We start from the raw sequence: 57,671 nt of genomic DNA on the forward strand, positions 1-57,671 counted from the left end.
TTGGCTTAGAAGCAGCCACCATTTAAAGAGTGCGTAATAGCTCACTGGTCGAGTGACTCCGCGCCGAAAATGTACCGGGGCTAAACGTATCACCGAAGCTGTGGATTGACACCGTATGGTGTCGATGGTAGGAGAGCGTTCTAAGGGCGTTGAAGTCAGACCGGAAGGACTGGTGGAGCGCTTAGAAGTGAGAATGCCGGTATGAGTAGCGAAAGAAGGGTGAGAATCCCTTCCACCGAATGCCTAAGGTTTCCTGAGGAAGGCTCGTCCGCTCAGGGTTAGTCGGGACCTAAGCCGAGGCCGAAAGGCGTAGGCGATGGACAACAGGTTGATATTCCTGTACCACCTATACATCGTTTGAACGATGGGGGGACGCAGAAGGATAGGGTAAGCGCGCTGTTGGATATGCGCGTCCAAGCAGTTAGGCCGGAAACGAGGCAAATCCCGTTTCCATTAAGGCGGAGCTGTGATGGCGAGGGAAATATAGTACCGAAGTTCCTGATTCCACGCTGCCAAGAAAAGCCTCTAGTGAGATGTAAGGTGCCCGTACCGCAAACCGACACAGGTAGGCGAGGAGAGAATCCTAAGGTGTGCGAGAGAACTCTCGTTAAGGAACTCGGCAAAATGACCCCGTAACTTCGGGAGAAGGGGTGCTTTTTAGGGTGAATAGCCCAGAAAAGCCGCAGTGAATAGGCCCAGGCGACTGTTTAGCAAAAACACAGGTCTCTGCGAAGCCGCAAGGCGAAGTATAGGGGCTGACACCTGCCCGGTGCTGGAAGGTTAAGGGGAGAGGTTAGCGCAAGCGAAGCTTTGAACCGAAGCCCCAGTAAACGGCGGCCGTAACTATAACGGTCCTAAGGTAGCGAAATTCCTTGTCGGGTAAGTTCCGACCCGCACGAAAGGTGTAACGATCTGGGCACTGTCTCAACGAGAGACTCGGTGAAATTATAGTACCTGTGAAGATGCAGGTTACCCGCGACAGGACGGAAAGACCCCGTGGAGCTTTACTGCAGCCTGATATTGAATTTTGGTACAGCTTGTACAGGATAGGTAGGAGCCTGAGAAGCCGGAGCGCCAGCTTCGGTGGAGGCGTTGGTGGGATACTACCCTGGCTGTATTGAAATTCTAACCCGCGCCCCTTATCGGGGTGGGAGACAGTGTCAGGTGGGCAGTTTGACTGGGGCGGTCGCCTCCTAAAGAGTAACGGAGGCGCCCAAAGGTTCCCTCAGAATGGTTGGAAATCATTCGTAGAGTGTAAAGGCACAAGGGAGCTTGACTGCGAGACCTACAAGTCGAGCAGGGACGAAAGTCGGGCTTAGTGATCCGGTGGTTCCGCATGGAAGGGCCATCGCTCAACGGATAAAAGCTACCCCGGGGATAACAGGCTTATCTCCCCCAAGAGTCCACATCGACGGGGAGGTTTGGCACCTCGATGTCGGCTCATCGCATCCTGGGGCTGTAGTCGGTCCCAAGGGTTGGGCTGTTCGCCCATTAAAGCGGTACGCGAGCTGGGTTCAGAACGTCGTGAGACAGTTCGGTCCCTATCCGTCGCGGGCGCAGGAAATTTGAGAGGAGCTGTCCTTAGTACGAGAGGACCGGGATGGACGCACCGCTGGTGTACCAGTTGTCTTGCCAAAGGCATAGCTGGGTAGCTACGTGCGGACGGGATAAGTGCTGAAAGCATCTAAGCATGAAGCCCCCCTCAAGATGAGATTTCCCATGGCGCAAGCTAGTAAGATCCCTGAAAGATGATCAGGTTGATAGGTCAGAGGTGGAAGCGTGGCGACATGTGGAGCTGACTGATACTAATAGATCGAGGACTTAACCAACGCTTTTAAAAAAATGAAATACCTTCTTATTATCTAGTTTTGAAGGAACAACGTTCCTCATATGTTTGGTGGCGATAGCGAAGAGGTCACACCCGTTCCCATTCCGAACACGGCAGTTAAGCTCTTCAGCGCCGATGGTAGTTGGGGGTTTCCCCCTGTGAGAGTAGGACGCCGCCAAGCCATTTCAAAAGATCAGCCATCCGGCTGGTCTTTTTTTGCATAATGCTAAGAAAAATCATTGGATATGAAGGGATTATCGATTATGGAAACTTTTATAAAGACATACACGTAATGAAATTCTTCATCATACATTGTTAAAAGCATCCCCGGTTCTCTTAAACTATTTAAATTAATGTATGCGAACAATGGTTTTTGGGGAGAATGCAGGTATGGAGGTGGAGATGTTGGGGACAACAACAACCAAAACAACGGCAGGGGAAACATGCGCGGTTTGTGAAGAAATAAAAGGTATGGGTATACATCTATATACGACTTTTATTTGCGAGGAATGCGAAAGGGATATGATCGGGACGGATACGAACGACCCCAAATACCAATATTACTTAAAGAAATTAAGAAAAATCACTAATCCTGAAATATTATCATGAAAAAATAGTTTGTGGAAAGTTAAAGAATCAGAGAAAAAAGAAATGGTGTGTTTCTTTAGTCTCTGATTCTTTTTTTGGTACTTTAGAAGAATGCTTGCCAACACGCTTCAAGCTGCAACCAGACTGTTTGGGGATACATAATCGCCTTCCTATTGTCGCAATATGAGATAAAATTGAACTTATTTGATAAAATGAAAAAATACTAAGACGTGAGGGAAGAGAAAAATGAATCAATCTCAGACACCGTTGTTCGATGCAATGAGTGCATTTCATAAAAAAAGCCCAATATCCCTGCATGTCCCAGGACATAAAAATGGATGGGTGTTTAGTAAAAAGGGCCAAGCTTTATATAACCCCCTGCTTGGTATTGATGCCACGGAGTTAAGCGGTTTAGATGACCTGCATGCTCCAGAGGGCGCCATTTTAAAGTCCGAGCAACTACTCGCTGATCTATATGGGGTAAAGCGGAGTTATTTTCTCGTTAATGGGTCAACCGTAGGCAACATTGCCATGATTCTTGCTACCTGCCGGGAAGGCGATAAGGTCCTTGTCCAAAGAAACTGCCATAAATCAATTTTACACGGATTGATGTTAGCGAATGTACAACCGATCTTTTTACAACCGGCTTATTATGAGAAATGGGGCATTGCTGGCGGTGTAAGATCAAAATTAATTGAAGAAGCCTTGAGTGTACATCCAGATGTAAAAGCCATCATTGTTACCTATCCTAATTATTATGGTCTTGGTGAAGACTTGACGGAAATGGTAAGACTCGCACATCAAAAGGGGATTCCGGTTCTGGTGGACGAGGCACATGGCGCTCATTTTCAGTTAGGAAGTCCGTTTCCAAAGCCGGCCATTTTGGCAGGGGCAGATGCCGTTGTCCAGTCTGCGCATAAAACACTGCCGGCCATGACAATGGGGTCATTTCTTCATGTGAATTCATCCTTAGTTGATGTCGATCAAGTATCATTCTATTTACAAATGCTTCAGTCGAGCAGTCCATCTTACCCGATTATGGGATCGCTCGACTTGGCCAGGGCCTACTTAGCCGCTTTTACATCAGAAGATAAAAGTTCCCTTATTGAAAAGATATTAGATTTCAGAGGCGAATTAGGTGACCTGGAAACAGTAAGGGTGCTGGAGGCGCCACTAGGCATCGCGGCAGACCCGTTGAAAGTAGTCATTCAATCAACAAATGGTTTAAGCGGGTTTGAATTACAGCAGCTATGTGAAGCCGAAGGCATTTTTACGGAATTGGCTGATCGTGATAATTTATTACTGATTTTACCCTTATTAAAAATGGGTGCCGAATTTCCTTTTCATGAAATCGTTCAAACTATAAAAAGTGCCACTGAAGGCAGAATTGGATTAAAGGAAGCGAATCTTGGGGAAAGCTTGCCTGAACGAAGGTCAATGACAGGACTTGAAATGCCATACTCCGTCATGAAGCATAGTAAATCAAAACCTGTCGCATTACACAAAGCAGTGGGTGAGGTATCTGCCGAGATGGTCATTCCTTATCCACCGGGCATCCCTTTGATTATGTCCGGGGAAATGATTACTCCTGAACATATATCCATTTTGAGAAGCCTGCTAGAACTGGGATCAAGGTTTCATGGCGGTTCCTCCCTTTCAAACGGAGAATTGATCGTTTATGAAAGCGGGCAGACTGGTTAAAATGTTATACTACAAACAAAGAACCTTGGAGGTACATCGATGAAACGTGGTATTTTTATAACAATGGAAGGGCCTGAGGGTGCCGGGAAAACAACAATTGCCCAAATGCTTGGCAAGGCTCTGCAACAAGAAGGCTACCAAGTACTATTAACGCGTGAGCCAGGTGGAGTTCCCATTTCGGAGCAAATTAGGGAAGTGATCCTTAATAAAGATAATACAGCCATGGACCCGAGAACAGAGGCTTTATTATACGCAGCAGCAAGGCGTCAGCATTTAGTGGAAGTGGTCATGCCGGAGTTGGAACGAGGGGGAATTGTCCTCTGTGACCGGTTTATAGACAGCTCGTTAGCCTATCAGGGCCATGCAAGGGGTTTGGATATAGAAGAAGTTTACAATATCAATAAATTCGCAATAGGAGATATGATGCCAGATGCCACGCTCTTTTTTGATATCGACCCAGAAGAGGGATTAAGACGTATCCAGTCCAATGGGGAAAGGGAAGTGAACCGGCTGGATCTTGAAGCCCTCGACTTCCATAAAAAAGTTTGTGAGGGGTATCAGTTCATTATAAATAGATGGAAAGACCGTTTCATCATCGTGGATGCAGGCCGGACAATAGATGAAGTACTTGAAGAAACGAAAGCCAGCTTGTTGGATTTTTTAGCGAAAGCGGGAAACTGAATATATAGGTTTCCATATTATTCAACCAATACTATTCCAGGCAAGGACTAGTTGATATAATGGAGTTAGTAAAAATTCAGAGTAACCGGAGGATGATGAAAATGAAAATGATCATTGCTGTCGTACAAGACAAGGATAGTCATCGCCTGCTGAATCAATTAGTGGAAAATAATTTCGGAACGACCAAGCTAGCCAGCACTGGCGGGTTTTTAAAATCAGGTAATACGACTTTCATGATTGGCACAGAGGATGAACGTGTTGACCAAGCCATTCAGATAATCAAACAGAATTGTCAGTCACGATCCCAATTAGTATCACCGGTTTCACCGATGGGCGGGAATGCCGAGTCCTATGTACCTTACCCAGTGGAGATTCAAGTAGGCGGAGCGACCATTTTTGTTCTGCCGGTTGAAAACTTTTTACAATTTTAACGGTTAGTTTCAGGGAGGTTCATTATGAAAATCAACCATGATATCCCTATTAAGCTGGATAAATCGCGTCAGGATGCCAAACAGTTTCAAACTGGAAATGGAAGATTTCAACAAATGGTCCAGACACAGGATCAAAAGATGCAAGTCCAAACATTAAACCGTTTGATAGGCGATATTGAAGGGGCGGGTCAGCGTTTAGTAAGGTCACGTACTTTTAGGGAATTGGCAAAATATAAAGCATTGGTGAAACGGTTTGTTAAAGAAGCGGTTGAATATGGACTGGAACTGAAACAATCTACGAGCTGGAACGAATATGGACAAAGCCGGCCGTTGAAAACCGTGGAAACGATAGATGCAAGATTAGTTGAGTTAAGCGAGGAAATTCTTAATAAAGAGAAAAGTTCGCTTGAAATATTGGAAATGATTGGCGAGATTAAAGGTCTGCTGATTAATTTATATACTTAAGTGAGTTGATGGTTTTGGATAAAACATGGCAGGACATGAGTGAAATTCAGCCGCAGGTAATGACGATGCTGCAAAATAGCATAACGAAGAACAGGGTGGCACATGCGTATTTATTTGAAGGGGAAAAAGGGACAGGTAAGCAAGAGATAAGCAATGCCTTTGCCAAAAGCTTACTATGTGAAGCCCCGACAGCAGGTTATGAGCCATGCGAACTTTGTCGGAATTGCAAACGGATTTCAAGTGGGAATCATCCTGATGTCCATTTGATAGAAAGAGACGGTCTCTCAATAAAGAAAGAACAAATCAAGGGGCTGCAGGAAGAATTTTCGAAAAAAAGTGTAGAGGCAGATCGAAAGGTTTATATGATTGCCGATGCGGACAAAATGTCGGTGGGGGCAGCCAACAGTCTATTGAAATTTTTAGAAGAACCTTCGGCTGATACTGTAGCAATATTGATGACCGAACAGCTTCAGAGGATTCTACCGACTATATTATCTAGGTGCCAAGTAATTTCATTCAAACCATTATCTCCGGAGAATGTGAGACGGAAGCTGATAGAACAGGAGTTAGAACCACAGCTGGCTTCGGTCATCGCACACATAACACAGAATGTGGAAGCTGGAATTGAGCTTAGCCATGATGAATGGTTTGTACAAGCTCAAAAAATAGTGGTAAAATTATATGAAGTGTTAAAACTCAATTCCTTGAAGGCATTGCTGTACCTTCAGACGGATTGGTCCACACACTTTAAAGAAAGAGAACAGGTTGACAGAGGTCTTGATTTGTTACTTCTTATATATAAGGATTTATTATACATTCAGTTGGACAAAAAGGACTTCGTTGTATTCCAAAATAAACTGAAGGAATTTGAAACTCACGCTCTTCATCTTTCCCCAAGACGCCTTGCTGAACATATGGGTTGCATTTTGGAAGCAAAAAGGAAGCTGATGTCCAACACGAATCCACAGCTGTTGATGGAACAGCTTGTGCTGAATTTGCAGGAGGGATCATGATTTGTATGATGTTGTAGGTGTCCGTTTTAAAAAGGCGGGCAAAATATACTACTTCGATCCGGGTGAATTCACTATTCCTAAGGACGATTTTGTAATAGTGGAGACTGTCCGCGGTGTTGAATTCGGTAAAGTCGTTACAGCCCGTAAACAAGTAGATGAAAACGATGTTGTCCTGCCATTGAAAAAAGTACTTCGGGTCGCTGATGCAAAAGATAAGCTGATTGTAGACGAGAACAAGGCGGCTGCAGAAGAGGCTTACTCTATATGTTGTCAAAAGGTTGTGGAGCATAAGCTGGATATGAAGCTGGTTGATGTGTCATATACTTTCGACAGAAATAAAGTCGTGTTTTATTTTACAGCGGATGGTCGCGTGGATTTCCGTGATTTAGTCAAAGATTTAGCTGCCATATTCAGAACTCGCATAGAACTGCGCCAAATTGGGGTTAGGGATGAGGCAAAGATGCTTGGTGGCATCGGACCTTGTGGCAGAATGCTTTGTTGCTCCACATTTCTTGGGGATTTTGAACCGGTTTCCATCAAAATGGCGAAGGATCAGAATTTATCATTAAACCCTACAAAAATCTCAGGTTTATGCGGTCGATTGATGTGCTGTCTGAAATATGAAAATGATGAGTATGAAAGTGCGAAGGAAATGCTTCCTGATTTAGGTGAAATGATTAATACGCCTGGTGGCAAAGGCAAGGTAGTGGGGCTTAATATTCTAGAACGCGTACTTCAGATTGAACTAATCGAGCAAGAAAGAGTATTAGAGTATACTCTAGATGAGATTCTAAAAGAGGGAGCCGTTTCTATTCAAGCCACAGATTATTAAGGTGGTGGGAGAGCGTGGATAAGAAAGATATTTTTGAGTCGGTGACCAATATGGAAACCCAGATAGGCCAATTATATAAGCAGCTTGGAGAATTGAAGCAGAACTTAGCTGAAATCCTTGAGGAAAATCAGTCGCTCAAGCTGGAGAACGAGCATTTGCGCCATCGGTTGGGCCTTGTGGAAGTCGAAACTGCTCCTGCTGCAGTAAAGGTCAAACAAAAAGTGAAAAACCGTACTGCAAGTGCGGACAAGGTTATGGATATCGGGGAAGGCTATGATAATTTAGCCCGTATCTATCAAGAAGGCTTTCACATTTGCAATCTGCATTTTGGCAGTTTAAGAAAAGAAGGAGATTGCCTGTTCTGTTTATCTTTTTTAAACAAGAAGTGATAATGGAATAATATAAAAGATGTTCCATCTCTTTTACGTGATAGATAGACCGTTTACAATATATAGTGATTCGGGGTCTGACGCATACTATGAGTCAGGCCCCTTTTTGTACGATAGTAATGTCGAAGCATGGACCCTGAACATGCTTTTTTCCATACATGATTAGGAGGGTAACAGCAATGGTAGAACTTAAAGGAGATGAGCGCCTGGATTATCTATTGGCTGAGAAATTAAGGATCATCCAGAGCCCGTCGGTGTTCTCTTTTTCATTAGATGCCGTTTTATTATCAAGGTTCGTAAATGTCCCGATCCAAAAAGGAAAAATCGTAGATCTTTGCTCAGGGAATGGGGTCATACCTTTGCTGCTGAGTACAAGAACGAAAGGGAAAATTACCGGTGTTGAAATTCAAGAGCGTTTATATGATATGGCCCAGAGGAGCATGGACTATAATGGCGTATCCTCCCAGATCGAGATGATTCATGGGGATATAAAGGAAATTCCTAAACAGATAGGGTATAGCAAATATGATGTCGTTACTTGCAATCCACCCTATTTCCCAACGCCATCCATCGAGGAAATTAACAAAAATGAACATTTTGCAATTGCCCGACATGAACTAATGTGTAATCTTGAGGACGTCATGCGTGTCTCAAGTCAGTTGCTGCGTCAAGGTGGGAAAGCGGCATTCGTTCATAGACCGGGCCGCCTGATGGATATCCTCCATTTCATGAGGATGTACAGAATAGAACCGAAGCGACTGCAATTCGTTTATCCAAAGAGTTCAAAAGAAGCGAATACGATTCTTATTGAAGGGATAAAGGACGGCAACCCTGATTTGAAGATTCTTCCTCCGCTTGTTGTCTATAATGATCAGAATGAGTATAATCCGGAAATCAGAAGGATTTTATATGGAGAGGAATAAGCATTATTTTTATGTTTTAAAATGCAGGGACGGAAGCTATTATGCCGGGTATACAAATAATTTGGACCGTAGGATTGATGCTCATAATCAAGGCAGGGGTGCAAAGTATACACGAGGCCGGACCCCGGTTGAACTGATTTATCATGAAATATTCGAAACACAGACATTGGCCATGCAGGCTGAATATAAATTCAAGCAATTAACAAGAAAACAAAAGCAAAAGTGGATGGCAAAGGAGGATACATGATATGTGGCAGCAAAAGAGTTTTGAAAAAGAAGGATTGGAGCCAGCTCTGTATCTGGTTCCTACACCGATAGGAAATCTTGAGGATATGAGTTTCCGGGCTTTAAGAATCTTGAAGGAAGCGGATGTCATTGCTGCTGAGGACACGCGAAATACGAAGAAATTATGCAACTACTTTGAAATTTCGACACCTATCGTCAGTTACCATGAACATAATAAGGAATATAGCGGGAAGCAGATGCTTGAGAGGCTTCGATCTGGAGAGGTCATTGCATTGGTAAGTGATGCGGGCTTGCCGACGATATCCGATCCGGGGTATGAACTGGTCAAAGAAGCCATTGCCGAACAGTTTAAAGTCATCCCGTTGCCTGGGGCAAATGCTGCATTAACTGCATTGATCGCATCTGGACTGACTCCGCAGCCTTTTTACTTTTATGGCTTTTTACAACGGGGAGCAAAAGAAAAAAAGAAGGAGCTGGAAAAATTAAAAAAAATGGAGTCGACTTGGATCGTTTATGAGTCGCCACATCGCTTGAAAGAAACATTGAAACATATGCATGAAATTTTAGGTGACCGTCGTATAGTATTATGCCGTGAATTGACCAAGAAGTTTGAAGAGTTCATCCGAGGGACTGTGAGTGAAGCATTGACGTGGGCGATGGAATCCGAAATTCGCGGAGAGTTCTGTTTAATAATAGAAGGAGGGCAATGGTCGGAGGAGGAACCTGAAGAAGCTTGGTGGATGGCCCTTGACATCGTCGGTCATGTTAATCATTATATGGAAACCAAGCAGTTCACTTCAAAGGACGCAATCAAGCAGGTCGCAAAAGATCGCAATATGCAAAAACGGGATGTATATCAAGCATATCATATTGATATACAAGAATAATAAACATAAAAAAACTTCCGAAGACCGGAAGTTTTTTTATATCATTTATTTAGAAGCAGTGAAGTTTTGTTGAATTTCTTGAATAAGTAATTCTGCACCTTCACGACTAAGGATCAATTTACCATTAGCAAGTGTAAGGTTGTTATCGGAAACTTCACCTGTAACTTGGCAAGTCATGTTTGGTTTGTATTTTTTTAAGATGATGCGCTCATCATCAACATAGATTTCAAGAGCGTCTTTCTCAGCGATACCCAATGTACGACGAAGTTCGATTGGAATAACCACCCGGCCTAACTCATCAACTTTACGAACAATACCTGTAGATTTCATTTTTATAATTTCTCCTCTCAGTTACAATCTAGTACCCTATTTCTATTTTTTTCGCCATTATTCGACAAATTTTTTTATAAATTTATAATACCAGCCATTCCCAAATTCGTCAATGATTTATTTTCATTTTTTTGTAAGAAATAGCATGGCCCATTTGTGTAACAAAAAGGCTTTTAAAGAGAAAAAATCGGTTATGCCTTTAAAAGTAAAGAAATAGCAAGGCTACAAAGAACCCCTCACTTCACCAGATTTCGACAAAGTGTGCATATAAAACATACTTCATTATTATATGATTAAATATAATTTAGTTTCAAAACAAAAGTTCTGAATTAAGGATAATTTTCTGAAAAAGTATGAATATGTGAGTTGTTGCACAAAAAAAGAAATTTAGGTATATTTTGTTGAGGTAAGAGGTAATGCTGTCATAAGGGAAGTTCACGTCCAGATCACTTATTTTTAAATATAATTTTTTTAATTCTATTAACACATGATTAGATTAGTGATTATTGTCGCATATAGCGTTAAAATAGAGATAATAACTTAAATATATTCTTATGGCTTGGGTCAATCCTTTAGCCGGTTTTTCAAAAGATGAGGAGGGAACGTAGTGCAAGATAAATTAAAAACATTCTATATCACGACACCCATATATTATCCGAGTGGTAATTTACATATAGGGCACGCGTATACGACAGTTGCAGGGGATGCCATGGCTCGTTATAAAAGGATGCGTGGTTTCGATGTCATGTACTTAACAGGCACTGATGAACATGGTCAAAAAATCCAGCGTAAAGCGGCTGAGGAAGGAATCACTCCACAGCAATATGTAGATAATATCGTATCAGGGATTAAAGAGCTCTGGGAAAAGCTTGATATTTCATATGATGATTTCATAAGGACCACGGAAGATCGCCATAAAGAGGTTGTTGCCAAGATATTCAAAAGGCTATTGGACCAGGGTGATATATACTTGGACCAATATGAAGGGCTATATTGTACACCTTGCGAATCTTTCTTCACGGAACGTCAGGTGGAAGAAAGCAATGGAAACTGTCCTGATTGCGGCAGGCCTGTTGAGAAGGTGAAAGAGGAATCTTATTTCTTTAAGATGAGTAAATATGCGGATCGGTTACTGAAGTTTTATGAGGAGAACCCGGATTTCATTCAACCGGAATCCCGCAAAAATGAAATGATCAATAACTTCATCAAGCCTGGATTGGAAGATCTGGCCGTTTCACGTACTACTTTCGATTGGGGCATCAAGGTGCCGGGAGATCCAAAGCATGTTATTTATGTCTGGATAGATGCTTTGACCAATTATATAACGGCATTAGGGTACGGAACGGATAATGATTCTAAATACTTGAATTATTGGCCGGCCGATGTACATCTGGTCGGAAAGGAAATCGTGCGTTTCCATACGATCTATTGGCCGATCATGTTAATGGCACTTGATGTGCCGCTTCCAAAGAAAGTCTTTGCCCACGGATGGCTTCTCATGAAAGATGGTAAAATGTCCAAATCAAAAGGGAATGTAGTGGATCCCGTTACATTGATTGATCGTTACGGTTTGGATTCTTTACGCTATTATTTATTGCGTGAAGTTCCATTTGGTTCTGATGGAGTATTTACACCGGAAGGGTTTGTTGAACGGATTAATTTTGACCTGGCAAATGATTTAGGGAATTTATTAAATCGAACAGTAGCAATGGTCAATAAGTATTTTGATGGTGTAATTCCAAATTACGATGGATCCAATGGTGAATTCGAAAAGGCTTTGCTTGAAATGAATCAAGATACGGTAGGCAAGTATGAGGAAGCAATGGAAAACATGGAATTTTCAGTTGCACTAACATCCATTTGGCAACTCGTGAGCAGAACTAACAAATTCATTGATGAAACCCAGCCATGGACTCTTGCTAAAGATGAATCAAGGAAAGCAGACCTTGCTAGTGTCATGGTTCATTTGGCGGAATCATTACGCAGGACAGCAATCCTTTTGAAACCGTTCTTGACGCAAACACCAGAAAAAATCTTTGCTCAGCTTAGCATCAAAGATGATGTGTTGAAATCCTGGGACAGTTTAGCGGAGTTCGGTCAAATTCCTGCTGAAACAAAAGTTTTGAAGGGAGACCCGATCTTCCCTCGTTTGGATATGGAAGAGGAAGTTTTATATATTAAAGAACAAATGCAGGGTGATGCACCTAAGGCCGAGGAAAAAGTGGAAGTGGCGATTCCCGAGGTTGATGAGATCACTATTGATGACTTTACAAAAGTGGAGCTGCGTGTTGCTCAGGTCATGGAAGTTGAACCAGTAAAGAAGGCGGATAAGCTTCTTAAACTTCAGCTTGATTTGGGCTATGAGAAACGGCAAGTCGTTTCAGGCATTGCACAGCATTATAAACCCGAAGATTTAGTGGGCAAAAAAGTGATATGCGTAACGAATTTGAAACCTGTTAAACTTCGTGGCGAGCTCTCGCAAGGAATGATTTTGGCGGGAAGCCAAGATGGTGTACTCTCAGTCGCTACAATAGATTCATCGATCCCAAATGGTTCAAAGGTGAAATAAACCGATGAAAACATAAAGGTGTTTCATATGAAACATTTTTATGTTTTTTTCTTTATGCTTTTGGAAAAAGTACTTTTATACAGGTTTTGTTTTTGGTATTGAATTTATTTGTTGAGCATATAAGGTCCTTTGTAATCTGTTTGTTACCTAAATGTGAAACATAAAACTTTCATTTTTTTATAAAATAGTGCTAGAAAGGAAGAAAAATAATGTTATTTGATACACATGTACATGTTAATGCGGAACAATTCAACGAGGATCTCGAAGACGTAATAGAAAGAGCTAAGGAAGCAGGAGTCAATAATATGGTAGTCGTTGGTTTTGACCGGCCTACTATTATAAGGGCAATGGAATTGATAGAAGCTTATGATTTCATGTATGCCGCAGTCGGCTGGCATCCTGTCGATGCTATAGATATGACAGAAGAGGACTTACAATGGATCGAGGAATTATCCAACCATCCAAAGGTTGTGGCCATTGGTGAGATGGGCCTGGATTATCATTGGGATAAATCACCGAAAGATGTTCAAATGGAGGTGTTCAGGAAGCAAATCCGATTGGCAAAAAAGGTGGGGCTGCCCATTATCATCCATAATCGGGAAGCGACCGCGGATATCGTGAACATACTCAAGGAAGAAGAGGCATCAATGGTTGGAGGCATCATGCATTGCTTTAGCGGAAGTGCGGAAACAGCTTTGGAATGCATCAATATGAATTTTTATATTTCATTGGGTGGCCCTGTGACCTTCAAGAATGCAAAAAAACCAAAGGAAGTGGCAGCGGTCGTACCTTTAGACCGTTTACTGATAGAGACCGATTGTCCATATTTGGCTCCCCATCCTTATAGAGGGAAGCGTAATGAACCTTCGTATGTGAAGCTTGTTGCTGAACAAATTGCAGAAATCAAACAACTTACAATAGAGGAAGTTTCCCAGGCGACAACAGAAAATGCCAAGAAATTATTCGGCATTAACTGACATTTTATTTTACAATATCTCCCGGGGTTCGCTAGCTAAAATCGCATTTTTTTAAAGTTTCTACAAATCTCGCTCCAACTATAGGCTTATTATGTCGAGAAGTCACCCTTTCCTTTTCAATATGGAATATGCATAATAGGTAGTAATTTCCTGTATGAGAAGTGAATGGGTTGACAGCTTGATAACTAAGTCTATATAATCACCGGGAGGAAGGAGGAGTTTTTCATTCTATTAAAAACTATGAAAAACCTTATTCCCAAACCTTTTGGGAAGAAGAGAATGGCAATTGCCATTTGCAGTGCTATTCTTGTTTCTACAGCATTGGGAATACTAATATATCAAGGTACAAAGGATACAGTAACAATCATGTTAGACGGAAAAAAAGAGGTAGTGCGTACACACGCAGCTACTGTAAATGATATGTTGGAAGATTTAGAGATTACCGTTCAAGCCGCAGACTATGTCCATCCATCAAGAGCCACGAAGGTTGATGATGATTTGGAGGTGGTTTGGAAGCCTGCACAAAAAATCGTCATGGTACAGGATGGTAAGACGGAGGAAGTCTGGTCCACTGCCGAAACGGTAGATGAACTTTTAAAAGATCAAGATCTTAGTGTGAAGGAACAGGATAAGATCACCCCTTCAAAAAATACGAAGCTGAAAGCGAATATGGAAGTTGCCATAGACAAAGCCTTTTCACTGAAATTAGTGGTAGGTGGAGACGAAAAGCAGGTATGGTCAACTTCGACTACTGTCGCTGACTTTTTAAAGCAACAAGGAGTAAAACTCAATGATTTGGATAGAGTTGAGCCAGAATTAACCGAAAAAGTTGAAGCTGAGAATACGGTAAACGTAGTTCGAATTGAAAAAGTCACCGATGTAGTGGAAGAACCAGTTGACTTTGCTGTCATAACAAAAAAAGATGACTCTTTATCAAAAGGGAAAGAGAAAATTGTCAAAGAAGGAAAAGACGGACTCATTTCCAAGAAATATGAAGTTGTTAAGGAAAATGGCAAAGAGGTCAAAAGAGAATTACTTTCAGAAAAAGTAGTTAATAAAAAGCAGGATAAAGTTGTAACGGTCGGAACTCGAACGACAGTTGCCCAGGCATCACGCGGAGTAACTAACGTTAGTTCTTCAAGTGGAAAAGAAATATACGTTTCATCAACAGCTTATACTGCCAGTTGTAAGGGCTGTTCCGGTGTCACTTCTACAGGTGTAGATCTTAAGAGTAATCCGGGTGCGAAGATCATTGCTGTCGATCCAAGCGTAATTCCTTTGGGGTCGAAAGTATATGTAGAGGGATACGGCTATGCTGTAGCTGCTGACAAAGGCGGAGCAATAAAGGGAAATAAGATTGATGTCTTCTTTTCCTCAAAAAATGATGCCTATCGTTGGGGCGTAAAGAGAGTAAAGGTTCGCGTATTGGACTAATAAGGTTTCTCTCGCAGGAGATGAATTCGTCTCCTGTTTTTTGCGTTTTATTTTCCACTTGTTGAAAAACCCTATGTAAAACTGTTTTAATAAGATAGACGTCTCACTATTCCATAAGATTTCAATTTATGTGTGTAAACTTTCATAAATGATCTTGACTGGATTCTCTATCCAGAAAAATTTTACGGGGGACCGGTTACGTTTATCCAAGAGCTAATCAAAGCGTTTGCGCTTTTCTGTATGGAGGAAACCATGAAGAAGATTAAAGAGATTATTGTTGTAGAAGGAAAAGATGATACGGTAGCGATAAAAAGGGCTGTTAATGCTGATACAATAGAAACCAACGGTTCTGCGGTGAATGAGTCCTGTATCGAGCAAGTGAGGCTTGCACAAAAGACGCGTGGAGCCATCATTTTCACAGACCCTGATTTTCCTGGTCAAAAAATCAGGAACATCATTTCAGAACAAGTAAAAGGCTGTAAACACGCCTTTTTAACGAAGGAGGAAGCCCTTCCTAAGTCAGGTAGAGGAATTGGTGTGGAACATGCTTCTCCTGAGGCGATTCGTAATGCTTTAAAGGATGCCCAGTTAATGGATGAAGAGGCTTCAGAAGAGATTTCACAGCAGGATTTAATAGATGCAGGTTTAATCGGGGGATCCGGTGCCAAGGAACGAAGGGAAAAACTTGGATCTATTTTAAAAATCGGGTTTACCAATGGTAAACAGTTATATAAGAGACTAAAAATGTTCCAAATATCAACTGATGCTTTTGAGAAAGCGATGGTACAGATAATTCAGGAGGAAAATAATGAATAAGGATATTGCAACCCCTGTCAGAACGAAAGAAATATTAAAGAAATACGGATTCTCCTTTAAAAAGAGCTTAGGACAAAACTTTTTAATCGATACGAATATCTTGAAACGTATTGTCGAACATGCCAATTTGACAGAGGAAAGCGGCGCCATCGAAATTGGGCCGGGAATCGGGGCATTGACGGAACAACTAGCGAAAAGCAGCAAAAAGGTTGCGGCCTTTGAGATTGATCAGCGTCTACTGCCCATCTTATCGGATACACTGTCTCCCTATAACAATGTAAACATCATTCACGGGGATGTTCTCAAGGCTGATGTCAAGAAGGTAATCGAGGAGGAATTCGCTGGCTTCTCGGACCTGATGGTTGTTGCAAATCTGCCATACTATGTCACGACGCCGATCATTTTAAAGCTATTGTCAGAGGACCTGCCCATTAGAGGCATCGTGTGCATGCTGCAAAAGGAAGTGGCTGATCGAATTGCCGCAAAACCTGGGACAAAGGAATATGGTTCTTTATCCATTGCGATTCAATACTATACCGAAGCCGAAACAGTGATGATCGTACCCAAAACGGTATTCATGCCTCAGCCTAATGTTGATTCAGCTGTAATTCGCCTTACCTTGCGCGATAAGCCAATCGTTGAGGTCCTGGATGAGGATTTCTTATTCACTGTGACCCGGGCGAGCTTTGCACAGCGCCGGAAAACGATTTTAAATAACTTAACCAGTCAGCTGCCGGATGGCAAGTCGAAAAAAGAACTCATACTTGCCGCTCTCGAAGCCGCAGAAGTTGATCCTTCCAGACGAGGAGAAACACTGAGCATCAAAGAATTTGGCCGCTTAAGTGATGCGTTATTGCCGAATTTCAAATAAAGATAATGAAGATAAAAGTCGGAATGGGGTCACTCCCAGCTTCCGGCTTTTTTTATTTTGATATCGGCATACCATGATGGGCGTACCCAAAAATGTAATCAATCCCAACCTTTCACCATTCAAGAATGGTTCGCATAACTTAAGAATGAAAATAAACTAGGGCGGGCTGAAAATAAGTCTTCTCATGGGGTGGGGCCATGAATATTCAAATAAACGATATTGTCGGTCGGGTTTCTTATAAATGCGACGTGTTGTTCCGGGTAATCGATATCCGTGATATTGACGGAAGGCGTGAAGCTATTCTTTATGGGGAAGATATCCGACTGATTGCAGATGCACCTTTTCAAGATTTAATGATCATTAATGATAATGAAAGAAATGATCGACAAAGAACGAATGAGATACTTCAAGAACAATCTTACCGCTTATTAACACAAGATCTAGAGCTGCAACAACAAAAAAATGGCTATCAAACGAGTAATGGCTATCGGTATAGCGGTGAATATTTTCAGATACCAGGGAGGGTCCTCCATGTTGATGGGGATGCATCTTACTTAAGGAAATGCATGGAGCTATATCAGAAATTCGGTATTCCGGTCAATGGCATCTATTGCAATGAAAAGGAAATGCCCCAAAGAATAGGGGGTTTGTTGGACCATTATCGGCCGGACATTCTTGTTGTCACCGGTCATGATGCCTATTCAAAATCAAAAGGACCGATGTCCGATATCAATGCCTACCGTCACTCAAAGGATTTTGTACAGACAGTTAGAGAAGCACGAAGGAAGGTTTCCCATTTAGACCAACTGATTATATTTGCCGGGGCTTGTCAATCGCATTTTGAATCATTAATCCAAGCGGGTGCAAATTTTGCAAGTTCACCCTCCCGTGTTAATATACATGCTCTTGATCCGGTATATATCGTCGGAAAGATAAGCTTTACACCTTTTTCCGATCATATTCATGTATGGGATGTCCTTCGGAATACATTAACGGGAGAGAAGGGTTTGGGGGGAATTGAGACTAAAGGGGTGTTACGAACCGGGTTGCCGTTCAAGCCATTTCAAGAAGAATGAACGAGCTGCATTTTGAAAGAATGCAGCTTGCTTTTGGTGGGGAAGAATTCGGATATCCTCACAAAAAAACGGGTTTTTTGTTTGGTAATGTCACTAAGTAATGATTTAACTACGAAAATTCGGTTTCATAATTAATGAAATAGTTCGTTTACATAATTTTTCATTTCCCAGGATATAATAAAATTGTTCGCGATTTTGCCGGATTTCAGATAAAAATATATTGACTACATTTTTAAGTGCTGATATAATTTATTATTTTGTTTGCGTATATTTGTAAATTGTGATATACTTAACTTAGTGAGGTGGACCGAAAATGCCAAAAACTCTAGCTGATATTAAAACTGCACTTGATTCAAACCTAGGTAAAAGATTGCTCTTAAAAGCAAACGGTGGAAGAAGAAAGACTGTAGAACGATTTGGAACTTTGGCGGAAACTTATCCGGCTGTTTTTGTAATTGAGCTCGACCAAGATGAAAATGCGTTTGAAAGAGTATCTTACAGCTATGCGGATGTTTTAACGGAAACCGTAGAACTAACATTTTTAAACAAACAACAAGAGATTTAACTTAGACGAGGCAGCGAACAACTATGTTTGCTGCTTTTTGTTTTGTATAAAATATCCTGTGAGTCCCAATAAAGGCTTATAAAGGATGTAATGAAATAGCGTATGATGCAAACACTAGGCATGTGACGGCATGTGAAAGGGGTTGCTTCGCTTGAGCAGGAAAAAAGGGATTATGTCAAATGGTCTTAAAGAGGAATTGGCTAAAGAACTTGGATTTTACGATGTTGTCCAGAAAGAAGGCTGGGGAGGAATCCGGGCGAGGGACGCAGGGAACATGGTAAAACTTGCTATCGAAAAAGCACAACGTCAATTGGTGAACAAGGAGTAAGATAAACACTTAATTGTATCATGCCGTCATGTTGAAAGTAGCCGGACTCTTTATGCAATGTATAGCTCTATTCATTTTTGCTTACATTGTAGTTAAGGAGTCTGGTTTTTTTATGTATCGGTAATTGCTATTTGGATATGTAGCAAGTCTTTTGGGATTCAGGAAGTGGCTGCTCTCCATGTGCCTACATGTGTCTATTCCCCTCTAAAGGCCAATCTTAGCTTCATTACATTGAAATTACGATGAAAAAACCTTTAGAATATAAACAAATATGATAGAATAGGACAAGAACTTTTAAGAACGTTAAAGTAGGTGGACATATTGAAGCTTATGGAAAAAGCCCCGGCTAAAATTAATTTGGCTTTGGATGTGCTTTTCAAACGGCCTGATGGGTATCATGAGGTGGAAATGATCATGACGACAGTCGACCTTGCCGATAGAATTGAACTAAAGGAAATAACGGGAAATCATATCCAAATTCTATCCCATAATCGATTTGTTCCGGATGATCATCGGAATTTAGCTTATCAAGCCGCATTTATTCTAAAGGAACGTTTTGGAATCAATAAAGGTGTTTCTATAACTATAGAGAAAAATATCCCTGTAGCCGCAGGGCTTGCTGGTGGAAGCAGTGATGCCGCAGCTACATTAAGAGGCTTAAATAGACTGTGGAAGCTAGGTCTTTCCATGGATGAACTTGCGGAAATAGGAGCTGAAATTGGCTCTGATGTTTCATTTTGTGTATACGGAGGTACGGCATTGGCCAGAGGGCGCGGGGAAAAAATCACGCATCTTCCTGCACCGCCAAAATGCTGGGTCATCTTGGCCAAACCGACGATCGGCGTTTCGACAGCTGATATATACAAAAGGCTCCAAACTTCAAAAATGGAGCATCCGGATGTACCTGGAATGATTACGGCTATTATGGAAAACAATTATCACGATGTATGCGAGGGGTTGGGCAATGTTCTGGAACAGGTGACATTGCAGTTATACCCAGAGGTTGCGAACATTAAAGATCAAATGAAGACATTTGGAGCAGATTCGGTCTCTGATGAGCGGAAGTGGTCCGACCGTTTTTGGTTTGGTGGAACATGATTCGCGCATGCAAAGAATTTATAATGGACTTCGCGGATTTTGTGATCAAGTCTATGCAGTCCGTTTACTGGGTGATCGAAACAATCTTGAATAGAAACGTACATTAGTGGTATAGTTGCTATATAATATTCGGAATTCACAAAGGGGGTGTCTCAATGAAATTTCGTCGCAGCGAGAGGCTAGTCGATATGACCAATTATTTATTAGAACATCCGGGGGAACTTGTTTCGCTGACTTATTTTGCTGAAAGGTATAGTTCGGCAAAATCCTCGATCAGTGAAGATTTGACGATCATCAAAGATACCTTTGAACAACGCGGGATAGGATCTTTGACAACCGTTCCAGGTGCGGCCGGTGGAGTGAAATATATTGTTTCCATCAAGGAAGAGGAAGCCAATGCCTTCATTGACGGATTATGCGATACGATCGCTAGTCCCGAAAGGCTGCTTCCTGGCGGTTATCTATATATGACAGACATATTAGGACATCCGCAAACCGTGAATAAGGTTGGAAGGATAATCGCTTCAATGTATGCCAAGAAAAATGTCTCAGTCATCATGACAATGGCAACCAAAGGGATATCATTAGCATACGCCGTGGCAAATTATTTGAATGTTCCAGTTGTCATTGTAAGAAGGAATAATAAAGTAACGGAAGGTTCTACAGTGAGCATCAATTATGTTTCTGGCTCTTCAAAGAGGATTCAGACTATGGTACTCTCTAAGAGAAGCTTGGTTGAGGGTTCGAATGTATTAATTGTAGACGATTTCATGAAGGCTGGGGGTACCATCAACGGTATGGTCAGTCTATTGGATGAATTCAAGGCAACAGTTGCCGGTATTGCGGTGCTGGTCGAATCCGAACATACGGAGGAGTGCCTTGTCGAGGACTATGTTTCATTAATCAAGTTGACACAGGTGGTCGAAAGAGACAAGAAAATCAATGTCAGCCGAGGCAATTATTTTACGAAAAAGGATTAGGGGGAATCATTTCATGAAAACGATACATACGGATGAAGCACCGGCAGCGATCGGACCATATTCACAAGGCGTGATCGTGGATAAGTTATTTTTCAGTTCAGGACAGATTCCACTTACTGCTTCTGGTGAGATGGTTACAGGGGATGTCAAGGAACAAACACACCAGGTCTTTAAGAATCTCCAAGCTGTATTGAAAGAAGCTGGGGCTTCATTGGAAACTGTCATTAAGGCTACAGTATTCATTAAAAGTATGGAAGATTTCGGTTCGATTAATGAAATATACGGAGAATATTTTTCTGCTCACAAACCTGCTCGCTCTTGTGTAGAGGTTGCTCGGCTTCCGAAAGATGCACTAGTGGAAATAGAAGTGGTAGCGCTCGTTAAATAAACGGGCGTTTTTTTATTTTTTTGAAGGCCATTCGTAATGGGTAATTTTCCTGTAATATATGGGTGATTTTTAAAGTTTTTAAAAACTAGGCTGAATTTTCTAAAAAAATTACAGATAATAGAAGGAGTTCACGTTTTTTTGTTGAATATGTACTTTAAGTTTTAACAACAACAAAAAGGGATGGTGAGCTTAAATGGAAGTAACTGACGTAAGATTACGCCGTGTGAATACGGATGGTCGTATGAGAGCTATCGCATCAATTACACTGGATAATGAATTTGTGGTTCATGATATTCGTGTGATCGACGGAAATAATGGTTTATTTGTAGCAATGCCAAGTAAACGAACTCCAGATGGAGAATTCCGGGATATCGCTCATCCAATCAATTCCTCGACACGCGGGAAAATTCAAGAAGCTGTCTTGACAGAATATCATCGATTGGGAGAACTTGAAACTGAATTAGAGGAAGCTGGAGCAGGTGCTTCTTAAAATAACTTTACTTTTAAACTTTAAATTTATAATTCGTGCATCTAGAGCCTACTTCATAAGTAGTGCTCTTTTTTATTATTCAAAAACGGATAAGTTTAGAACTTGTCCGCTTATCATGCAGACATTTACTTTAATGAATTGTTAAACCTACGTTGTTATCTTCAAAAGTTTAAGTACCCGTCCTTTTTAATTTTTAAACCTTTTTGTCCACCCAGATATTGAAATTCCTGTAAGTGAGATTTAAGGGATACCACTTACTCTAGCCATCTGGCTGAAGATGAAATGAATTGGTAACCTGATTTCGGAATGGGAGTTAACAAAGGGTGAAGTATGCCCAAATGGCTTGTACATAGTGTATGGCGCACCATGGCAGTGTTTTGGGATAATGGGGGTCAACTGGTGTTCTAAAAGGCAGGAGACATTGTTTCTGTATTATGCCGTTAATGAAAATGACATCGAACATGATGTAAAATAATTCTCCAAGGTCCTATAATAACATTTTTAAGGCAGTTTGATATCGAACTTTTTTCACCTGATCGGTTGACAATTATATGTACTTTTAATTGTTACCTTGAAAAGAATCACTATTTGAGATAATATTTTTAGTGGATAAAAAGGTGAAAATGGAGGCCTGTTATGAGTAATCGTTATGCAATAATATTGGCCGCTGGGCAAGGTACTAGGATGAAATCTAAGCTTTATAAGGTTTTGCACCCTGTTTGCGGGAAACCAATGGTACAACATGTTATCGATCAAGTCAATCAACTTCAAATAGAAGATATTGTAACAGTCATCGGCCATGGAGCTGAAAAAGTTCAAGAACAACTTGGTGATTCATGCAAGTATGCCTTACAAGAACAGCAACTAGGTACGGCACATGCTGTAATGCAAGCGGAAAGCGTTTTATCCGTAAAAAATGGTACGACCCTTGTTATTTGCGGTGATACGCCTCTGATTAAAGCGGAAACGATGAAAGAGCTTATAGCATTGCATGAGCAAAGTCAGGCGAAAGCAACAATCTTAACAGCATATGCAGATAACCCTGCTGGCTATGGAAGGGTCCTTCGCGGTGAAGGCGGACTTGTAGAAAAAATCGTCGAGCATAAGGATGCCTCTGATGAAGAAAGATATGTTAAGGAAATAAATACCGGTACATATTGCTTCGACAATCAAGCATTGTTTAACGCGCTGAAAAAAGTTTCAAATGAAAATGTCCAGGGAGAATATTACTTACCGGATGTCATTGAAATCTTAAAACAGGAAGGCGAAGTGGTGACGGCCTTCCAATCCAGTGATTTCGAGGAAACATTGGGTGTGAATGACCGTGTGGCTTTATCGCAGGCTGAACAAGTTTTACGGAAACGCATCAATGAAAAGCATATGAGGAATGGTGTAACGATCATCGATCCGCTTACTACGTTCATTGAAGCGGATGTACAAATCGGGCAGGATACAGTCATTAACCCTGGGTCATTCATTAAAGGAAAAAGTATTATCGGGCAGGATTGCTTAATTGGCCCGAATACGGAAATCAGTAATTGTGAAATTGGTGATGGAACGGAAGTCCTCCAATCGGTTGTACATGAAAGCAGTATTGGAAGTTTTGTAAAAATCGGTCCATTCGCACATGTTAGACCTCAATCAGATATTAAGGATTCCGTTAAGATCGGTAATTTTGTCGAAATTAAAAAGACCGTTTTTGGCAAAGGAAGCAAAGTATCGCATTTGAGTTATATTGGTGATGCAGAGGTTGGGGAGAATGTTAATATAGGCTGCGGATCTATTACCGTGAATTACGACGGGAAAAATAAATATTTGACGAAGATTGAAGACAATGTTTTCATAGGCTGCAATTCTAATCTAGTTGCACCTGTAACGGTAGGAGAAGGAGCATATGTAGCTGCTGGGTCAACCATCACCCAAGATGTACCGCAGGATGCCCTATCCGTTGCTCGGGCTCGTCAAGTTAACAAAGAAGATTATGTCAAGAATTTGAAATTTAATAAATAACCGACGGAGGTCATCATGTCAAATCAGTATTTAGATCCTAATTTAAAAGTATTCTCTTTAAATTCAAACTTCGATTTAGCTCAGGAAATTGCTGCTGCAATCGGTGTTGAACTTGGAAAATGTAGCGTAACAAGTTTCAGTGACGGTGAAGTTCAGATTAATATTGAAGAAAGTATTCGTGGCTGTGACGTATACGTAATCCAATCAACAAGCCAACCAGTCAATGAAAATTTAATGGAACTTTTAATTATGATCGATGCTCTTAAACGTGCTTCAGCTAAAACGATCAATATTGTAATGCCATATTACGGTTATGCCCGACAAGATCGTAAAGCGCGTGCGCGTGAACCAATTACAGCTAAACTTGTCGCAAATCTTTTAGAAACGGCTGGTGCCCACCGAGTAATCACATTAGATCTTCACGCACCACAAATTCAAGGTTTCTTCGATATTCTGATCGATCACCTTGTTGCTGTTCCGATTTTAGCTGATTTCTTCAAGGAAAAAGATTTAAGTGATATCGTCATCGTTTCCCCAGATCATGGCGGTGTAACACGTGCCCGTAAAATGGCCGATCGCCTAAAAGCGCCGATCGCCATTATCGATAAGCGCCGTCCAAGACCGAACGTGGCTGAAGTCATGAACATCATTGGTAATATTGAAGGGAAGACAGCAATACTGATTGATGACATCATCGATACTGCAGGAACTATTACACTAGCGGCCAATGCCCTTGTGGAGAATGGCGCTAAAGCAGTGTATGCCTGTTGTACACACCCAGTCCTTTCAGGTCCTGCCATCGAAAGGATTCAAAATTCAACGATCAAGGAATTGGTCGTGACTAACTCGATTGCCCTATCTGAAGATAAGAAAATCGATAAAATTGTTGGACTTTCTGTAGCACCATTGATTGCAGAAGCAATTATTCGTGTGCATGAGGAACAATCAGTCAGCACATTATTCGATTGATAACATAATAAACGAAAACACGGCGGGCCATCGGGCTCGCCGTGTTTTTGTTTAAAGTTTCAGAAAACACTTAATTCTTAGTTGACAGATGAGAATAGTGATAATAAAATAGCTATACAATTCATTTCATTTTCAAATGAAAACTGTACTAACGCAGGTGCATACTGGTTAACGCCGATCGGACTACCGAAGGCTCCTTTTCACTTACCAATAGAACATTAGGCATCATTTTGCCCTATTGTCTTATCGGTGAAGGAAAGGAGCCTTTTATTTTTATATAAATAGTTTAAGAAGGGTGTGCAGAATATGAAGAAAAAACGAAAGATATGGCTGCTGTCCATCTTCAGCATCTTCATGCTGATAGTAAGTGCATGTGGGCAGGAAAAGAACAGTTCCACAAGTGCTGACGCAAAAGAATCAGATAAAACCATCCGAATCGGTTATCAAAAATTCGGGACATTAAATATTTTAAAATCAAAAGGGAATCTGGAAACACGTTTAAAAGAAGTGGGATATACCGTCGATTGGACTGAATTCCCTGCAGGACCTCAGCTGCTTGAAGCCTTGAATGTCGGCAGCCTTGATTTTGGGCACACAGGGGAGGCGCCGCCGATATTTGCACAGGCAGCCAAGGCTCCGCTTGTCTATATTGCCAATCAACCGGCAAACCCATCAGGAGAGGCCATAGTCGTACAAAATGATTCACCCATTAAAAATGTGAAAGATTTAAAGGGAAAGAAGGTTGGTTTGAATAAAGGTTCCAATGTTCATTATTTATTGGTCAAAGCTTTAGAGGAAGCAGGACTTACTCTTGATGATATTACCCCGGTCTACTTGCCACCGGCAGATGCGAGGGCCGCTTTTGAAGGAAACCAAATTGATGCCTGGGTAATATGGGATCCATTTTTATCAGCGGCGGAATTGGAGCTTGAAACGAAAACGATCCGGGATGGAGAAGGACTGGTTGCGAATCGTGAATTCTTCTTGGCAACTGATTCATTTGCCGGGAACGAAGAGGCTTTGAAGATCATCAAAGAAGAACTGATAAAAGTTGATAAATGGATTGAAGAAAACCCAAGGGAGGTCGCTGAGTTTTTATCTCCGGAAATTGGAATGAGTGTGGAGGCATTGGAAAAAACATTAAATAGAAAAGAATACGGACTTGAGGAGATTTCCAGTACGGTTTTGGATGATCAACAAAAGATTGCCGATACATTTTTTAATCTTAAATTAATTCCAAGCAAGATTAATGTTCTAGATGCATCTGCAGATGTTAAAAAAATTAAGGGGGAAATAAAATGAAAGTATTTTGGTTTTTGCCATCACATGGGGAAAGTCGCTATTTAGGATCGACAAAGGGAGGGAGAGCGATTACACTTCCTTATTTAAGACAAATTGCACAGGCAGTCGATCATTTAGGTTTTGAAGGGGCTTTGCTTCCAACAGGCCGGTCTTGTGAGGATGCTTGGGTAGTTGGTTCTTCATTGATTTCTGCAACGGAAAGAATGAAATTTTTAGTTGCGATCCGTCCAGGTTTAATGTCGCCAACCTTGGCTGCGCGTATGGCTTCAAGCTTCGACCGGTTGTCGAATGGCCGTCTTTTGATCAATGTTGTAACTGGGGGGGGACCCAGTCGAATTGGCAGGTGATGGCGTGTTTCTAAATCATGAGGAACGCTATGAGCAAACAAATGAATTTCTCGATATCTGGAGAAGGGAAATGTCTGGTGAGAGTGTGGACTATGAAGGGGAGCATCTAAAGGTTGAAGGCGGGAATATTCTGTTGTCACCTGTACAAAAACCGTACCCACCGCTCTATTTCGGAGGTTCATCCGAGCCAGCCATCGATATATCGGGAAAGCATATTGATGTCTACTTGACTTGGGGTGAGCCGCCGGTGCAAGTGGCTGAAAAAATTGAAAAGGTACGTAAAAAAGCAGCCGAGTACGGACGTGAAGTCAGATTCGGCATTCGCATGCATGTCATTGTAAGAGAAACGGAAGAAAAAGCTTGGCAGGCAGCGGACGAACTCATTAAATATGTGGATGATGAAATGATTGAAAATTCACAAAAGATTTTTGAGCGATTTGATTCAGTGGGACAGAAGCGGATGTCGCAACTTCATAATGGAAGCAGGGATTCACTCGAAATCAGTCCAAATTTATGGGCGGGTGTAGGTCTAGTGCGCGGTGGTGCCGGTACAGCACTAGTCGGAAGTGCGGAAAATGTTGCCGCCAGAATGAAGGAATATGAAGAAATCGGAATAGAATCCTTTGTTTTATCCGGGTACCCTCACTTGGAAGAAGCGTACCGTGTGGCGGAATTATTATTCCCTTTACTCCCTGTCGAACAGCAGCAAGTTCCTGTTTCGAAAGCGACGAGTCCATTCGGGGAAATACTGGCAAATGACCACTACCCTACAAAAGGAAGTGAAATTGAAGATGAAGTTAAACAAAAAGTTCAATAGGTTCCACCTCATATCATGGCTTGTGCCCATTCTCCTTTTGGTAACTTGGCAGCTGCTGTCTTTGTGGGGGATTCTGTCGGAACGGATATTGCCTGCCCCGACTGAAGTCTTTCAAGCTGGCGTCGCTTTATTGAAAACAGGGGAACTTATAGATTATATCGGCATCAGTGCTCAGCGGGCATTCATCGGCTTTTTAATCGGCGGGGTCATTGGTTTTGTACTAGGGTTGTTAAATGGATTATCATCCATTGCTGAAAGCTTATTCGATACATCGCTTCAGATGTTGCGTAACATTCCGCATTTAGCTTTAATACCACTGGTGATTCTATGGTTTGGTATAGAAGAAGAAGCGAAAGTTTTCCTTGTTGCTTTAGGGGTTCTATTTCCTATCTACTTAAATACATTTCATGGAGTGAAATCGGTGGATAAGGATTTAATTGAAGCGGCAAGGGTTTATGGGTTAAGTGGTTTTTCTTTATTCTGGAATGTGATCCTCCCTGCAGCCTTTCCATCCATTTTGGTGGGTATCCGCTTCTCCCTTGGAATCATGTGGGTCACATTAATTGTCGCAGAAACAATATCCGCCAATTCCGGAATAGGATATATGGCTATGAATGCCCGGGAATTCATGAGGATGGATATTGTTGTTCTCAGTATTCTCTTATATGCCTTATTGGGAAAAATATCGGACGTTGCGGCCAAATTAATTGAAAAAAGATGCTTAAAGTGGCATCCATCATACCAATGAGGAGGTCATTAATATGATAAATGGTAATTCGTTGGAGTTGCAGGGTGTAAGAAAGGATTTTGGGGAGTTTGAAGTATTAAAGGGAATGGACCTCACATTTAAAAAAGGGGAATTTGTAGCCATTGTCGGTAAGAGTGGGTGTGGAAAGAGCACCTTGCTTCGTCTTGTGGCAGGACTGGAACAGCCGACGGGCGGGCAGATACTGGTGAATGGAAAGCCATTGAATGGATTAAATAAATCGTCACGTACGATGTTCCAGGATGGAAGGCTGTTTCCTTGGAAAAAAATCCTTGAAAATATTGGTGTAGGCTTAAAAGGGGATTGGAGGCCAAATGCTATGGAATTACTGGAGCAAGTGGGCCTTGCAGATCGAGCAAATGAGTGGCCGTCCGTTTTATCTGGGGGGCAGAAACAAAGGGTGGCATTAGCGAGGGCATTGGTGAACCAGCCTGACATACTCCTCTTGGATGAGCCGTTGGGGGCATTGGATGCTTTGACGAGAATTGGCATGCAAAGGCTGATTGAGGAGCTATGGAGGAAAAGGGACTTTACTGCCTTGCTTGTTACACATGATGTTGAAGAAGCCGTAATGCTTGCCGACCGTGTCATATTAATCGAAGAAGGCAAAGTCGTCATGAATAAGGAAATCAATCTGCCGAGACCGCGGAAAAAGGATAGCATTCAATATTCATCACTAGCAGTCCAAATCCTTAACCGGGTGATGCAAGTTGAGGGGGAAATGGAAAAAAAGGCGATTCACGCTTGAATCAGAGAAAAAAATGAAAAAAGATTTTGCAGAAAATTCCTATGTTTACCATATGTTTATCACCTTCTTGCTCCCTTCGGATTTTACCTTTCATGTTTAATGATTCGCCATTTAGGGAAATGTTAAATATAGAGAAACTTGCAATTCATATTCAGGAAGGCGGAGGATGTATGAGTAATATATTAGCTGCGAAAGAACGTACGGATTCAAAACACTCTAATTTAAGGAATTTGAGAGAAAACGGCGAAATCCCTGCGATAGTATATGGCAATAAAAATGACAGTACGGCCATTTCAGTCAATAATATTGAGCTTCAAAAGACAATCAAGGAAATAGGCCGTAATGGAATCATTTCATTGGACTTGGAAGGTAAGAATTATAAAGTCATGCTCTCTGACTATCAAAAGGATCCAATAAAGAACTCCATTTATCATGCAGACTTTTTAATTGTAGATATGTCCGCCCAATTACAGGCACAAGTTCGCATTAACCTTGTCGGTGTTTGTAAAGGCGTGAAAGACGGCGGGGTCCTTCAGCAGTCTCTTCATGAAGTGACGGTTACGGCTAAACCTAATGACATTCCTGACTCCATCGATGTTGACGTTACCGAACTTCAGGTAGGGGATACAATCTACATATCCGATATCCAAACGAATAAACAAGTTACAATCGGCAATGATGGTGAAGAAGTCGTTGCATCTGTTTTGGCTCCTCGCCAGGAAGAGGAAATAAGTACAGGTGAACAGCAAGATGGCGGTATTCCTGAAAATGAAGAAGGCAGGGAAACCAAGGCATCACCAGAGTCATGATGCCGGGATTAAACAAGTGAATCGTGATATAATAGGCGTAGCTCTTAACGAGTTACGTCTTTTCAATCTCTGGATGCATCCATTTAAGCCGGACCATGATTGACTTCTTTAATTAGGGTTTTTCCTAATTAGTTCTCCGGTCGCTTGCAGGCAAGCTTGAAATTAGGGTACTATTTTTCTAAGGTCAATGATCTTGGAAAAACTTCGTCCCAGCGTAACTCCCTAAATAACCGTAATGACGGAGTGTGAATCATGAAAATTATTGTAGGGTTAGGGAACCCAGGTAAACAATATGAAAAAACTCGGCATAACGTCGGATTTGAAGTAATAGATGAGTTATCCAAAAGATGGTCGATCCCACTTGATCAAGCAAAGCATAAGGGGATCTATGGTGTGGGAATGGTGAAGGGAGAAAAAGTTTTATTGCTTAAACCCTTAACCTACATGAATTTGTCAGGGGAATCCATTTCGGCTGTCATGCATTTCTTTAAGGTGGATATCGCGGATGTTGTCATTATATATGATGACCTTGATTTGCCTCCAGGGAAGCTTCGCCTTCGTCAAAAAGGAAGTGCAGGCGGTCATAATGGGATAAAATCTTCAATTGCCCATTTGGGTACGCAGGAATTCAATCGAATCAGAATAGGCATTGGCCGCCCGCTTGGCCGTATTCCGGTATCTGACTATGTTTTAGGGCGTTTTTCGCCTGAAGAATGGGATCATGTCGGGGCAACGATCGAAAAAAGCGCAGCTTCTTGTGAAGCCTGGTTGGAAAAACCATTTCTACAGGTCATGAACGAATATAACCAATAAGCAGAGAGTAGATATAAGTAAAGAATAATATCTTCCTGTTTCGCTGAATAAAACCCCTCTACTTTTGTACATACTAACACTATTACTAAAATAGGGGGTTACCAAATGGCTCTCCATTATCGATGCCGACATTGCGGAACTAAGCTGGGCTCAATCGAGGCACACTCACTGAGTACGGAGCAGTTAGGTTTTAATCAACTTACCGATGAAGAGCGACAAGAGATGATCGTTTATGATTCTGAAGGGGATATGCATGTAAGGGCGATATGTGAAGACTGTCATGAATCGCTGCAAAGAAACCCTGATTTATATGAAAACGATTATATTATTCATTAGCGGGAGAGGGCTTTGGACAAAATCCAAAGCATTTTTCCGTTTGTCTGGAATACCAGGGCACAAAAAAATGCCGTTAATAAAAAGGACGCTTGGTTAATTGGCCAAGTTCTAATACAAAGATTTCAAATGGTTTTCGCACGTTAAGAGAGGGGGGAAGAAAATGAATGGATTACAGAACTTGTTCTCCAAACAAGATGATGTTCATTCGTTAATAGCCGGCATTGATGAAGGACTTAAGGAGCAAATCGTCTCTGGTCTGACAGGTTCCTCGAGATCACTATTGCTGGCTTCCGTATATGAAAAGACGAATAGGCCTATTTTATTGGTTACCCATAATTTATTGCAAGCACAAAAATTCCAAGAGGACTTATCCAGTTTCATTCCCGAGGAAGAATTATATATATATCCAGCCAATGAATTGATCGCGGCTGATTTGAGTGTAGCCAGCCCGGAATTAAGGGCTCAACGTGTAGAGGCATTGAACTTTTGGGCGGAAGGAAAGAAAGGGATTGTCATTGCGCCAATTCCAGGGGTGCGTCGTGTGCTTCCTCCAAAGGATATTTGGAAGAGGCATCAGCTAACGTTTAATTTAGGGGAAGATATCGAGCTTGAACCAACGCTTAATAAATTCATTGCCATGGGTTATAACCGGTCTGAAATGGTTGCTTCTCCAGGTGAATTCAGTATCAGGGGCGGCATCATCGATATTTATCCGATCACCGAACCTAATCCAATACGAATTGAATTATTCGATACCGAAATAGATTCAATAAGGACCTTTTCAAGTGAAGATCAGCGATCCATCGAGAAACTCAAGAAGGTGACGATTGGTCCCGTCAGTGAGGCTTTGCTAGAGACGGAGCATATCGAAAGAATCATAACAAGGCTCGAGAGCGGATTAAGTAAAAGCTTGAAGAAACTTAAAGACGAGAAAACCAAGGAACAGCTGGTTCAAAAGGTCAGTTATGAACTTGAACAGCTGAAAATGGGGAATATACCCGACAAAATCTTTAAATACTTAAGTTTAGCGTATGAAGATCCAGCTAGTTTAATAGATTATTTACCGGTAAATGGTTTGGTTTTCTTAGATGAAATCAGTAGAATCCAGGAAATCAATGATTCATTGGAAAAGGAAGAGGCTGGGTGGTACACAGACCTTTTAAGTCAGGGACAAATTATCCATGACATAAAATTGGCTCATCCTATGCAGGAATTAATAGTGAAATCCATCAGGCCGTTTGTATACCTTTCATTGTTTTTACGACATGTACCGCATACGAATCCTCAGAATATCCTGAATTTTGCCAGTAAACAAATGCAAAATTTCCATGGACAGATGAATGTGTTCAAAGCTGAACTGGAACGGTGGAAAAAAGGGAAATATACAGTCGTCATACTTGGACAGGATGAAGAACGGGTAAAAAAGCTGCATTCGGTTTTAGCCGATTATGATATAGAGGCAGCAGAACTGTTTAATGCGAACAGCATTCTTCCAGGTAAAGTACAGATTTTACGCGGCAGTCTGAATAGCGGTTTTGAATTACCTATGCAAAAATTCAGTATCATCACGGAAACGGAATTGTTTAATAAAAAGTCAAAGAAATCAGTACGGAGACAGAAACTATCGAATGCGGAGCGAATCAAGAGTTATTCCGAACTGAAGATCGGTGACTATGTCGTTCATGTTAATCATGGTATCGGTAAATACTTGGGTATTGAAACCCTTACGATAAATGGGGTCCATAAAGATTACCTGAATATTCGTTATCAAGCGGATGACAAATTGTATGTTCCTGTCGACCAAATTGATCTTGTCCAAAAATATGTCGGTTCTGAAGGAAAAGAACCGAAGCTCTATAAGCTAGGCGGAACGGAATGGAAACGTGTTAAAAGCAAGGTTCAATCATCTGTTGAGAACATTGCCGATGATTTAATCAAGTTATACGCAGAGAGGGAAGCGGCAAAGGGCTATGCCTTTTCACCTGATGGTGATATGCAGAGAGAATTCGAAACATCATTCGCTTATAACGAAACGGAAGATCAATTACGTTCCATAGTCGAAATCAAAAAGGATATGGAACGGGAACGGCCGATGGATCGTTTATTATGCGGTGATGTTGGATATGGGAAGACAGAGGTGGCCATCCGAGCCGCTTTTAAAGCCATAATGGATGGCAAGCAGGTTGCATTTCTTGTTCCGACCACAATCCTCGCCCAGCAGCATTATGAAACATTAAGGGAGCGTTTTCAAGATTATCCGATTTCGATTGGTCATATGAGCCGTTTCCGGACTAAAAAACAGCAAACCGAAACGATTAAAGGATTGAAGGCCGGCACGGTGGATATCGTGGTTGGCACGCATAGGATTTTATCCAAAGATATCGTGTACCGCGATTTGGGATTGCTTATCATTGATGAAGAACAGCGCTTTGGCGTTACACATAAGGAAAAGATCAAACGGTTAAAAACTAATGTGGATGTACTGACTTTGACTGCGACGCCGATTCCGAGGACACTTCATATGTCGATGTTGGGCGTGAGGGATCTGTCCGTCATCGAAACACCACCTGAGAACCGGTTCCCGATCCAAACTTATGTCATGGAGTATAATGGCTCATTGGTAACGGAAGCGATAGAACGGGAATTGGCCAGGGGTGGTCAGGTTTATTTCCTTTACAATCGGGTAGAGGATATAGCAAGAAAAGCAGAAGAAATTTCCATGCTGGTGCCCGATGCCCGTGTCACCTTTGCTCATGGGCAAATGACAGAGCAAGAACTGGAAGCCGTCATGTTCGGCTTTTTAGAAGGTGAATATGATGTTTTGGTAAGTACAACCATTATAGAGACGGGTGTCGATATCCCGAATGTCAATACGCTTATCGTGAATGAAGCGGATAGAATGGGACTTTCACAGCTCTATCAGCTGCGTGGGCGTGTAGGTCGATCCAATCGGGTGGCATATGCATTCTTCACTTATAGGAAAGATAAAGTGTTGACGGAAGTGGCAGAAAAACGTCTTCAATCCATTAAGGAATTTACAGAATTGGGTTCAGGGTTCAAAATCGCGATGCGTGATTTATCCATCAGGGGAGCCGGAAACATTCTAGGGGCTCAACAACATGGCTTCATTGATTCAGTCGGTTTTGATCTGTATTCACAAATGTTGAAAGAAGCGGTAGATGCGAAACGTAATGACCAGCCAGCCGAAGAAAAGAACACCCTTGAAATCGACGTTGAAGTGGATGCTTATATCCCTGATGCCTACATAATGGATGGACATCAGAAAATAGAAATGTATAAAAGGTTCAGAGGTATTGCTTCGCTAGAAGAAGTGGAAGAATTACAGGATGAAATGATCGATCGTTTCGGAGAGTATCCAGAAGAAGTTTCCTATTTATTCATGATTGCCGAAATGAAGGTATATGCTGAAAAGGCCGGAATTGAAAGCATTAAACAATTAAAGCAGGAAATCAGCATTATCCTTAGGGAAAAGGTCAGCAGCGATGTGGATGGACAAAAGGTGTTCGAGCTGGGATCGAAGTATGGCCGTATGGTCGGCTTCGGCATGGACGGCAATAGAATGAAGCTGGTCCTGCACATAAAAGGCGTAGAACAAAGCAAATGGCTTAATATCTTATTTGAGATGACCAAGGGTTTACAGTATGTAAAAAAAGAGACGCAAGCCACAAAAAACTAAAATTGAATGATAGTCCTCTTGGAGAAATTTTTTTAGGTACCATGGTAAAAAAATGCAACAAAAAGAAAAATTTTTTCAAAGTGCATAGAACTTACCATTAGAAAAATACTAAGTACAATAGCTGGTGATGATTTTGCTACAAAATGAGGATTTATCAAATCAATTAGATGAAAGTGAGGCAACATTAGATGAAAGCAACTGGTATCGTTCGCCGAATTGATGATTTAGGAAGAGTCGTCATCCCGAAAGAAATTCGCAGGACCCTCCGTATCCGTGAAGGAGATCCACTGGAAATATTTGTGGATAGAGATGGAGAAGTCATCCTTAAGAAATACTCCCCTATTAGTGAATTAGGCGATTTTGCTAGGGAATATGCAGAAGCACTTTATGATAGCCTTGGAAACCCAGTTATGATTTGTGACAGGGATACTTACATTGCAGTGGCAGGCGGCTCCAAAAAAGAATACTTAAATAAAAGTGTTAGTGAACTAGTGGAAAAAATCATGGAAGAAAGAAATCCTGTCCTCGAATCTCCGAACGGACAAGTTTCATTCGTTGATTCCAATGATGAAGAGGTCCAATCTTATACTGCAGCTCCGATCATTGCGAGTGGAGACCCGATTGGTGCCGTCTTGATTTTCTCCAAAGATAGTACCATTGGTGAAGTGGAACAGAAATCGGTTGAAACAGCAGCAAGCTTCCTAGCTAGACAAATGGAACAGTAACCTTGGACATGCCATTATATTTTTAAAGGTGGAAAGGGCAGCAATCACGCTGTCCTTTTTGCAATTTCAAAAAAAGAAGTGCATATGGAAAAAAATTAACAGTATGGCTGGAATTGAAAAATAACCATTAGAATTATGCTATAATAACTACCACATATGAGTGAAAAGGGGAAAAAGAATGGCTGAAAAGCCTAATAAAACATCAAATGAACTTTTTCGAGGTGCACTGATTTTGAGCGCAGCTGCGATTATCGTAAAAGTATTGAGTGCGGCCTATCGCATACCTTATCAGAACATTGCGGGTGACATCGGGTTTTATATCTATCAACAGGTCTACCCCTTCTACGGTGTTGCTTTTACATTATCAACACTCGGCTTTCCGGTAGTCATATCCAAACTTATTGCTGAGCGGGAGTCATCCAAAAATAACTTTGCTGTCAAGGACATTTTAATGACATCATTCATCGTCTTAAGTTCGATAGGAGTCATGATGTTTGCTGCACTGTTCCTTGGCGCTGATTGGATTGCAGGATGGATGAAGGATCCGCATTTAGCCGGTCTGCTGAGAATCGTTGCCTATTCTTATCTATTAATGCCGATTTCATCTGTTTTAAGAGGCTATTTTCAAGGAATAAACTACATGTTACCGACGGCAAGTTCGCAGGTCGCTGAACAATGCATCCGTGTGTTGACGATACTGGTTCTTTCCACAATATTCGTGTATCAGGACTACTCTGATTATGTTGTCGGCAAGGGGGCGGTCCTCGGTTCGATAACAGGCGGCATAACTGGCCTGGTACTGCTTATTGCTTTCATTATTTTAAGAGAAGAATGGAAGCTCTTTTTACAAATGAGAATCAAACCGGTAAATTTCATCAAAATCTCAAAAGTCCTGATTTTCCAAGGGTTGGCCTTTTGCATAACTGGCTTGATCCTTATCTTGTTTCAGTTTGTCGATTCTCTGCACCTATATTCCCTACTAAGGGAAACGGGGATGGGGGAAAGGGAAGCCAAAGAATGGAAAGGGGTATATGACCGGGGACAGCCTTTGCTTCAGCTAGGTACAGTCGTGGCTAATTCTTTTGCATTGGCGCTGGTACCTGTAATATCCGGATTCGTTCAGAGGAAAAGTGAACATGAATTATTGAATAAAATCAAATTGGCGCTTCGTGTAAGCGCGACGATAGGACTCGCAGCTGCGATCGGGCTGGTGGTGACGATGAAGCCTGTCAATCATATGCTGTTCACGGATGTTAAAGGGACCATTACTTTAGCAATTTTCTCATTATCGATTTTATTCACATCCGTCATAATGGCAGAAGCGGCAGTGATTCAAAGCTTAGGCTATTCGTTCATACCGGTGATCATTACGCTTGTGGGTGTGGTCAGCAAGTGGGCTTTGAACCTTGTCCTGGTGCCCCATTACAAAATCGCGGGTGCAGCCTCGGCAACAGTGCTTGCGTTTATGATCATGACTGTATTATTTTATGTGGTATTGAGAGTACATATTAAAAAGACATTAATTGAAAAGAAGCACGTGTTAATAATTTTGAAGAGTACGGTTTACATGGGTACGGCGGTTGTTTTATTCAATGGCTTATTCGAATTGATGGCCCAAAGCGAGAGCCGGTTGTTAGCTACGATCCAAGCTTTGACCGGTGTAGGGATCGGTGCAGCCGTTTTTGTGATGACCGCTATTCGTGCAGGCTTATTTGGTGAAGAAGAACTTGCACTTATACCTGCAGGTTCAAAGCTTAAACGATTTATAATAACGAATAGGAGTATACGAAATCATGAATGAGATTACGATAATAGGCCTTGGTGCAGGAGATTTAGATCAGCTTCCATTAGGAATTTATAAAAAATTGCTACAAACAGAACAATGCTTCGTCAGAACGATTGATCATCCTGTAATTGGGGATTTGAAAAGGGAAGGAATCAATTTCACGGCGTTTGACGGGATATATGAAAAGCACGACCAATTTGAAGCCGTATATGAAGAAATTGCCGGAACATTATTACAAGAGGCTTCAAACCGTTCCGTTCTTTACGCAGTTCCGGGGCATCCTATGGTAGCGGAAAAAACGGTTCAGCTTTTGCTCGAAAAGGGACCGGCTCTTGGAATAGCCATTAAACTGGAAGGCGGGCAGAGTTTCCTTGATCCCTTGTTTCAGGCTGTTAAAATCGATCCGATTGAAGGGTTCCAGCTATTGGATGGAACAGATCTCTCACCAGATGATTTGCACATTACCCAGCATATTATAATCGGACAGGTGTATGACGCATTCAGTGCGTCCAATGTGAAGCTGACTTTAATGGAAAAGCTACCGGATGACTACGAGGTATATATCGTTACAGCGGCAGGAAGCAGTCAGGAAAAAGTGACAAAATGCGCTCTGTTCGAACTCGACCGTCAGATGGAGTTAAGTAACTTGACGAGTGTTTATGTCCCGCCGGTTAGAGAAGAAGCTTTACGAAACAGGGAGTTTTCTAAGCTGCGTCAGGTCATTGCAGAACTTAGAGGTCCTGACGGATGTCCTTGGGATAAGAAACAAACTCATGAAAGCTTGAAGAAATATCTAATAGAAGAGGCATATGAGCTGATTGATTCCATCGATGAAGAGGACGATGAGGGCATGGTTGGTGAACTTGGGGATGTCCTGCTTCAAGTGATGATTCATTCACAAATCGGTGAAGATGAGGGCATGTTCACGATAGACGATGTGATTGAAGGCATTACGGCGAAAATGATTCGACGCCACCCTCATGTATTCGGAGATGTTGAAGTGAACGGCGAGGAAGATGTATTAGTGAACTGGCAGAAAATCAAAGAGAATGAAAAAGGGAGCGAAACAAAAGCTCCGCAATCCATACTGGATGGGATTGAGAAATCGCTGCCAAACTTACTTCGGGCCGAAGAGTACCAAAAAAGGGCTGCGAAGGTCGGATTTGATTGGGATGAGGTTTCCGAAGCCTGGAAAAAGGTCAGGGAAGAAGTGCAGGAATTGGAAGCGGAAATATTAAGCCCGAACAGGGATGTCGAAAGAATAAAATCAGAGCTGGGCGACCTCTTTTTTGCGCTTGTCAACATTTCACGTTATTATGACATACAAGCGGAAGAAGCCGTCTACAAAGCAAACCAGAAATTCCACCGGCGTTTTACATATATAGAAGAGTGCATTCAAAGGGCAGACAAAAAGTTTGAGGATTATACATTGGAAGAACTGGATTCATATTGGGATGAAGCAAAAGCTAAAGGACTTTAATTAAGGGAGAGATTTTAATGTCGATGAGATTGGATAAATTCCTAAAAGTTTCGAGGTTGATCAAGCGCCGCACACTTGCGAAAGAGGTTGCGGATAAAGGGAGAATCACGATTAACGGACAACAGGCCAAAGCAAGTTCGAATGTGAAAGATGGCGATGAATTGACTGTACGATTCGGTCAAAAGCTCGTTACGGTACGTGTCGATAAAATTCAAGAAACGACGAAAAAAGAAGCGGCTGCAGATATGTATACCATCGTAAAGGAAGAAAAGCTAGCGGAGGAGTAAGGACAGGCTTGGTTCTAATTCCGCTCTCACGGACATACACTTGTACAAAATCAGTGGTACTGTGAGGGATGAAAAAATGAGCCAATATAATGATCCGAATGCTGGTTACACAAAGGGAACAACCCAAGAGCATGATGTAACGATGAAAGGCCGCCGTTTACTTGATATTACCGGTGTCAAACAAGTTGAAAGTTTTGATAATGAGGAGTTTCTGCTCGAAACTGTAATGGGATTCTTATCTATCCGGGGCCAAAACTTGCAAATGAAGAATTTAGACGTTGATAAAGGCATCGTCTCCATTAAGGGAAAGATTTTCGACCTTGTTTATTTAGATGAGCAATCAGGGGAGAAAGCTAAAGGCTTCTTTGGCAAATTGTTCAAATGACCTTAACGATTCAATTTTATACGTTGCTTGCGATGATAGGCATGGGCAGTGGCTTTGGAGCTGCCCTGGATACGTATAGCCGGTTCCTGAAACGTTCAGAAAGGAAAAGATGGATTGTATTCATCCATGACTTCCTTTTCTGGATCATTCAGGGTCTCCTTATTTTTTATGTTTTGTTTTTAGTGAATGAGGGAGAGTTTCGCCTTTATTTATTTTTGGCCTTATTATGCGGTTTTTCAGCTTATCAAGCACTTTTCAAAGGTTTCTATCAACGTTTTTTAGAGTTTTTGATAATACTTGTGATAAAGTTGGCGAGATTTATAACGAATTCGGTTCACATCCTGATATTTGTTCCGATAAAATGGGTAATAGTATCTGTAATAGCCATCATCTTCGGGATAGGTAAGTTCGTTTTAGCATTATTAAAATGGGTGGGGAAAATACTTCTATTTATTTTGAATATTTTCTGGAGGCCATTAAAATGGATTCTGATCTATATATGGAATTTATTGCCGGTTTTTGTTACGAAAAACGTCGGGAAGTTTTATAATAAAGGAAAAGGGATTTTATTGAAAATAAAGAATTCTATATTTAGAACGCTAAATAGATGGAGAAATAAAAAGAAATGAGGAGCGATAAAAAATGAGTAGCCTGCGTAAAAGGAAAGTGGCAAAAATAGAAAATCCCTACGTCGCTCAACAAGAGAAAAAAGTACAAACCGTAGAAAAAAAGAAGCGTGGTCTAATGCGTAGATTAACTCTTTACTCAGTTTTCGCCGCTGTCTTTTTGATTTTTGCCGTTTCCACCCTCATAACGCAAAATGTTGCACTGGATGAGAAAGTACAACAGAAGGAAGAATTGAAGGGAAAGTTAGCTGAATTGAAAAAAGACGAGACCCTTCTTAAAGAAGAAATCGTAAAGCTTAATGACGACGACTATATAGCAAAAATAGCCAGACGGGATTATTTCTTATCTGAAAAAGGCGAAATCATATTTACCCTTCCAAAAGGGAAGGAAGATAGTGACTAATATTGACACTGTTTTTTTACTTTCGTTATAATATAGAGTGAAGAGATTTTTTAACATTTCTAAGGAGGAACATTTTTTTTATGTCAATCGAAGTAGGCAGCAAGTTACAAGGTAAAGTAACAGGCATAACTAATTTTGGTGCATTTGTAGAGCTACCTCAAGGTTCAACCGGTCTTGTCCATATCAGTGAAGTGGCTGATAACTACGTCAAGGATATCAATGATCATTTAAAAGTGGGCGATACAGTTGAGGTGAAAGTCATCAATGTTAAAGATGGCAAGATTGGCTTGTCCATAAAAAAAGCGATAGACCGTCCTGAAGCTGAGCAAAAACCTGCATACACACCACGTCCGCGCCAAGGAAGAGGGAATGACAGCCGTTCCAAAGACTTCCGCTCGAAAGGTAATGGTTTCCAACCGAAGGAAAACTTTGAGCAAAAAATGGCTAAATTCTTAAAAGATAGCGAAGACCGCTTAACGACCCTTAAACGTAGCACCGAAACGAAACGGGGAGGTCGAGGAGGAAGACGCGGATAAAACTGCTGCTGAAAATAATAGTTTAGCAACTTTTCCTGTGAAATTATTCATAGTGTAGATAAAGGCAAGCTTGCCGGCTTGTCTTCTTTTAATTATCAACAACATAAAAAAAGCGCCTCTGTACACTTAATGAGATAAGTGTACAGAGGCGCTTTTGTATTTGATGACCCGTACGGGATTCGAACCCGTGTTACCGCCGTGAAAGGGCGGTGTCTTAACCGCTTGACCAACGGGCCATTATTTTCAAGAAAAAAGATAGCGGCAGAGGGGATCGAACCCCCGACCTCACGGGTATGAACCGTACGCTCTAGCCAGCTGAGCTACGCCGCCATAATGGTAAATGCTACTGAAGCACAAGTTATATCTTACATTCGTGAAGAATAAATGTCAACAAAAAAATAAAGTTTGTCGGTTTCCATTTCCCGATTATTTATTCGTGTTATTTTCCGCAAAAATAACCTAAAAACTTTGCTTTTCTTCAAAAAAAAAAGAACACCCGTTTCTGTATTGGAAAAAAAGGCACAAAAACCTGTATACAAATGATTGTTCTAGAAGAATTTCGTCGAACGTTTTTCTTATCTGCTTATAAAATTCTGACAAAAAAATAAACAAGCCCTCTATATAATAAAAATCACTAATACGAATGGGGTGTTGAAATGGAAAAAGTAGAAAGACCTATGATGGAACCTCTTGGTGATGTTCAGTTAAAAGAAGCGAAGGCAGGGGCCATCAATTGGATCCAACAACTGCAAATGAAGTCGGAAGACATATTCATAAAAAAAGGTATCTCTTTAGCAATTATTGGTTTTTTATTAGGACGGGCATTAATTCTTTCGCAGCTGGCACCATTTGGACTTCCGTTTTTCGCAGCCGTGTTTCTCATGAGACGTGACAGGGCACCACTTGCTTTATTCGGATTGATTGCAGGTGGGCTGACCGTTCACTACTCTAATAGTTTAGTCATCTTTGCATCGGCGTTCCTGCTCCTGTTATTTCATAAGATCAAGAAGCCCGCCGTGGAAGGACAATTCAAGACGATGTCGATGTACGTCTTCGCTTCACTATTCCTGGTCAACCTGGCAGAGCAATATCTGGTATTCCGAACGATTCAGCTGTACGACTTAATGATGATAGGAGTAGAGGCGGGACTCGCAATGATATTAACTTTAATCTTCATACAGTCCATCCCGCTGCTGACCATTCGGACAAAGTCCCAATCATTAAAGACGGAGGAAATCGTCAGCATCATCATCCTGCTGGCCTCGGTGATGACCGGAACCATCGGCTGGATGATATACGATCTATCACTCGACCATATATTCTCGCGATACTTGGTCCTCCTCTTCGGGCTGGCGGGAGGGGCCGCCATAGGCTCCACTGTAGGTGTAGTTACTGGATTGATATTCAGCCTGGCAAGTATTGCTAGTCTCTATCAAATGAGTCTTCTCGCTTTTTCCGGGCTTCTGGGCGGTTTGTTGAAGGAGGGAAGGAAGATAGGGGTTGCTAGCGGCCTCATGATTGCTACATTACTGATAGGTTTATATGGTGAGGGCACCAGCAATATTATGGTGACACTCTATGAATCAATTATAGCTGTGGCCCTATTTATATTGACACCGTCATCCATAATCAACAAAATAGCGAAACATATACCGGGAACAGTCGAGAATTCTGATGAACAGCAGCAGTATGCCCGAAAAGTGAGGGATGTCACCGCTCAAAGGGTGGAGCAATTCTCTCATGTATTTGAGGCGCTCTCCAATAGCTTTTCCCAAGTGGATGAAAGAGGGAGATTGGAGGAAGATGAGAAAGAATTCGACTACTTCTTAAGTAATGTAACGGAAAAGACGTGCCAGCTTTGTTTTAAAAAGGAACAGTGCTGGTCCAAGAACTTTAATACAACCTATGACGGCATGCAGGAAATTATGCTTCAATTAAGTGAAAATAATGGTCAGCTCCCCCAAAAGACTTCGAAGGAATGGGGGAAATATTGTAGCCGCGGGCCTCAGGTCATTGGGGCGATATCACAGGAGCTTACTTATTTTGAAGCAAACCAAAAATTAAAAAGGCAGGTGAAGGAAAGCCGGAAGCTAGTTGCGGATCAACTGCGGGGCGTTTCGGCAGTAATGGATGATTTTGCGAAAGAAATTCAAAGGGAAAGGAAGAATCATCATGTACATGAAGAATCCATTTTGGAAGCCATCCAGGATTTTGGCCTGCACATAGGGTATGTAGAAATATACAGTCTAGAACAAGGGAATGTTGATATAGAGATGAGTGTCCCATACTGCCAGGGCAGAGGGGAATGTGAAAAATTGATTGCACCTATGCTTTCTGACATTTTAGGGGAAACGATAGTCGTTCATTCAGAAGAGTGTGCAACGTATCCAAACGGGCAATGTGAGGTGATATTTAGGTCAGCAAAAAAATTCACGGTCGAAACGGGTGTGGCTCATGCTGCCAAGGGGGGAGGGCTTGTATCAGGAGATAGTCATACGACCATGGAAATTGGCTGCGGCAAATTCGCAATAGCCATTAGTGATGGGATGGGAAATGGGGAAAGGGCCCATTTTGAAAGTACAGAGACATTGAAGCTGCTTCAAAAATTTTTACAATCGGGAATTGAAGAAAAAATAGCCATTAAATCCGTAAACTCCGTATTATCTCTACGCACTACCGATGAAATATTTTCAACTCTTGATTTGGCAATGATTGATCTTCAGGACGCAAAGGCTAAGTTTTTAAAAATCTGTTCGATACCGAGTTTCATTAAAAGGGGGGATAGGATAATAAAAATTGAATCAAGTAATCTCCCTATGGGAATCATCCAGGATTTCGATGTTGATGTTGTATCAGAAGAGCTCAAGGCAGGGGACATACTAATCATGATGAGCGATGGAGTGTTCGATGGCCCCTCACATGTTGAAAATATCGAGTTCTGGCTTAAACGGAAAATCAAGGAAATGGAAACAGACGATCCGCAGGAAATCTCTGATTTAATATTGGAAGAGGTCATCCGAACAAAAGGGATCATAGATGATGACATGACAGTGGTAACATCAAAAATCAAGCATAACACACCGAAATGGGCATCCATTCCCGTTTCTCCAAAACGCAAAAAGGCCCAGTAGGCCGTTTATATATATAAAATAAATAAAACCAAAAATGAGGTGGTGAAATGGAAGAAGGTTAAAAGGTAAAGAGACTTTTCAATCACTCCGCTCCATGATGTGACTTGATGCGATGTCTTAGCGTATAAATTCCCCTTTTTTAGTCAATTATGGTAACAAATTGATAGGAAGGGAGAGCAAAACATGAAAGCAGGAACATTAAAACAGATTTTGCTTATAACCGACGGATGCTCAAATCATGGTGAGGAGCCGTCTGCCATGGCTGAATTAGCAAGGAAGCAAGGCATAACCATCAATGTCATAGGTGTCATGGAAAATGATGTGATAGATGAAAAGGGTCTTAAGGAGATCGAGAAGATTGCTGGTTCAGGAGGTGGCGTAAGTCAAATAGTCTATGCCCAGCAGTTGTCCCAAACCGTCCAAATGGTGACACAAAAGGCAATGACTCAAACTATACAGGGAGTTATCAATCGTGAACTTCAACAAATACTTGGAGATTCAAAAACGATGGAGGATCTTCCGCCGGATAAACGAGGAGAAGTGATGGAGGTGGTCGATGAGCTTGGGGAAACGAGCAAGCTCGAAGTACTGATTCTTGTTGATACCAGTGCAAGCATGAAACACAAACTGCCTACAGTAAAAGATTCCTTATTAGATCTTTCCCTTAGCATGAATGCAAGAATGGGTGACAGCCGTTTTTCCGTATTCGTATTTCCTGGGAAAAGAAATGATGTTGAAAAGTTGCTGGATTGGACCCCGAACCTTGAAGCCCTGACGGCAACTTTTCCTAAGCTTAGTACAGGGGGACTCACTCCGACAGGTCCAGCCATTCGTGAAGCTTTAACATATTTCAATAAAAAACGTTCATTGAGGGGATTGTTATCACATGATGATGAACAATACTTTGAGGAATCAATGTAAACTCCTGCCTGGCAGTTTGGTCACTGGAAAATGGAATAAAAACCAGTACAAAATAATTAAGGAATTGGGGTGTGGAGCGAACGGGATCGTCTATTTGGTTGAAAGCAAAAATCGTCATTATGCTTTAAAGCTCAGTGATAATGGGACGTCCATTATTTCGGAGATGAATATCCTAAAATCCTTTTCAAAGGTCCAGGGGTCTACCCTTGGACCTTCCTTTTTGGAAGTGGATGATTTCATGAAGACAGGAAAGCAGCTCCCTTTTTATGTCATGGAATATATCCACGGACACGATTTTTTGCGTTTCATCGATAAGAAAGGGTCATCATGGATTGGAGTCTTAATGCTTCAGCTTTTAACCAGCTTGTCTGCCTTGCATACCAATGGCTGGGTGTTCGGCGATTTAAAACCTGAGAATTTGATCGTGACTTCACCAGCCTATAAGGTGAGGTGCGTGGATGTAGGCGGAACCACCTTAATTGGGCGATCTGTTAAAGAATTCACCGAGTTCTTTGACAGGGGTTACTGGGGACTCGGATCAAGAAGGGCAGATCCGCAATATGACTTGTTCGCTGTGGCAATGATTATAATCAACTCGGCCTATCCTGGACGTTTCCACAAGCAAGGGGAGGGGTATAGACAGCTTAACGACTTGATTAAGCAGAAAAAGGAATTGCACCCATATAGAAAGATGTTGGATAAAGCACTTCACGGGCAGTATGATTCTGCCCTCCAAATGAGGGAGGATTTGGTCACGGTGCTAAGTAAGCAAAATCACTCGAAGAAAAAGGGTACGACCCAGGCAGCTACCGGCCAGTCACAAACAATTCAACCTGCAACGAGACAAGCAAGAAGGTCCCAAAACCATTCAAAAAAGAAAAGTGGCGGTTTTTTTGAAACTTTTTTGCTGGTTGCCATCATATCGATGCTCTATGTTCTTTACATATATGAACAGTTGTTATGATATAGTTATTAGGTGAATGCCATGGAATAAATGAAACAATTTCATGATTGAATCGTATAAAACTAATGCCTGTTCATAAAGAAGGAAGATTGTATGTTAAAGGAAAAAGTTCTGAGCACCATTTATAGAAACGAATTGATTAAGGAAAACTCGAAGTTGCTAATAGGCGTTTCCGGAGGACCGGATTCATTGGTGCTTCTCCATATCCTTAAGGAAATTCAATCTCTTTTTCATTACGAGATGATCGTTGCAAGTGTTGACCATATGTTTCGTGGTGAAGAATCCTATGAGGATTATAAATATGTCGAGCATATATGTGAACGGTGGGGCATTACATTTGAGGGAAAAAGGATCGATGTTCCTGCCCGGATGAAACAGACGGGGGAAAGTTCACAAATAACGTCAAGAAAGCTGCGTTTTGCTTTTTATGAAGAAATGATGGATAAGCATCAAGCCTCCACTCTTGTCCTGGGGCATCATGGAGATGATCAAATCGAAACGATGCTCATGCGTTTAACAAGAGGGGCGACAGGGAAGGCAAGGGCAGGTATTCCTATAAAGAGACGTTTCCATTCCGGAAATCTGATCAGGCCCTTTCTTGAAATCACGAAAAGCCAAATAATCGAATATGCGGGCCTTCATGATATCGAACCAAGGTTTGATCCGAGCAATGAAACGGGTGTCTATGCAAGAAATCGTTTTAGACATGAAGTCCTTCCGTTTTTAAAGAAAGAAAACGGCAAGGTTCATGAGCATTTTCAACGATTCAGTGAAGAGCTTTATGAAGATGAAGAGTTTTTTTTGAACTTGGTTTCAAGCAAAATGTCCGATGTTTGGATCACACAGGATAAAGATCAAGCGGTTATTCAGATTGATCAGGTTCTCGCGATGCCTAAACCTTTACAAAGAAGGGCGATTCAACTAATATTAAACTATCTTTATTTGGAGAGACCTTCATCGCTTTCGGCATTACATATTGACCAACTTTTAGTTTTGTTTTTGAATCCTCAACCATCTGCAGAATTGCATCTTCCGGAGGGCCTTATTGCGGAAAAATCATATCAAACTTGCACGTTTAGGTTTTTCCGGCAAAAAAGCCATAAATATTCCTTTAAATTACAAATTCCCGGTGAGACTATTCTTCCGAATGGATATAAGATTAAAGCGCACTATATAAAAGAAGAAATTCCGGTGCTTAGAGGAAATCATTCTTTTATACTTCCCGAATCAGCTGTTCAGCTTCCTCTTACAGTCCGAACCAGGAATGAAGGCGAACGGATGGCCGTCAAGGGATTAGGTGGAACTAAAAAGTTAAAGGATATTTTTATTAATGAAAAGATCCCGATGCTAGAAAGAAATGTGTGGCCGGTCATCATCGATCAAACTGGAACGGTCATTTGGCTGCCTGGTTTAAAGAAATCGAACGTTGAGCCGGATATAATTTCTGATGAAAAATCTTTAATCTACTTAGAATATAAAAAAGCTTAATTCTTCATGGGGGGCAATTAATTACAATGACCATGCAAAACGACATTGAAAAGGTTTTAATAACAGAGGAAGAACTTCAAAAGAAAATCAGGGAATTGGGTGCGCAGCTTGAAGCTGATTACCAAGGTAAGTTCCCGTTGGCCATCGGAGTGCTGAAAGGCGCCATGCCATTTATGTCAGATTTACTGAAACGCGTTGATACACATCTTGAAATGGACTTTATGGATGTTTCAAGCTATGGTAACTCCACTGTATCTTCCGGTGAAGTGAAAATCATCAAGGATCTTGATACATCAGTTGAGGGCCGGGATATTTTAATCATCGAAGATATTATCGACAGCGGTTTGACTCTTAGCTATCTTGCGGAACTTTTCCGTTACCGAAAAGCAAAATCAATTAAAATCGTTACCTTATTGGATAAACCAACAGGCAGGAAAGCGGATATCACTCCGGACTATGCCGGGTTCATCGTACCGGATGCATTTGTTGTCGGATATGGTCTTGATTTTGCGGAAAAGTATCGTAATCTCCCGTATATTGGCATATTGAAGCCTGAAATTTACTCGAATTAATCGTACCTGTTTGAAAGAGAAGACCAGATAAAAACAGCGGTGTTAAATTATTGTAATTCATTAATTTTGTATGATAGTATTTACTATAGTTTGTTTACCCGTGGGAGGAGGTAAGGGATGAATCGGATCTTCCGTAATACCATATTTTATTTACTGATCTTTTTGGTCATCATTGGGATTGTAAGTATTTTTAATAATAACAATGAACCAAACGTAAAATTGACCCAAGATGAATTCTATAAGCATTTGGAGAGTGGGGACGTTACATCACTTACGATGCAGCCCGAAAGCAGTGTATTTGAAATCACAGGAAAGCTCAAAGGTTATGAGGAAAACAAATTCTTTGTGACGTACGTGCCTTTCAGTGAGTATTCGCAAAGCCGGATCAATGACGCTGTAACCAAGCTGGGAAAAGACATCATCAATGTCGAACCTCCAGAAAAGACAAGTGGCTGGGTGACATTTTTCACTTCCATCATTCCATTTGTAATCATTTTTATCCTCTTCTTCTTTTTACTTAACCAAGCTCAAGGCGGCGGTGGTGGCCGCGTCATGAACTTCGGGAAAAGTAAGGCGAAATTGTATAATGATGATAAGAAAAAAGTACGCTTCAATGATGTTGCCGGAGCGGACGAAGAAAAGCAGGAACTTGTCGAGGTCGTTGAATTCTTGAAAGACCCTCGCAAATATGCCGAGCTTGGTGCCCGGATTCCTAAAGGGGTACTTTTAGTTGGGCCTCCTGGTACAGGTAAAACTTTACTTGCACGAGCAGTAGCTGGTGAAGCCGGAACTCCTTTCTTCTCAATCAGTGGTTCTGATTTTGTTGAGATGTTTGTGGGTGTCGGTGCATCCCGTGTTCGTGATTTGTTTGAAAATGCTAAGAAGAATGCACCATGTATCATCTTTATCGATGAAATTGATGCAGTCGGACGTCAACGTGGAGCAGGTCTTGGTGGCGGTCACGATGAACGTGAACAGACATTGAACCAACTCCTGGTGGAGATGGATGGTTTCGGTGGTAATGAAGGAATCATAATCATTGCTGCGACTAACCGTGCTGATGTATTGGATCCGGCATTATTGCGTCCAGGACGTTTTGACCGTCAAATAACGGTAGGCCGCCCTGATGTCAAGGGCCGTGAAGAAGTGCTGAAAGTGCATGCGCGCAATAAACCTTTAGCAGAAACAGTCGATTTGAAAGCGATCGCTCAGCGTACTCCAGGATTTTCTGGTGCCGATCTTGAAAACTTACTGAATGAAGCGGCTCTTGTAGCTGCCCGTCAAGATAAGAAGAAGATCGACATGTCCGATTTGGATGAAGCTTCGGATCGTGTTATCGCTGGACCTGCCAAGAAAAACCGTGTCATTTCCAAAAAGGAAAGAAATATCGTAGCGTGGCATGAAGCAGGCCATACCATTATTGGATTGGTTCTGGATGATGCCGAAGTCGTTCATAAAGTTACGATTGTCCCTCGTGGTCAAGCTGGCGGTTATGCAGTTATGCTGCCGAAAGAAGATCGTTTCTTCATGACGGAACCTGAGCTTAAAGATAAAATCGTAGGACTATTGGGTGGCCGTGTAGCCGAAGAAGTTACATTCGGAGAAGTGAGTACCGGTGCGCATAACGACTTCCAGCGTGCAACGGGCATAGCTCGGAGCATGGTTATGGAATATGGCATGAGTAAGCTTGGGCCGCTTCAATTCGGTAACTCTCAAGGTCAGGTCTTCCTAGGCCGCGATTTCAACAATGATCAAAACTATTCAGATGCAATAGCATATGAAATCGATCTTGAAATTCAACGTATCATCAAGGAAGCATACGAAAGATGTAAGAAGATCCTTACTGAAAATCGTGAAAAACTTGATTTGGTTGCAAAAACCCTGCTTGAAGTGGAAACACTTGATGCTGAACAAATCAAAAGTTTATTCCATAAAGGTAAATTGCCAGAACGTGATTATACGGCACTGAATGGGAACTTAACCACTGATGAGAATGTCAAGGTGAACATCAATAAGAAGAAGGAAGAAAAAGAGGCCCTATTAGATCCGTTGGATAAAAGAGGACCTGAGGACCTTGAAATAACGGAGGAAGGATTGAATACTCCTCCAATCAAAGAAGGTGCACCTCAAGATCAGCCGCTTTCCTTCCCGAACGAAGATGACAATAAAAAGTCTTAAGTGACTAAATTCAAAAGGGTATTTCCGCCTCGGAAATACCCTTTTCTTAACTCTTATGATAAAGTTTTTTGGTTACCATTGGAAAAGTGCGACTAATAGCGTGGGAAATAACAGTGTGTTATGATGTTGGAGAATAATTTACCGGAGTGATGAAACGATGATTTTTGTATTGGATGTTGGGAATACGAATACTGTATTAGGCGTATACGATGAAGATATTTTAAAATATCATTGGCGAATAGAGACTAACCGTCACAAGACAGAAGATGAGTATGGAATGGTCATAAAGTCTTTGCTTCAACATGAAGGTCTTTCGTTTGATCAATTTGATGGAATCATTATTTCTTCGGTAGTTCCGCCGATTATGTTTGCGCTTGAACGTATGTGCAAAAAATACTTTGGAATTAAACCGCTAATAGTTGGACCTGGAATAAAAACTGGATTGAATATTAAATACGAAAATCCCCGTGAGGTGGGAGCCGACCGAATCGTTAATGCGGTTGCAGGCATTCAGGAATATGGAAGCCCTCTCATTATCGTGGATTTTGGTACGGCAACGACATATTGCTACATAAATGAGGATAAACAATACATGGGCGGAGCCATTGCTCCGGGTATAAATATTTCTACTGAAGCACTTTATTCAAAAGCAGCCAAACTTCCAAGAATAGAAATCAGCCGACCGGAAGGGATTATTGGGAAAAATACGGTGTCCGCCATGCAGGCTGGCATTTTGTATGGATATGTTGGACAGGTAGAAGGAATCGTTAATCGAATTAAGGCGCAAAGTAATCTAGAACCAACGGTAATAGCGACAGGCGGACTGGCTACCTTAATTGCTAATGAGTCCACTGTGATTGACGTTGTGGAGCCATTTTTGACCTTGAAGGGGCTGCAGCTGATTTATAAACGTAATCGGGAGCAAGTGAAGAAGTAATACAAAGCTTGAAAGGAGCAAAATAAATGAAGGATTATCTAATAAAGGCGTTAGGCTATGAAGGACAGGTACGGGCATATGCTGTTTCAACAACAAACACCGTAGGAGAAGCGCAGCGACGCCATTATACATGGCCTACTGCTTCTGCTGCCCTAGGACGGGCTATGACGGCAGGAGTTATGATGGGCGGAATGTTAAAAGGTGAAGAAAAGCTGACGATTAAAATCGAGGGCGGTGGACCGATTGGTTCCATCCTGGTCGACAGCAATGCAAAGGGAGAAGTCCGCGGTTATGTCACTCACCCGCAAACCCACTTTGATTTGAATGAGCAGGGAAAGCTGGATGTAAGGAGAGCGGTGGGTACCGATGGATTGCTGACTGTTGTCAAAGACATTGGTCTTCGTGATTACTTTTCGGGGCAAGTACCGCTTGTATCGGGAGAGTTAGGCGAAGATTTCACTTATTACTTTGTTACTTCCGAACAGGTGCCATCATCTGTGGGGGTTGGGGTTCTCGTGAATCCGGATAATTCAATCCTTGCAGCGGGTGGATTTATCATTCAGTTGATGCCGGGTACATCCGAAGATACGATTTCCAAAATCGAAAATCGACTAAGCACGATAACTCCTGTTTCCAAGATGATTCAAAGTGGCATGACTCCTGAAGAAATCCTAACCGAAATATTAGGTGAGGGCAATGTGAATATACTAGAAAAAATGGATGTCCAATTCTCCTGTCAATGTTCCAGGGAGAGAATTGCCACCGCATTGATTAGCCTAGGGCAAGCTGAGATCCGGGATATCATTGAGACAGACGGACAAGCGGAGGCGCATTGTCATTTTTGTAATCAGACCTACCAATTCTCGAAGGAAGAACTCGAGGAATTAGAGGCAGAAACAAAAAAATAATTTACGGGGGATAAGGGTTTGCCAAAACAAAAGCTTCGGGCGATTATTGCCGGCCTTGCCTTGTTGAACCTTTTGACTATCATTATCTTTGTCATAAAACCACTAATCATTTCAAAATCCGTCATTGGGGAAGAAACGGCCGCAAAGGTTGGGTCCAAGGATATTTCCCGGGAAGCATGGATTAATGAGCTCGAAAAAAGATATGGGGAAGATGTACTTGAGGATATGGTCGATAAAGAGGTAGTGAAACAGGCAGCTGAAAAATACAAAGTGAAGACTTCGGATGAAGAGCTTGATCGGGAACTTAAAATGATGAAAACGATGTATGGGACTGCCGGTCAGAACCTTAATAAAAGTAACGATCAACTGAGGCAGGAAATTCAGTCGAGTCTCCTTCTCGAGAAGCTCCTCACCAAGGACGTTTCGGTTTCCGAAACAGCAATGCGGAGTCATTATGATAATAATAAGGATATCTACAGAATCCCTACTGCTTTCCATGTTTCCCATATCACCACTTCTACAAAAAAGCAGGCAGACCAAGTCATACGTGAACTGGAGAAGGGTGTCTCCTTTGATGTATTGGCAATGGAGAAGTCCCTTGATGAATTCACTGCCAATCAAGGAGGCGACATGGGTTATATATCCCAGGATAACGAGCAAGTCTCCAAGGAATACATAACCGCTGCCGAGAAATTGAAGGTGAAGAAGTGGAGTGATGCAATCCAAACGGAGGATGGCTGGGCCGTTCTCTACCTGCATGAAAGAATAAAGGGCAAGCAGTATGAATATGAAGAAGTTAAAGACAAGATTCACCGCCAAATAGCTCTTGAACAGATTCAGACACCGGTCTCAGGGAAAATTTTCTGGGATGAATTTGATGTAGAATGGTTTTATGGATTGAAGGAAGAAAAGTAGGTCAATGGTTGTGTGAGAAAATTTAGAATATAGTATATAATCATTGACAATGAACTATTAAAACTGGTAACTTTAAAATTATAAAACCAATAAACATACTCGGTATTGAAATGATAAGGGAGTGGAGAAAATGGCACGTATAGCTAATTCTGTAATCGATTTAATTGGACAAACACCTATTGTTAAGTTAAACAAGCTTCAAAATGAAAACAGTGCAGATATTTATTTGAAACTTGAGTATTTTAACCCAGGCAGCAGTGTAAAAGACCGTATCGCCCTTGCGATGATCGAAGCGGCAGAAAAAAATGGTACTCTTAAGCCAGGTGATACGATCATTGAACCTACAAGCGGAAATACGGGAATAGGTTTGGCAATGGTAGCTGCGGCAAAGGGCTATAAATCAATTCTGGTTATGCCGGAGACGATGAGCTTGGAACGCCGTAACTTGCTTCGCGCATATGGGGCAGAATTAGTTCTTACTCCTGGACCTGAAGGAATGAAGGGTGCAATCGCAAAGGCGACTGAGCTTTCTAAAGAAAAAGGTTACTTCATTCCACAGCAATTCGAAAACGAAGCCAACCCTGAAGTACATCGGAACACTACAGGCCCTGAAATCGTTGAAGCCTTTGGAGATGAAGGCTTGGATGCATTCGTTGCCGGAATCGGTACTGGGGGAACCATAACAGGTGCCGGTGAAGTCCTGCGTGAAAAATTCCCTGACATTAAAATTTACGCTGTTGAACCTGCGGATTCTCCAGTATTATCGGGTGGGACTCCAGGACCTCATAAAATCCAAGGAATCGGAGCAGGCTTCATTCCAAGTATATTGAATACAGATCTCTATGACGAAATCATTCAAGTCAATACAGAGGAATCTTTTGATTATGCACGCCGTGCAGCAAAAGAGGAAGGAATCCTTGGCGGAATTTCTTCTGGAGGTGCAATCGCAGCTGCCATTAAAGTGGCTGACAAACTGGGAAAAGGCAAAAAGGTACTTGCCATCATACCGAGTAATGGTGAACGCTACTTAAGTACACCATTATATAACTTTGAGTAAGACAAGACACTAAAAATGAGAAGCGAAGTTCCTATGGGGCTTTGCTTTTCTTTTTTGAGCAAAGTATGCAGAAGTATCCCTGATTTTCATGGAGCTTGCACTATACCTATGTAAATGGGTAAACTCGTATATATAGATTTCTTTAGGTGAAGGAGAACGTTGGATGTCATTAGCAGGAGCATCAAAAATAAAATGCGGTTCATTTGATTTGGATTACAGCAAGAAAACCTTAATCATGGGGATTTTGAATGTTACGCCGGATTCCTTTTCGGATGGCGGAAAATATAATCGGATAGATGCTGCTTTGAAGCATGCTGAACGAATGGTCAACGATGGCGCGGATATATTGGATGTAGGTGGTGAGTCGACCCGTCCTAACTATGAGAGGATATCGGATGAAGAGGAAATAGAGAGAGTCGCCCCAATTATTGAAGCCATATCGCGTAATATTGAGATTCCGATATCGGTCGATACGTATAAATCAAGAGTTGCAGAAGAGGCGGTAAAGGCAGGAGCCCATATATTAAATGATATTTGGGGAGGTAAAGCCGATACCTTGATGTCAAGGGTTGCTGCGGAATATAAGGTGCCGATTATCTTGATGCATAACAGGGGTAATATGGAATATGGACATTTTGTCCGGGATGTACTTCAAGATTTATTCGAAAGCATCATGTTGGTGAAGGATGCAGGTGTCAAGGATGAAAACATCATTCTCGATCCAGGAATTGGCTTTGCGAAAGATTTAAAGTTAAATTTAGAAATGATGAGAAATCTTGATAAGCTGGTATCGTTAGGTTATCCAGTTCTGTTAGCCACATCAAGAAAGTCCATGATTGGCCATGTTCTGGACCTGCCGCCTAGTGAGCGGATGGAAGGCACTGCCGCTACAATTTGCCATGGAATTCAACAAGGCTGTCAGATGGTTCGCGTACATGATGTGAAGGAAATGGCACGGACTGCAAAGATGATGGATGCTCTATTAGGAAAAGGTGAATGAAATGGATAAGATATATGTGAATAAGATGGAGTTTTACGGTTATCATGGAGTTTTTCCGGAGGAAACGAAGCTTGGTCAGCGGTTTAAAGTGGATTTAATCGTCCAGACTGATTTAGCCAAGGCAGGGAAGAGTGACAACCTTGAAGACTCAATCAACTATGGCGAGTTATATGAAGTGTGTAAAAGTGTTGTTGAGGGAGAACCTTTTAAGTTAGTGGAAGCTGTCGCTGAAAAAATCGCTTCTGAACTGCTTAATAAATATTCTTCCATCGAGACATGCACCGTCAAGGTTTATAAACCAGATCCTCCAATAGCAGGTCACTATGAGTCTGTTGCTATAGAGATTGTAAGGGGACGCTGATTGTGATAAATATTGCTTACCTTTCAATAGGGTCGAACTTAGGGGATCGCCTTGAAACATTCCGAAGAGCTTTCCAATTATTGTCTGATAATCCGCATATCAAGATGATGGCCTGCTCTTCTTTATATGAAACAGACCCGATAGGATATGAAGACCAGGACTGTTTTTTAAATGCTGTTCTTAAAGTGGAAACCGATTTAGAACCTGAAAACTTACTTCACGCTTGTATGAAAATCGAACAAGATTTAGGAAGAAAAAGGGAAATTAGGTGGGGTCCCCGTACTATAGACCTTGACATTTTGTTATATAATCAAGAAAATATTAAGACAGAGATTCTTTCAGTCCCGCACCCTCGTATGCACGAGAGGGCTTTTGTTATCGTGCCTTTAATGGAAGTGGACCCTGATATATCACTTCCGCAAATGGATGCACCTTTGAGCGACCTGCTTGAACAGATTTCGGATAAAGAAGGAGTTCGATTATGGAAGGTGAAAAATGGGGAAGGCGTATTCGCGCTTTTCGTAAGTTAAAGGGTTATACCCAGGAAGGGTTTGCGAGGGAAATAGGTGTTTCCGTTTCCTTGCTGGGAGAAGTTGAACGGGGGAACCGCAACCCTTCAGAGGCATTTTTACTGGAAGTGGCGGAAATTCTGCATGTTTCCATTGAAGAGCTTCAGCCACCTGACGATAAATGAAAGAATGTTATAGGAGGTCAACGTGTTAAAAATAGGCGATATAGAAATGAAGAATCCGGTAGTGCTGGCACCGATGGCGGGAGTCTGCAACTCGGCATTCCGCTTGACCGTCAAGGAATTTGGTGCTGGTCTTGTTTGTGCGGAGATGGTCAGTGATAAGGGAATCGTTTTACAAAATGCTAGAACGATGAATATGCTTTATATAGATGAAAGAGAAAAGCCGTTAAGCTTGCAAATCTTTGGCGGTGAAAAGAAATCTTTGGTCGAAGCTGCACAATTTGTAGATAAAAATACAAATGCTGATATCATTGATATCAACATGGGCTGCCCTGTTCCTAAAATCACTAAATGTGATGCGGGTGCGAAGTGGCTTCTCGATCCAAACAAAATTTATGAGATGGTTTCAGCCGTGGTTGATGCCGTTGATAAGCCGGTAACGGTGAAAATGCGCATAGGCTGGGATGATGAGCATGTTTTTGCGATTCAAAATGCCCAGGCTGTTGAACGTGCAGGCGGTAAAGCTGTTTCCATGCATGGCAGGACACGAGTTCAAATGTATGAAGGAAAAGCTAACTGGGACATCATCCGTGAAGTGAAGAGGTCGATTAATATTCCCCTTATCGGTAACGGTGATGTGGAAACTCCACAGGATGCGGAAAGAATGCTGAAGGAAACTGGTGTTGATGGAGTCATGATCGGCCGTGCAGCCCTAGGTAACCCATGGATGATCTACCGGACTGTAAAATATCTAGAAACCGGTCAACTGATGGATGAACCTTCAGTTCGTGAAAAGATGGACGTTTGCGTGCTTCATATGGATCGTCTGATTGCGTTGAAAAATGAAAATGTCGCTGTTCGTGAAATGCGTAAGCATGCTTCTTGGTATTTAAAGGGTGTTAAAGGGAATGCTCAAGCTCGCAAAGGAATTAATTATTGTGAAACAAGGGAAGATGTTGTAAAGCTTCTTTATGGACTTGTTGATGATATTGAAGCGAAGCAACAGAATATCCAAATGGTCTGATGTTTGACATTACCTTCCTATTTTCCTATAATACGCTTATCTTAACTGCCAGTAATCCTGGCAGTTTTTATATGTACATAAGCAATGTTTTAAGATAAAAAGCTGTTGAATTCCTTTACTTTATGTAAGAATAAATATGTATGCAAAAGAATTTCTGATTAATTATATAAGGCATTTATTAATAAAGATGGAGATGATTTTCGTGAGTCATGAAGAATTGAATGACCAACTGCAGGTAAGGCGCGATAAAATGCAGGCCATGATTGATAATGGACAAGACCCTTTCGGGAGCAGGTTCGAGCGCACACATAACACTCAGGAGATAATCAGTGCTTATGGTGAATTAGAAAAGGAAGATCTTGAAGAAAAAGAAATTGAAGTTACGATCGCTGGCCGTGTCATGACGAAGCGCGGAAAAGGGAAAGCGGGATTTGCCCATATCCAGGATATTAGCGGCCAAATCCAAATCTACGTTCGTCTGGATAACATAGGGGAAGGTTCTTACCAAATTTTCAACCAAACGGATCTTGGCGATATCGTAGGGGTAACTGGCGTTATCTTCAAAACAAAAGTCGGGGAACTTTCCATTAAAGCTAAAGAGTATGTGTTCCTTGCTAAGGCGCTTCGCCCGTTACCTGATAAATTTCATGGCTTAAAGGACGTTGAAGAGCGTTATCGTAAACGTTATGTCGATTTAATTACAAATGAGGAAAGTAAAAATACGTTGATCATGCGCAGTCGTATTGTACAAGCCATGAGACGTTATTTGGACGATC

General features: G+C 41.6%; 56 protein-coding genes, 2 tRNA genes, 2 rRNA genes and 2 pseudogenes (2 of these 62 only partly in view). 59 read left to right on the plus strand and 3 right to left on the minus strand.

Annotated elements, in window-relative coordinates; translation table 11 throughout:
• From ABC374_RS25715 to rsmI, 13 genes are all read left to right on the plus strand, one after another.
• Positions 1-1,829, plus strand: a 23S ribosomal RNA gene (locus tag ABC374_RS25715) (it extends 1,104 nt beyond the left edge of the window).
• A 64-nt stretch (positions 1,830-1,893) separates the two neighbouring features.
• Positions 1,894-2,009: ribosomal RNA gene (rrf, locus tag ABC374_RS25720) — 5S ribosomal RNA — on the plus strand.
• 209 nt (positions 2,010-2,218) lie between these two features.
• Positions 2,219-2,437 (plus strand): sigma factor G inhibitor Gin, encoded by a 219-nt coding sequence (locus ABC374_RS25725; protein WP_101225890.1) that lies wholly within the window; start codon positions 2,219-2,221, stop codon positions 2,435-2,437.
• 225 nt (positions 2,438-2,662) lie between these two features.
• Positions 2,663-4,117 (plus strand): aminotransferase class I/II-fold pyridoxal phosphate-dependent enzyme, encoded by a 1,455-nt coding sequence (locus ABC374_RS25730; RefSeq protein ID WP_350300830.1) that lies wholly within the window; start codon positions 2,663-2,665, stop codon positions 4,115-4,117.
• Positions 4,118-4,156: 39 nt separating this feature from the next.
• Positions 4,157-4,798 carry a dTMP kinase gene (gene tmk, locus ABC374_RS25735; protein ID WP_350300831.1) on the plus strand — a complete coding sequence of 214 codons (642 nt, stop codon included), beginning with the start codon at positions 4,157-4,159 and terminating at the stop codon, positions 4,796-4,798.
• 101 nt (positions 4,799-4,899) lie between these two features.
• Entirely contained in the window at positions 4,900-5,229 is a 330-nt protein-coding gene (locus ABC374_RS25740) for a cyclic-di-AMP receptor (RefSeq protein WP_034316369.1), read from the plus strand.
• Between the two features lie 24 nt (positions 5,230-5,253).
• Positions 5,254-5,694, plus strand: coding sequence for a YaaR family protein (locus ABC374_RS25745; RefSeq protein WP_413020119.1), 441 nt, complete (start codon positions 5,254-5,256; stop codon positions 5,692-5,694).
• 14 nt (positions 5,695-5,708) lie between these two features.
• Positions 5,709-6,707, plus strand: coding sequence for a DNA polymerase III subunit delta' (gene holB, locus ABC374_RS25750; protein ID WP_350300833.1), 999 nt, complete (start codon positions 5,709-5,711; stop codon positions 6,705-6,707).
• A gap of 1 nt (position 6,708) precedes the next feature.
• Positions 6,709-7,539 carry a PSP1 domain-containing protein gene (locus ABC374_RS25755; RefSeq protein ID WP_241594416.1) on the plus strand — a complete coding sequence of 277 codons (831 nt, stop codon included), beginning with the start codon at positions 6,709-6,711 and terminating at the stop codon, positions 7,537-7,539.
• A gap of 50 nt (positions 7,540-7,589) precedes the next feature.
• Complete coding sequence (gene yabA, locus ABC374_RS25760; protein WP_269467095.1) at positions 7,590-7,928, plus strand: DNA replication initiation control protein YabA; 339 nt, start codon at positions 7,590-7,592, stop codon at positions 7,926-7,928.
• Between the two features lie 179 nt (positions 7,929-8,107).
• Positions 8,108-8,851, plus strand: coding sequence for a tRNA1(Val) (adenine(37)-N6)-methyltransferase (locus ABC374_RS25765; RefSeq protein ID WP_350300834.1), 744 nt, complete (start codon positions 8,108-8,110; stop codon positions 8,849-8,851).
• On the plus strand, positions 8,838-9,098 hold the full coding sequence (locus ABC374_RS25770; protein ID WP_101225897.1) for a GIY-YIG nuclease family protein: 261 nt from the start codon (positions 8,838-8,840) through the stop codon (positions 9,096-9,098). The genes ABC374_RS25765 and ABC374_RS25770 overlap by 14 nt, the downstream gene beginning before the upstream one ends.
• A gap of 1 nt (position 9,099) precedes the next feature.
• Positions 9,100-9,984, plus strand: a complete 885-nt coding sequence (gene rsmI, locus ABC374_RS25775; protein ID WP_350300835.1) for a 16S rRNA (cytidine(1402)-2'-O)-methyltransferase — start codon at positions 9,100-9,102, stop codon at positions 9,982-9,984.
• A 45-nt stretch (positions 9,985-10,029) separates the two neighbouring features.
• Here the strand turns inward: rsmI and abrB are convergent, their stop codons facing one another.
• On the minus strand, positions 10,030-10,314 hold the full coding sequence (abrB, locus tag ABC374_RS25780; protein ID WP_048689982.1) for a transition state genes transcriptional regulator AbrB: 285 nt from the start codon (positions 10,312-10,314) through the stop codon (positions 10,030-10,032).
• A gap of 607 nt (positions 10,315-10,921) precedes the next feature.
• Between abrB and metG the strand changes: the two genes are divergently transcribed.
• From metG to ABC374_RS25930, 30 genes and pseudogenes are all read left to right on the plus strand, one after another.
• Positions 10,922-12,883, plus strand: a complete 1,962-nt coding sequence (gene metG, locus ABC374_RS25785) for a methionine--tRNA ligase (RefSeq protein ID WP_402907317.1) — start codon at positions 10,922-10,924, stop codon at positions 12,881-12,883.
• A gap of 209 nt (positions 12,884-13,092) precedes the next feature.
• Positions 13,093-13,860: a TatD family hydrolase gene (locus tag ABC374_RS25790; RefSeq protein WP_350300837.1), complete on the plus strand. Its 768-nt coding sequence runs from the start codon at positions 13,093-13,095 to the stop codon at positions 13,858-13,860.
• Between the two features lie 279 nt (positions 13,861-14,139).
• Positions 14,140-15,294, plus strand: a complete 1,155-nt coding sequence (locus ABC374_RS25795) for a ubiquitin-like domain-containing protein (RefSeq protein ID WP_350300838.1) — start codon at positions 14,140-14,142, stop codon at positions 15,292-15,294.
• Positions 15,295-15,546: 252 nt separating this feature from the next.
• Complete coding sequence (rnmV, locus tag ABC374_RS25800) at positions 15,547-16,110, plus strand: ribonuclease M5 (protein WP_137019647.1); 564 nt, start codon at positions 15,547-15,549, stop codon at positions 16,108-16,110.
• Complete coding sequence (gene rsmA / locus ABC374_RS25805) at positions 16,103-16,981, plus strand: 16S rRNA (adenine(1518)-N(6)/adenine(1519)-N(6))-dimethyltransferase RsmA (protein WP_350300839.1); 879 nt, start codon at positions 16,103-16,105, stop codon at positions 16,979-16,981. The genes rnmV and rsmA overlap by 8 nt, the downstream gene beginning before the upstream one ends.
• 197 nt (positions 16,982-17,178) lie before the next feature.
• Positions 17,179-18,057, plus strand: coding sequence for a sporulation peptidase YabG (gene yabG, locus ABC374_RS25810; RefSeq protein ID WP_413020120.1), 879 nt, complete (start codon positions 17,179-17,181; stop codon positions 18,055-18,057).
• Between the two features lie 313 nt (positions 18,058-18,370).
• Positions 18,371-18,622 carry a biofilm formation stimulator Veg gene (veg, locus tag ABC374_RS25815; protein ID WP_061440325.1) on the plus strand — a complete coding sequence of 84 codons (252 nt, stop codon included), beginning with the start codon at positions 18,371-18,373 and terminating at the stop codon, positions 18,620-18,622.
• 151 nt (positions 18,623-18,773) lie between these two features.
• Complete coding sequence (locus tag ABC374_RS25820) at positions 18,774-18,950, plus strand: small, acid-soluble spore protein, alpha/beta type (protein WP_101225905.1); 177 nt, start codon at positions 18,774-18,776, stop codon at positions 18,948-18,950.
• Positions 18,951-19,271: 321 nt separating this feature from the next.
• Positions 19,272-20,142: pseudogene (ispE, locus tag ABC374_RS25825) on the plus strand (4-(cytidine 5'-diphospho)-2-C-methyl-D-erythritol kinase).
• A gap of 61 nt (positions 20,143-20,203) precedes the next feature.
• Positions 20,204-21,028 (plus strand): pur operon repressor, encoded by an 825-nt coding sequence (gene purR, locus ABC374_RS25830; protein ID WP_350300842.1) that lies wholly within the window; start codon positions 20,204-20,206, stop codon positions 21,026-21,028.
• Between the two features lie 13 nt (positions 21,029-21,041).
• Entirely contained in the window at positions 21,042-21,416 is a 375-nt protein-coding gene (locus ABC374_RS25835; RefSeq protein ID WP_350300843.1) for a RidA family protein, read from the plus strand.
• 193 nt (positions 21,417-21,609) lie between these two features.
• Positions 21,610-21,906, plus strand: a complete 297-nt coding sequence (gene spoVG / locus ABC374_RS25840; protein WP_034316332.1) for a septation regulator SpoVG — start codon at positions 21,610-21,612, stop codon at positions 21,904-21,906.
• Between the two features lie 636 nt (positions 21,907-22,542).
• Complete coding sequence (gene glmU / locus ABC374_RS25845; protein ID WP_413020122.1) at positions 22,543-23,916, plus strand: bifunctional UDP-N-acetylglucosamine diphosphorylase/glucosamine-1-phosphate N-acetyltransferase GlmU; 1,374 nt, start codon at positions 22,543-22,545, stop codon at positions 23,914-23,916.
• A gap of 15 nt (positions 23,917-23,931) precedes the next feature.
• Complete coding sequence (locus ABC374_RS25850; RefSeq protein ID WP_061440331.1) at positions 23,932-24,885, plus strand: ribose-phosphate diphosphokinase; 954 nt, start codon at positions 23,932-23,934, stop codon at positions 24,883-24,885.
• A 306-nt stretch (positions 24,886-25,191) separates the two neighbouring features.
• On the plus strand, positions 25,192-26,187 hold the full coding sequence (locus ABC374_RS25855) for a sulfonate ABC transporter substrate-binding protein (RefSeq protein WP_413020123.1): 996 nt from the start codon (positions 25,192-25,194) through the stop codon (positions 26,185-26,187).
• A pseudogene (gene ssuD / locus ABC374_RS25860) lies at positions 26,184-27,351 on the plus strand (FMNH2-dependent alkanesulfonate monooxygenase). Before ABC374_RS25855 ends, ssuD begins: the two are co-directional and overlap by 4 nt.
• Positions 27,326-28,099: an aliphatic sulfonate ABC transporter permease SsuC gene (ssuC, locus tag ABC374_RS25865; protein ID WP_413020124.1), complete on the plus strand. Its 774-nt coding sequence runs from the start codon at positions 27,326-27,328 to the stop codon at positions 28,097-28,099. Before ssuD ends, ssuC begins: the two are co-directional and overlap by 26 nt.
• A gap of 13 nt (positions 28,100-28,112) precedes the next feature.
• A complete protein-coding gene (locus tag ABC374_RS25870) occupies positions 28,113-28,865 on the plus strand; it encodes an ATP-binding cassette domain-containing protein (RefSeq protein ID WP_350300848.1) in 753 nt (250 codons plus the stop codon).
• Between the two features lie 170 nt (positions 28,866-29,035).
• Positions 29,036-29,674 (plus strand): 50S ribosomal protein L25/general stress protein Ctc, encoded by a 639-nt coding sequence (locus ABC374_RS25875; protein WP_350300849.1) that lies wholly within the window; start codon positions 29,036-29,038, stop codon positions 29,672-29,674.
• 252 nt (positions 29,675-29,926) lie between these two features.
• On the plus strand, positions 29,927-30,487 hold the full coding sequence (pth, locus tag ABC374_RS25880) for an aminoacyl-tRNA hydrolase (RefSeq protein ID WP_350300850.1): 561 nt from the start codon (positions 29,927-29,929) through the stop codon (positions 30,485-30,487).
• 105 nt (positions 30,488-30,592) lie between these two features.
• Positions 30,593-30,823, plus strand: a complete 231-nt coding sequence (fin, locus tag ABC374_RS25885) for an anti-sigma-F factor Fin (RefSeq protein ID WP_034316319.1) — start codon at positions 30,593-30,595, stop codon at positions 30,821-30,823.
• A gap of 160 nt (positions 30,824-30,983) precedes the next feature.
• Positions 30,984-34,520, plus strand: coding sequence for a transcription-repair coupling factor (gene mfd / locus ABC374_RS25890; protein ID WP_413020125.1), 3,537 nt, complete (start codon positions 30,984-30,986; stop codon positions 34,518-34,520).
• A gap of 188 nt (positions 34,521-34,708) precedes the next feature.
• The gene (spoVT, locus tag ABC374_RS25895) at positions 34,709-35,245 is read left to right on the plus strand and encodes a stage V sporulation protein T (RefSeq protein ID WP_063574550.1); all 537 of its coding nucleotides are present in this window, start codon (positions 34,709-34,711) and stop codon (positions 35,243-35,245) included.
• Between the two features lie 178 nt (positions 35,246-35,423).
• Complete coding sequence (locus tag ABC374_RS25900; RefSeq protein ID WP_413020127.1) at positions 35,424-37,046, plus strand: putative polysaccharide biosynthesis protein; 1,623 nt, start codon at positions 35,424-35,426, stop codon at positions 37,044-37,046.
• A complete protein-coding gene (gene yabN, locus ABC374_RS25905; protein ID WP_413020128.1) occupies positions 37,039-38,511 on the plus strand; it encodes a bifunctional methyltransferase/pyrophosphohydrolase YabN in 1,473 nt (490 codons plus the stop codon). Before ABC374_RS25900 ends, yabN begins: the two co-directional genes overlap by 8 nt.
• Before the next feature lie 23 nt (positions 38,512-38,534).
• Positions 38,535-38,798 carry an RNA-binding S4 domain-containing protein gene (locus ABC374_RS25910; RefSeq protein ID WP_034316386.1) on the plus strand — a complete coding sequence of 88 codons (264 nt, stop codon included), beginning with the start codon at positions 38,535-38,537 and terminating at the stop codon, positions 38,796-38,798.
• Positions 38,799-38,874: 76 nt separating this feature from the next.
• Positions 38,875-39,183: a sporulation protein YabP gene (gene yabP / locus ABC374_RS25915; protein WP_101225917.1), complete on the plus strand. Its 309-nt coding sequence runs from the start codon at positions 38,875-38,877 to the stop codon at positions 39,181-39,183.
• The gene (gene yabQ / locus ABC374_RS25920) at positions 39,180-39,812 is read left to right on the plus strand and encodes a spore cortex biosynthesis protein YabQ (RefSeq protein WP_413020129.1); all 633 of its coding nucleotides are present in this window, start codon (positions 39,180-39,182) and stop codon (positions 39,810-39,812) included. Before yabP ends, yabQ begins: the two co-directional genes overlap by 4 nt.
• A 13-nt stretch (positions 39,813-39,825) precedes the next feature.
• Entirely contained in the window at positions 39,826-40,212 is a 387-nt protein-coding gene (locus ABC374_RS25925) for an FtsB family cell division protein (protein WP_101225919.1), read from the plus strand.
• A gap of 80 nt (positions 40,213-40,292) precedes the next feature.
• Complete coding sequence (locus ABC374_RS25930; RefSeq protein WP_101225920.1) at positions 40,293-40,748, plus strand: S1 domain-containing RNA-binding protein; 456 nt, start codon at positions 40,293-40,295, stop codon at positions 40,746-40,748.
• Between the two features lie 164 nt (positions 40,749-40,912).
• On the opposite strand, the gene ABC374_RS25935 is transcribed toward ABC374_RS25930, so the two are convergent.
• Positions 40,913-40,984 (minus strand) — tRNA-Glu (locus ABC374_RS25935).
• A 20-nt stretch (positions 40,985-41,004) separates the two neighbouring features.
• Positions 41,005-41,078, minus strand: a tRNA-Met gene (locus ABC374_RS25940).
• 326 nt (positions 41,079-41,404) lie between these two features.
• Between ABC374_RS25940 and spoIIE the strand changes: the two genes are divergently transcribed.
• From spoIIE to lysS, 16 genes are all read left to right on the plus strand, one after another.
• Positions 41,405-43,879: a stage II sporulation protein E gene (spoIIE, locus tag ABC374_RS25945; RefSeq protein ID WP_350300855.1), complete on the plus strand. Its 2,475-nt coding sequence runs from the start codon at positions 41,405-41,407 to the stop codon at positions 43,877-43,879.
• A 183-nt stretch (positions 43,880-44,062) separates the two neighbouring features.
• Positions 44,063-44,800, plus strand: a complete 738-nt coding sequence (locus ABC374_RS25950; RefSeq protein ID WP_137018537.1) for a VWA domain-containing protein — start codon at positions 44,063-44,065, stop codon at positions 44,798-44,800.
• Positions 44,766-45,764, plus strand: a complete 999-nt coding sequence (locus tag ABC374_RS25955; RefSeq protein ID WP_413020130.1) for a protein kinase domain-containing protein — start codon at positions 44,766-44,768, stop codon at positions 45,762-45,764. The genes ABC374_RS25950 and ABC374_RS25955 overlap by 35 nt, the downstream gene beginning before the upstream one ends.
• 93 nt (positions 45,765-45,857) lie before the next feature.
• Positions 45,858-47,252, plus strand: coding sequence for a tRNA lysidine(34) synthetase TilS (gene tilS, locus ABC374_RS25960; RefSeq protein WP_350300857.1), 1,395 nt, complete (start codon positions 45,858-45,860; stop codon positions 47,250-47,252).
• Positions 47,253-47,284: 32 nt separating this feature from the next.
• Entirely contained in the window at positions 47,285-47,824 is a 540-nt protein-coding gene (gene hpt, locus ABC374_RS25965) for a hypoxanthine phosphoribosyltransferase (protein ID WP_137018539.1), read from the plus strand.
• A gap of 117 nt (positions 47,825-47,941) precedes the next feature.
• Entirely contained in the window at positions 47,942-50,002 is a 2,061-nt protein-coding gene (gene ftsH, locus ABC374_RS25970; RefSeq protein WP_350300858.1) for an ATP-dependent zinc metalloprotease FtsH, read from the plus strand.
• Positions 50,003-50,159: 157 nt separating this feature from the next.
• Entirely contained in the window at positions 50,160-50,939 is a 780-nt protein-coding gene (locus ABC374_RS25975; protein WP_063235928.1) for a type III pantothenate kinase, read from the plus strand.
• A 26-nt stretch (positions 50,940-50,965) separates the two neighbouring features.
• Positions 50,966-51,847: an Hsp33 family molecular chaperone HslO gene (hslO, locus tag ABC374_RS25980; RefSeq protein WP_413020132.1), complete on the plus strand. Its 882-nt coding sequence runs from the start codon at positions 50,966-50,968 to the stop codon at positions 51,845-51,847.
• Between the two features lie 18 nt (positions 51,848-51,865).
• Positions 51,866-52,762, plus strand: a complete 897-nt coding sequence (locus ABC374_RS25985; protein ID WP_350300860.1) for a peptidyl-prolyl cis-trans isomerase — start codon at positions 51,866-51,868, stop codon at positions 52,760-52,762.
• Between the two features lie 130 nt (positions 52,763-52,892).
• On the plus strand, positions 52,893-53,819 hold the full coding sequence (gene cysK, locus ABC374_RS25990) for a cysteine synthase A (protein ID WP_133353006.1): 927 nt from the start codon (positions 52,893-52,895) through the stop codon (positions 53,817-53,819).
• Positions 53,820-53,982: 163 nt separating this feature from the next.
• The gene (gene folP, locus ABC374_RS25995) at positions 53,983-54,819 is read left to right on the plus strand and encodes a dihydropteroate synthase (RefSeq protein ID WP_350300861.1); all 837 of its coding nucleotides are present in this window, start codon (positions 53,983-53,985) and stop codon (positions 54,817-54,819) included.
• Between the two features lies 1 nt (position 54,820).
• A complete protein-coding gene (gene folB, locus ABC374_RS26000; RefSeq protein WP_133353008.1) occupies positions 54,821-55,180 on the plus strand; it encodes a dihydroneopterin aldolase in 360 nt (119 codons plus the stop codon).
• A gap of 2 nt (positions 55,181-55,182) precedes the next feature.
• The gene (folK, locus tag ABC374_RS26005) at positions 55,183-55,710 is read left to right on the plus strand and encodes a 2-amino-4-hydroxy-6-hydroxymethyldihydropteridine diphosphokinase (RefSeq protein ID WP_413020133.1); all 528 of its coding nucleotides are present in this window, start codon (positions 55,183-55,185) and stop codon (positions 55,708-55,710) included.
• On the plus strand, positions 55,662-55,874 hold the full coding sequence (locus tag ABC374_RS26010) for a helix-turn-helix domain-containing protein (RefSeq protein WP_101225931.1): 213 nt from the start codon (positions 55,662-55,664) through the stop codon (positions 55,872-55,874). The genes folK and ABC374_RS26010 overlap by 49 nt, the downstream gene beginning before the upstream one ends.
• Before the next feature lie 22 nt (positions 55,875-55,896).
• Positions 55,897-56,895 (plus strand): tRNA dihydrouridine synthase DusB, encoded by a 999-nt coding sequence (gene dusB, locus ABC374_RS26015; protein ID WP_350300863.1) that lies wholly within the window; start codon positions 55,897-55,899, stop codon positions 56,893-56,895.
• Positions 56,896-57,088: 193 nt separating this feature from the next.
• A protein-coding gene (gene lysS, locus ABC374_RS26020) for a lysine--tRNA ligase (protein ID WP_413020440.1) crosses the window boundary here: on the plus strand, positions 57,089-57,671 show its 5' portion. It continues 911 nt past the right edge of the window; 583 of the gene's 1,494 nt are visible here — the first part of the coding sequence; its start codon is at positions 57,089-57,091; the stop codon falls past the right edge of the window.

It is taken from the genome of Peribacillus phoenicis, assembly GCF_047238085.1.
Lineage (GTDB): Bacteria > Bacillota > Bacilli > Bacillales > DSM-1321 > Peribacillus.

Coding starts and splice junctions, on each gene's coding strand:
- folB (WP_133353008.1), top strand. CDS start 54,821: ATGGATAAGATATATGTGAATAAGATGGAGTTTTACGGTTATCATGGA.
- purR (WP_350300842.1), top strand. CDS start 20,204: ATGAAATTTCGTCGCAGCGAGAGGCTAGTCGATATGACCAATTATTTA.
- folP (WP_350300861.1), top strand. CDS start 53,983: ATGTCATTAGCAGGAGCATCAAAAATAAAATGCGGTTCATTTGATTTG.
- tilS (WP_350300857.1), top strand. CDS start 45,858: ATGTTAAAGGAAAAAGTTCTGAGCACCATTTATAGAAACGAATTGATT.
- ABC374_RS25975 (WP_063235928.1), top strand. CDS start 50,160: ATGATTTTTGTATTGGATGTTGGGAATACGAATACTGTATTAGGCGTA.
- hslO (WP_413020132.1), top strand. CDS start 50,966: ATGAAGGATTATCTAATAAAGGCGTTAGGCTATGAAGGACAGGTACGG.
- ABC374_RS25745 (WP_413020119.1), top strand. CDS start 5,254: ATGAAAATCAACCATGATATCCCTATTAAGCTGGATAAATCGCGTCAG.
- ABC374_RS25925 (WP_101225919.1), top strand. CDS start 39,826: ATGAGTAGCCTGCGTAAAAGGAAAGTGGCAAAAATAGAAAATCCCTAC.
- ABC374_RS25855 (WP_413020123.1), top strand. CDS start 25,192: ATGAAGAAAAAACGAAAGATATGGCTGCTGTCCATCTTCAGCATCTTC.
- ABC374_RS25955 (WP_413020130.1), top strand. CDS start 44,766: ATGATGATGAACAATACTTTGAGGAATCAATGTAAACTCCTGCCTGGC.
- ABC374_RS25765 (WP_350300834.1), top strand. CDS start 8,108: ATGGTAGAACTTAAAGGAGATGAGCGCCTGGATTATCTATTGGCTGAG.
- yabQ (WP_413020129.1), top strand. CDS start 39,180: ATGACCTTAACGATTCAATTTTATACGTTGCTTGCGATGATAGGCATG.
- yabN (WP_413020128.1), top strand. CDS start 37,039: ATGAATGAGATTACGATAATAGGCCTTGGTGCAGGAGATTTAGATCAG.
- hpt (WP_137018539.1), top strand. CDS start 47,285: ATGCAAAACGACATTGAAAAGGTTTTAATAACAGAGGAAGAACTTCAA.
- ABC374_RS25850 (WP_061440331.1), top strand. CDS start 23,932: ATGTCAAATCAGTATTTAGATCCTAATTTAAAAGTATTCTCTTTAAAT.
- veg (WP_061440325.1), top strand. CDS start 18,371: ATGCCAAAAACTCTAGCTGATATTAAAACTGCACTTGATTCAAACCTA.
- mfd (WP_413020125.1), top strand. CDS start 30,984: ATGAATGGATTACAGAACTTGTTCTCCAAACAAGATGATGTTCATTCG.
- yabA (WP_269467095.1), top strand. CDS start 7,590: ATGGAAACCCAGATAGGCCAATTATATAAGCAGCTTGGAGAATTGAAG.
- ABC374_RS25870 (WP_350300848.1), top strand. CDS start 28,113: ATGATAAATGGTAATTCGTTGGAGTTGCAGGGTGTAAGAAAGGATTTT.
- ABC374_RS25900 (WP_413020127.1), top strand. CDS start 35,424: ATGGCTGAAAAGCCTAATAAAACATCAAATGAACTTTTTCGAGGTGCA.
- spoVG (WP_034316332.1), top strand. CDS start 21,610: ATGGAAGTAACTGACGTAAGATTACGCCGTGTGAATACGGATGGTCGT.
- ABC374_RS25790 (WP_350300837.1), top strand. CDS start 13,093: ATGTTATTTGATACACATGTACATGTTAATGCGGAACAATTCAACGAG.
- ABC374_RS25910 (WP_034316386.1), top strand. CDS start 38,535: ATGAGATTGGATAAATTCCTAAAAGTTTCGAGGTTGATCAAGCGCCGC.
- ABC374_RS25795 (WP_350300838.1), top strand. CDS start 14,140: ATGGCAATTGCCATTTGCAGTGCTATTCTTGTTTCTACAGCATTGGGA.
- tmk (WP_350300831.1), top strand. CDS start 4,157: ATGAAACGTGGTATTTTTATAACAATGGAAGGGCCTGAGGGTGCCGGG.
- cysK (WP_133353006.1), top strand. CDS start 52,893: ATGGCACGTATAGCTAATTCTGTAATCGATTTAATTGGACAAACACCT.
- ABC374_RS25740 (WP_034316369.1), top strand. CDS start 4,900: ATGAAAATGATCATTGCTGTCGTACAAGACAAGGATAGTCATCGCCTG.
- pth (WP_350300850.1), top strand. CDS start 29,927: ATGAAAATTATTGTAGGGTTAGGGAACCCAGGTAAACAATATGAAAAA.
- ABC374_RS25930 (WP_101225920.1), top strand. CDS start 40,293: ATGTCAATCGAAGTAGGCAGCAAGTTACAAGGTAAAGTAACAGGCATA.
- yabG (WP_413020120.1), top strand. CDS start 17,179: ATGAATATTCAAATAAACGATATTGTCGGTCGGGTTTCTTATAAATGC.
- rsmA (WP_350300839.1), top strand. CDS start 16,103: ATGAATAAGGATATTGCAACCCCTGTCAGAACGAAAGAAATATTAAAG.
- ABC374_RS25835 (WP_350300843.1), top strand. CDS start 21,042: ATGAAAACGATACATACGGATGAAGCACCGGCAGCGATCGGACCATAT.
- rsmI (WP_350300835.1), top strand. CDS start 9,100: ATGTGGCAGCAAAAGAGTTTTGAAAAAGAAGGATTGGAGCCAGCTCTG.
- ABC374_RS25730 (WP_350300830.1), top strand. CDS start 2,663: ATGAATCAATCTCAGACACCGTTGTTCGATGCAATGAGTGCATTTCAT.
- ftsH (WP_350300858.1), top strand. CDS start 47,942: ATGAATCGGATCTTCCGTAATACCATATTTTATTTACTGATCTTTTTG.
- glmU (WP_413020122.1), top strand. CDS start 22,543: ATGAGTAATCGTTATGCAATAATATTGGCCGCTGGGCAAGGTACTAGG.
- rnmV (WP_137019647.1), top strand. CDS start 15,547: ATGAAGAAGATTAAAGAGATTATTGTTGTAGAAGGAAAAGATGATACG.
- ssuC (WP_413020124.1), top strand. CDS start 27,326: ATGAAGTTAAACAAAAAGTTCAATAGGTTCCACCTCATATCATGGCTT.
- ABC374_RS25725 (WP_101225890.1), top strand. CDS start 2,219: ATGGAGGTGGAGATGTTGGGGACAACAACAACCAAAACAACGGCAGGG.
- fin (WP_034316319.1), top strand. CDS start 30,593: ATGGCTCTCCATTATCGATGCCGACATTGCGGAACTAAGCTGGGCTCA.
- spoIIE (WP_350300855.1), top strand. CDS start 41,405: ATGGAAAAAGTAGAAAGACCTATGATGGAACCTCTTGGTGATGTTCAG.
- ABC374_RS25950 (WP_137018537.1), top strand. CDS start 44,063: ATGAAAGCAGGAACATTAAAACAGATTTTGCTTATAACCGACGGATGC.
- spoVT (WP_063574550.1), top strand. CDS start 34,709: ATGAAAGCAACTGGTATCGTTCGCCGAATTGATGATTTAGGAAGAGTC.
- ABC374_RS25770 (WP_101225897.1), top strand. CDS start 8,838: ATGGAGAGGAATAAGCATTATTTTTATGTTTTAAAATGCAGGGACGGA.
- yabP (WP_101225917.1), top strand. CDS start 38,875: ATGAGCCAATATAATGATCCGAATGCTGGTTACACAAAGGGAACAACC.
- abrB (WP_048689982.1), bottom strand. CDS start 10,314: ATGAAATCTACAGGTATTGTTCGTAAAGTTGATGAGTTAGGCCGGGTG.
- ABC374_RS25875 (WP_350300849.1), top strand. CDS start 29,036: ATGAGTAATATATTAGCTGCGAAAGAACGTACGGATTCAAAACACTCT.
- ABC374_RS26010 (WP_101225931.1), top strand. CDS start 55,662: ATGGAAGGTGAAAAATGGGGAAGGCGTATTCGCGCTTTTCGTAAGTTA.